Here is a 57,078-nt window from a genome sequence, read left to right as displayed (position 1 = left end):
ACGCATATGGAAGATTTCCATAACCCGGATGGCACCATGCGTAGCGCCGATGATATTGCCGCTATGTGGAAAGCATGGAATATCAAACCAGATCAGCAAGTTTCATTCTACTGCGGCACCGGCTGGCGCGCGTCCGAAACCTTTATGTACGCACGAGCAATGGGCTGGAATAACGTCTCCGTTTACGACGGCGGCTGGTACGAATGGAGCAGCGATCCGAAAAATCCCGTAGCAACCGGTGAGCGCGGCCCGGACAGCAGCAAATAACATTGCAATTACTGGCGCTGGAGCGACTTCAGCGTCAGATACCCACTCCACACCCGCGTAAAGGTCGTCATCCAGCACAACGCACCAAATACCCACGCAAACCACGGAAAATAAGCTGGCAAGAGGCAACTCAGAACAAACAGCAAAATCGTCTCGCTGCCTTCGGTTAACCCGCCCAGATAATAAAACGATTTATGCGCATAACCGGGATTATCAATCTGATGTTTCGCCGCCAGCGCAGCAAATGCGAGAAAACTGCTTCCCGTGCCAATAAACGCAAACAGCAGCCAGCCGCCTGCCAGCGCGTTTTGCTCCGGTGCGGCGAGGATAAACCCAAAAGGCACCAGTGCGTAAAAAAGAAAATCGAGAGAAATATCGAGAAAGCCACCCGCGTCGGTAAGTCCTCTTCGCCGCGCCAACGCGCCGTCCAGACCATCAAGCAGCCTGTTCAACAAAATGACGATTAGCGCCGCCAGATACCAGCCCAGCGCCAGAAACGGCAGTGCCAGCACGCCGATGGCAAATCCCACTAATGTTAAACCATCTGGCGTAATGCCGGGTTTATCCAGCACCTTCACACACTGATGCAACAAAGGTTTAATTCGGGGATGAAGATGGCGGTCTAACACAGGCACTCCTTAAATATAAAGCCTTTCTGATTGAGCAACAGTGCGGATATTATGGCATTTTTCGCTTATCTGCCCGTGTGTAATTTATGAATATGATTGAAGTTGTTGCCGCCATCATCGAACGTGATGGCAAAATTTTACTCGCTCAACGCCCCGCCCATAGCGATCAGGCGGGATTATGGGAGTTTGCCGGTGGTAAAGTCGAGCCGGATGAAAGCCAGCGGCAGGCGCTAGTGCGTGAGTTACGCGAAGAATTGGGCATCGAAGCAACTGTGGGTGAGTATGTTGCCAGCCATCAGCGAGAAGTGTCGGGGCGGATTATCCATCTTCATGCCTGGCACATACCCAACTTCCACGGGACGTTACAGGCACATGAACATCAGGCGCTGGTCTGGTGCTCACCTGAAGAGGCTCTGCAATATCCGCTGGCCCCTGCTGACATTCCACTATTAAAGGCGTTTATGGCTTTACGCGCCGCCAGACCAGCGGATTAGTGCTAAGAGTTTTGTCATCCCGCTGGCATTGCAGCAGTATTCCTTCGGCTTTAATTACCGCCCCTTCAGAATAATTTTTATCCTGATAAACGCAGCACTGAGTACAGGGCTGCGCTGACTGCCCGCCTGAACTGAACACTTCTGGCGGTACGTTCACCTCCACGTCCGGACGATAATGCGGGTTAGCCAGTGCAATTAATGGAAATGCCAATGCTAGGGCGAACAATGCTCGACTCACAGGGAACTCCTTAACGTTTTTGTCTCTGCTACTGATAACGGTAGCCTGGCGGCAAAACTTTAGCGTCTGAGTTATCGCTTTTGGTTATGAGATTTCTCCCGTTATTAATTTGCTTTCGTGAGTCATTTTTTTCTTGCTTACCGTCACATTCTTGATGGTATAGTCGAAAACTGCAAAAGCACATGACATAAACAACATAAGCATAATCGTATTAATATATAAGGGTTTTATATCTATGGATCAGACATATTCTCTGGAGTCATTCCTCAACCATGTCCAAAAGCGCGACCCGAATCAAACCGAGTTCGCGCAAGCCGTTCGTGAAGTAATGACCACACTCTGGCCTTTTCTTGAACAAAATCCAAAATATCGCCAAATGTCATTACTGGAGCGCTTGGTTGAGCCGGAGCGCGTGATCCAGTTTCGCGTGGTATGGGTTGACGATCGCAACCAGGTGCAGGTCAACCGTGCATGGCGCGTGCAGTTCAGCTCCGCCATCGGCCCGTACAAAGGTGGTATGCGCTTCCATCCGTCGGTAAACCTCTCCATTCTCAAATTCCTCGGCTTTGAACAAACCTTCAAAAATGCCCTGACAACTCTGCCGATGGGCGGTGGTAAAGGCGGCAGCGATTTCGACCCGAAAGGGAAAAGCGAAGGCGAAGTGATGCGGTTCTGCCAGGCGCTAATGACTGAACTGTATCGCCACCTGGGCGCAGATACCGACGTTCCGGCGGGCGATATCGGCGTTGGTGGTCGTGAAGTCGGCTTTATGGCGGGGATGATGAAAAAGCTCTCCAACAATACCGCCTGCGTCTTCACCGGTAAGGGGCTTTCTTTTGGCGGCAGTCTTATTCGCCCGGAAGCTACCGGCTACGGTCTGGTTTATTTCACCGAGGCAATGCTAAAACGCCACGGTATGGGTTTTGAAGGGATGCGCGTTTCCGTTTCTGGCTCCGGCAACGTCGCTCAGTACGCTATCGAAAAAGCGATGGAATTTGGTGCCCGTGTGATTACTGCGTCAGATTCCAGTGGCACTGTCGTTGATGAAAGCGGATTCACTAAAGAGAAACTGGCGCGTCTTATCGAAATCAAAGCCAGCCGCGATGGTCGAGTGGCAGATTACGCCAAAGAATTTGGCCTGGTCTATCTCGAAGGCCAACAGCCGTGGTCTGTACCGGTTGATATCGCCCTGCCTTGCGCCACCCAGAACGAACTGGATGTAGACGCCGCGCATCAGCTTATCGCCAATGGCGTTAAAGCCGTCGCCGAAGGGGCGAATATGCCGACCACCATCGAAGCGACTGAACTGTTCCAGCAGGCAGGCGTACTGTTTGCACCGGGTAAAGCGGCTAATGCTGGTGGCGTAGCTACATCCGGCCTGGAAATGGCGCAAAACGCTGCGCGCCTGGGCTGGAAAGCCGAGAAAGTTGACGCACGTTTGCATCACATCATGCTGGATATCCACCATGCCTGTGTTGAGCATGGTGGTGAAGGTGAGCAAACCAACTACGTGCAGGGCGCGAACATTGCCGGTTTTGTGAAGGTTGCCGATGCGATGCTGGCGCAGGGTGTGATTTAAGTCATTAGCGCCGTTTCAGGCGTTTATGCCAGATGCGGCGTGAACGCCTTATCTGGCCTACGAAAACTGACTGCATCAGAGCATTACATTATCACTCCACTGCCCGCCTCTGCTGCTGGCGGGCTTTTTTTCGCTGCTCGCTTACGTGATGAAGTCTTTTTATTTCCTTCTCCGCCATCTGGAGCCACTATGCCGCGAAACTGCCGCACCGGCGTACGTTTGGCCTGATCAATCAACTGATACAGCGTCCCCACCAACGGTTGCATAAAGTCCTGATAGCGGCACTGCTTTTCGCTGATTTGCGTCAGCACCGATTCCCAGTGCGCGGTCATGTCCGGTCGCGTAGCCATTTCTGGCAGCGAATGGAATAACGCTTTTCCGGCGTCGGTGGAGTGGATATAGCGCCCTTTTTTGGTCAGAAAGCCACGCTTGAACAACAGTTCAATAATCCCGGCGCGAGTCGCTTCTGTCCCCAGACCATCGGTCGCACGAAGGATCTTTTTCAGATCTTTATCCTGAACAAAGCGCGCGATCCCGGTCATCGCCGAAAGCAGTGTTGCATCGGTAAAATGGCGCGGCGGCTGCGTTTGTCGCTCTACCACCTCACCTTTTTCACACAGCAACTCATCGCCTTTCGCCACCACAGGCAGTGGCGTGCCGTCGTTTTCTTCATCGCGCTCTTTGCTGCCTAACAGCGTGCGCCAGCCTGCTTCAGCTAGAAAACGGGCTTTAGCGACAAATTTGCCTTTGGCTATTTCCAGTTCGATAACACACTTGCGGAACACCGCGTCCGGACAGAACTGCATCAAATACTGACGAGCAATCAGGTTATAGACCTTCGCCTCGTTTTCCGTCAGGTTGATGGCAGAACTCCTCGCGGTCGGGATGATGGCGTGGTGCGCATCGACCTTTTTGTCATCCCAACAGCGGTTGCGTATATCTGGATCTACCACTGGTTGCGGCAACAGATCCGGCGCATGGACGCCGATAGCATTCATCACCGCGTGGCGTCCGGCAAAATGCTCTTCTGGCAGATAGCGACAATCGGAACGCGGATAAGTGATTAGCTTGTGCGTTTCGTACAACTTCTGGCAGATATCAAGCACGTTCTGCGCACTCAGACCAAAGCGTTTAGCCGCTTCAATCTGCAACGCCGAAAGCGAAAACGGCAGCGGTGCGGATTCTGATTCCCGTTTATCGTTATAGCTGGTGACAATAGCCGGTTGGCCGCTGATGCGGTTGACCACATGCTCCGCCAGCGGACGATGTAACAAGCGCCCTTCTTCATCCTGGTACGGTTCACACGCTTCGCTCGGTTGCCAGATAGCGGTAAACCGCTCATCGGCAGGTGTCACGATATGCGCTTTGACTTCAAAGAAGTCTTTCGCCACGAAGTTTTCAATTTCTTCATCGCGGCGCACCACCAGCCCGAGCACGGGCGTCTGCACGCGGCCCACGGAAAGCACGCCCTGATAACCCGCATTACGACCGAGAATGGTGTACGCGCGGGTCATATTGATGCCGTATAACCAGTCGGCTCGTGCTCGCGCCAGCGCAGAAACGCACAGTGGTACAAACTCGCTATTGGAGCGAAGACGATCGATCGCCCGCTCAACCGCCTGCGGGTTCAGGTCGTTTATCAAACAACGCTGTACCTGCTGGCGCTTTTCTGGTGCCAGTTGCAGGTAGTCCAGCACTTCATCTACCAGCAATTGCCCTTCACGGTCCGGGTCACCGGCGTGAACGATTTCGCTGGCTTCATGCAGAAAGCGTTTGATGACGTTAAGTTGTTTGGTCACGGAGGGTCGTGGCTGTAATTGCCACTTTTCCGGGACAATGGGGAGATCGGCCAGGTTCCAGCGCGCATAGCGACTGTCGTAGGCGTCTGGCTGCGCCTGCTCAAGCAGGTGACCGATACACCAGGTCACCACCTGGCCATTACCGCACTCGATAAAGCCATCGCCTTTCCGGTGCGGTTTGGGCAGGACATCAGCAATGGCGCGCGCCAGACTCGGTTTTTCGGCAATAAACAACCGCATTGAATTAACGGATCTCAACCATGGCACGACCGCCGCGCGCTGGCACCAGTTCGCCAATCGCCGTCAGTTCCATGCCAAACTCGGCGGCTGTAGCTTTGACCTCATTTTCTGCTTCCGGCATGACCGCCAGCAGCAGACCGCCAGAAGTTTGCGGATCGCACAGCAGATCGCGCACTTCACGCGGCATTTCACCCATCAGATGCCCATAGCTGGCAAAGTTACGTTCGGTGCCGCCAGGCACTGCGCCCAACTTAATGTACTCTTCAACCCCCGGCAGTTTCGGGATCGCTTCATAGTCGACTCGCGCCTGCACACCAGCACCCTGACACATTTCGCTCAAATGCCCCAGCAGACCAAAACCAGTCACGTCAGTCATCGCTTTTACGCCTTCGATGTTGGCAAAGGACGCGCCTGCGATGTTCATCCGGCACATCACTTCCGTCGCTAGTCCCTGATGTTCTGGTTTCAGCAGTGATTTTTTCTCAGCCGTAGTAAGAACGCCAATTCCCAGCGGTTTCGTCAGGAACAGTTTGCATCCGGCTTGTGCAGTACTGTTTTTCTTCACCCGCTCGGTCGGTACGATCCCCGTTACCGCCAGACCAAAAATCGGCTCCGGCGCATCGATGGAGTGACCGCCAGCCAGCGCAATACCCGCCTGACGGCATGCATAGCGTCCACCTTCGGTTACTTCGCGGGCAATTTCAGGGGAAAGTTTGTTAATAGGCCAGCCGAGGATCGCAATCGCCATAATCGGTTTGCCACCCATCGCGAAGATATCGCTGATGGCGTTAGTCGCCGCAATGCGGCCAAAATCGAAAGGATTATCAACGATCGGCATAAAGAAGTCGGTGGTACTGATAACGCTGGTGCCATTGCCCAGATCGTACACCGCCGCATCGTCGCGGGTTTCATTACCCACAAGCAAATTCGGATCAACAAACTTCGCCTGCTCACTGTGCAGGATGGTTTCCAACACTTTTGGGGAAATTTTACAGCCGCAACCTGCACCGTGGCTGTATTGGGTCAAACGAATCGAGTTCTCGCTCATGGACATCTCCTGTCAATGCAATCCGGGTATGGTAACCCTCATTCCATGAAGTGATAAGTGAGAGTGTCTGAATTCCTGCGCCTTTGCTCACAATCCAGACAGTTTCGCGACAATTATCAGAAATAAGTCACAAACGGCGTCGGGTCCGGAACGTTTATCGATGTAGATGCTTTCAACTGCGGCGTACCAAGGTAGAGAAAACCGACAATTTTATCCTGCTCACGGCAACCGAATGCTTCACGCACTACCGGACTTTCAGTTAATGCGCCACTACGCCAGATGCCGCCAAACCCCTGGGCAACTGCTGCCATTTGCATCGCCATGACCGCACATCCCGCAGACATTTCCTGTTCCCAGCGCGGGACTTTATGATTTTCTTCGCATTTTGCCACCACCGTTATGATGAGCGGTGCGCGGAACGGCGCATTACGCGCTTTGTCGATAGCTTTGTCATCACTACCGGCAGCAATCGCCCCCTGTTCCAATAATGCGCTGAAACGCTCGCGTCCTTCCCCTTCAATCACAAAAAAATGCCACGGTTGCATGGACTTATGGTCCGGGGCACGCATACCCGCACGCAGGATGTTTTGCAGTTGTTCACCCGTTGGCGCAGGTTCAGCCAGGCGGGAGGCGCTACGGCGATTGATCAATAGTTCGAGTGCATCCATTTGATTAACTCCTGTCATGATATTTATTCACAAAATTAACACGAGAGTGGATTTTGTTACAGCACAGTCCGCAATTCCTGCTGACAAGTGCCGGTTGGGTCATTACGATAACCACATCTATTGCGCCTGTGACAGGTGTGACCTTAAGTTGGGAGAATACATGCGAACCCTTTGGCGATTTATTGCCGGATTTTTTAAATGGACGTGGCGTCTGCTGAATTTCGTCCGTGAAATGGTACTTAACCTGTTCTTTATTTTTCTCGTACTGGTTGGTGTGGGGATCTGGATGCAGGTCAGTGGTGGTGATTCGAAAGAAACGGCCAGTCGTGGCGCGCTGCTGCTGGACATATCTGGTGTAATCGTCGATAAACCCGACAGTTCTCAGCGGTTTAGTAAGCTAAGCCGCCAGCTCCTTGGTGCCAGTTCCGACCGTCTGCAGGAAAACTCACTGTTTGATATCGTCAACACCATTCGCCAGGCGAAGGACGACCGCAATATCACCGGTATCGTGATGGATCTGAAAAACTTCGCAGGCGGCGACCAGCCGTCTATGCAGTACATCGGCAAAGCCCTGAAAGAGTTTCGTGACAGCGGGAAGCCAGTTTATGCCATAGGCGAGAACTACAGCCAGGGGCAATATTATCTCGCCAGTTTCGCCAACAAAATTTGGCTATCTCCACAAGGCGTGGTGGATCTGCACGGTTTTGCTACCAACGGTCTGTACTACAAATCGTTACTGGATAAGCTGAAAGTCTCCACCCATGTGTTCCGCGTGGGTACGTATAAATCTGCCGTTGAACCGTTTATTCGTGATGATATGTCACCGGCAGCCCGCGAAGCTGACAGCCGCTGGATCGGTGAGCTGTGGCAAAACTATCTGAATACTGTTGCCGCTAACCGGCAGATCCCTGCTCAGCAGGTATTCCCTGGTGCGCAAGGGTTGCTTGAGAGTTTAACCAAAACAGGTGGCGATACCGCGAAATATGCGCTGGAAAACAAGCTGGTCGATGCACTGGCATCAAGTGCCGAAATCGAAAAAGCTCTGACCAAAGAGTTCGGCTGGAGTAAGACTGATAAAAATTATCGCGCCATCAGTTATTACGATTACGCATTGAAAACGCCGGCAGATACCGGTGACAGCATCGGTGTCGTCTTCGCGAATGGCGCAATTATGGATGGCGAGGAAACTCAGGGGAATGTTGGCGGTGATACCACTGCGGCACAAATCCGCGACGCTCGCCTTGACCCGAAAGTGAAAGCGATTGTTCTGCGTGTTAATAGCCCTGGCGGCAGCGTTACCGCCTCTGAAGTGATTCGCGCTGAACTGGCAGCAGCCAGGGCAGCGGGTAAGCCTGTGGTTGTATCGATGGGCGGCATGGCGGCATCTGGTGGTTACTGGATTTCCACGCCAGCTAATTACATTGTGGCTAACCCCAGCACCCTGACCGGTTCTATCGGTATCTTCGGCGTGATCACTACCGTAGAAAATAGTTTGGATTCGATTGGTGTTCATACCGATGGCGTCTCAACTTCACCGCTGGCGGATGTTTCTATCACCAAGGCACTGCCGCCGGAAGCGCAGCAGATGATGCAGTTAAGCATTGAGAATGGCTATAAACGCTTTATCACGCTGGTTGCTGATGCGCGTCATTCGACGCCGGAGCAGATTGATAAAATCGCCCAGGGCCACGTCTGGACCGGTCAGGATGCAAAAGCTAACGGGCTGGTCGATAGTCTCGGGGATTTCGATGATGCGGTTGCCAAAGCAGCAGAGCTGGCAAAAGTGAAACAGTGGCATCTGGAATACTACGTTGATGAACCGACCTTCTTCGACAAAGTGATGGACAATATGTCTGGTTCTGTCCGGGCAATGTTGCCAGATGCGTTCCAGGCCATGTTACCTGCACCGCTGGCCTCGGTAGCCTCTACCGTTAAAAGTGAAAGCGACAAGCTGGCAGCGTTTAACGACCCACAAAACCGTTATGCGTTTTGCCTGACCTGCGCCAACGTGCGTTAAATCCTGCAAAAATGTGGCCGATATGCTGTCGGCCACACTCCTGAATCGGACTGTCTTTCACTCCCTCTCTCCACTACATTCCCTTGCTCATTTAGCATCTGATATGGAGTCATCAGTGAATAAGGCCCCCTCTTTAATTGCCGCTATCGTCCTCGGACTGGGGATTAGCGCCTGTGGTTATTTTGTTGGCGATGGTGTTAAACATTTAAAAACCAATAACCGTTATGTAAATGTGCGTGGGCTTTCTGAAAAAGAAGTTCGCGCAGATACGGCAGAATTAACAATTGCGATTAACTTTAAGGGTAATATTCCCGGCGAACTGTTCCCGAAACTGGAAGACGCGCAGAAAAAAATTGTTGCCGAACTCAATGCTCAGGGGATTAACGAGAAAGAGATAACCCAGGGCCAATGGACAAGCAAGCGAACAGATTCCTTTTATCTGAAAGATGATCCCACAATGCCACGCTATAACGCAGACGGGTCAGTGACGATAAAAACCCATAATGTTGCTGCTGTCGAAAAAGTCGTCGCGAAATTAAACGAACTGCAAGTCGCTACGGAGGGCGCTATCGCTGAGAGCAAAGTCGCCTATCGCTTTAATGGTATTGGCGCACTGCGCGCTGAGATGATTGCCGCCGCCACCAAAGATGCACGCAACGCAGCATTACAATTTGCAACGGACTCAGGTAGCCAGGTGGGGTCAATTAGCGATGCCTCACAAGGCGTGTTCCAGATCTTCGCCAGTGGCAGTGATGAAGATGATCCTACGGCGATTAATAAAACGGTACGCGTAGTCACCACCGTAACCTATGCGTTGCAGGATTAACCACTTTTCTCCGGCTGGACACTAATCCCTCCGTTCTGCCGGACTTTTCTCATATCCACAGAGTATCCAGGTGCGCTCGCTGCCCCTCACGTATATACTTTTGCTCTTTCGATATCATTCATATCAATATCATGCAAAAGAAATCAATTTACGTCGCCTACACGGGCGGGACCATCGGGATGCAGCGTTCCGAGCAGGGTTATATTCCGGTGTCAGGTCATCTACAACGCCAACTGGCGCTGATGCCGGAATTCCATCGCCCGGAGATGCCAGATTTCACCATTCATGAATATACGCCGCTGATGGACTCTTCAGATATGACGCCAGAAGACTGGCAGCATATTGCTGAAGATATTAAAGCGCATTATGACGACTATGATGGTTTTGTCATTCTGCACGGCACCGACACGATGGCGTATACCGCCTCTGCGCTGTCGTTCATGCTCGAGAATCTCGGTAAACCGGTCATTGTGACAGGGTCACAAATCCCGCTGGCTGAGTTACGCTCTGACGGACAAATTAATCTGCTGAATGCGTTGTACGTTGCGGCGAATTATCCTATCAACGAAGTAACTCTCTTTTTTAATAATCGACTTTATCGTGGCAACCGTACCACCAAAGCCCATGCCGATGGTTTTGATGCGTTTGCCTCTCCAAACCTTCCTCCGTTACTGGAAGCAGGTATCCATATTCGTCGTTTGAATACGCCCCCCGCCCCGCACGGTGAAGGGGAATTGATCGTTCATCCAATCACCCCACAACCAATTGGCGTAGTGACGATTTATCCGGGGATTTCTGCTGACGTCGTGCGCAATTTTCTGCGCCAACCGGTGAAAGCATTGATTCTGCGCTCATATGGCGTGGGTAATGCGCCACAAAACAAAGCCTTCCTGCAAGAATTACAAGAAGCCAGCGATCGCGGAATTGTGGTAGTCAACCTGACACAATGTATGTCCGGCAAAGTGAACATGGGTGGCTATGCCACTGGTAACGCCCTCGCCCATGCCGGCGTCATTGGTGGAGCTGATATGACAGTAGAAGCTACGCTAACCAAACTGCATTACCTGCTTAGCCAGGAACTGGATACTGAAACCATTCGCAAGGCCATGAGCCAAAACCTGCGCGGCGAACTGACGCCGGATGATTAAGGAGACTGCAATGCCCCCTCGCGCCCTGTTACTGGTCGATTTACAAAATGATTTCTGTGCTGGTGGCGCGCTCGCCGTGCCGGAAGGTGACAGTACGGTGGATGTCGCTAACCGCCTGATTGACTGGTGCCAGTCGCGCGGTGAAGCGGTTATCGCCAGTCAAGACTGGCACCCGGCGAATCACGGCAGTTTTGCCAGTCAGCACGGTGTAGAGCCTTATACGCCAGGCCAACTCGACGGTTTGCCACAAACCTTCTGGCCAGATCACTGTGTGCAGAACAGTGAAGGCGCACAATTACATCCGTTACTGAACCAAAAAGCGATCGCAGCGGTGTTCCATAAAGGCGAAAATCCTTTAGTTGACAGTTACAGTGCCTTTTTTGATAACGGCCGTCGGCAGAAAACCACGCTCGATGACTGGTTACGCGATCATGAAATCGATGAATTGATCATTATGGGCCTGGCTACTGACTATTGCGTGAAGTTTACCGTGCTGGACGCGTTACAGTTAGGTTATAAGGTTAATGTGATTACCGATGGTTGTCGTGGCGTGAATATCCAGCCACAGGACAGTGCGCACGCGTTTATGGAGATGTCAGCAGCTGGGGCAACGCTATATACGCTGGCAGACTGGGAAGAGACGCAGGAGTAATTTTATGCTGGCCTACAATTCTGTACTGCCATTGTAGGCCAGATAAAACACGTCAGTGGTACATCTGGCAATTGACGCCATCAACGAAAGATTTAATTCACCTCAGAAATCTCTTCCAGCGACACCTTCCGCGTTTCGATGCCAAAAATGGAGAGAACCAGCGCACAGAGCACTAACATCACGCCAAGCACCATAAACACCGTGATTGACCCATAATGCGTTAATAGTGCCGCAACGCCATAAGGCGTGAAGACCGCGACGATCCGTCCGACGGCATTAACGAAACCCGAACCGCGCAGGCGTAAATGCGTTGGCCAAAGCTCCGGGATATAAACCGCCGACGCGAAGCAAACATACATGTATAAAAAGAAGATCATCACCAGGCCATAGATTAAAATCGCCCACTCTGTAGTCTGAATTGAATAGATATAGCCTAACATGGCAATAATAATAAGCAAGGCGGAGCCAAATAATCGACGAGGAAAATGATCAATAATTAATGCCGCAATAAATATACCTACCGGAGCGCCAATCATAATAACAGCAGTCATTAATATTGATTTATCAACATCAATGCCGGAGTTAACAAATATGGTCGGTATCCATACGGTGATGGTATAAAGTGAAATGTTCATTGCAATTAAAACAGTAATCGCGACTAATGTACGTCGTAACATTTCCCCTTTAAACAGCAGCCAGAAAGTACCATTGATTACGTTAGCCTTGCTGTTGCTCTGATTCAAAGTAAGCGGGGGTAAACGAACACTCTTCTCTCTTTCAATTTGCTGCTCTACTTCACGAAGTTGGCTTTCTGCACCTGCGATTTGCCCTTTCCCCGCCAACCATCGAGGCGACTCAATAAAGTATTTACCTGAGAGAAACCAGGCTAACAGTATGCCAATACCACCCAGCAGAAACATTATCCGCCAACTAAAAAAAGCGATAACCACCACGCCTATCGCCGCAGACAGCATGGGCGACCAGTTACCGACAAATGACAGCCGCGCGGACCATTTTCCACGCACCGTCGCGGGGATAAACTCCGTAAACGAAGCATAGCCAACCATAATCAGCGCCCCCATTCCTGTGCCCATCAGGAAGCGAAAGAAAATGAGCCAGTACATATCAGGGACAAAAGCGGCCCCTGTTGCCGCAATACCGACGATGAGAAGATTTATGCGAAAAGCCCTGCGCCGCCCAAAATAATCACCGATGAACCCACCGGTAAGAGAGCCGATGAAATAACCAAACATTAATGCCGAGGTAAAGGCAGCATTGAGGAAATTATTTGACCATCCATTGCTTACCAGCTTTGCTAAAACAACATTGCCTGAATAACTCAAAAAACCCGTTAATAACAGACTAAAGCTTATAATACCAAATATACGATAATGAAACCGGGCCAAAGGCAAGCGGTCCAGTCTTGCGCCAATTTGATCATATTGTTCCATTAGGTGCCTCGGATTTGCTAAAAAGGTAACAATTGCGGCAAATTCACTTGCCGCATCTTTATCATCATTTTATTTTCCAGGCGCAGGAACAAATAATATTGACAACGTGTGCTTAAATTACCACACCAGCTGGATATTATTGTCTTTGCAAAATGCTATCCACTCTGCACCCGGTGATTTATCAGTTATTATGTAATTAATATGACTAAAGTCAGCTAACTGGACAAAAGCTTTGCGATCAAACTTAGAGTGATCAACCAATAACGCAACTTCTGTCGCCTGACGGATCATTGTCTTTTTGATTTCAGCTTCCGCTTCGTTAGAGTCCAGCGCGCCGCTGTTAATATCAAGACCTTTACAACTCATTACCATGATATCGACATGGTAGCGGCTGATGATCTCTTTAGTAATTCTTCCTTGCAGGGAAAGTGTATTTTTGTTTAGTTCCCCCCCCGTTGAAACGACTTTAATTTCTGATTGAGCCAGAACATGAATCGCTTCCGCCGAGTTAGTTAGCAACGTCAGGTCACTACGGTCCTGCAACAATTTGAGCAATTCCATAACGGTACTACTGGAATCGGCTGCCATAGTGGTTTTATTGTCGATAAAGGGTAGCGCCTTGCGTGCAATAAGCTGCTTCTCTTCATAAAACGATGAAGCGCGCTTATAAAAATGGATATTCTCCGTCAACATCGCTGTATTTAAAACAGCACCACCATAGGTTCTGGTCAAAAAGCCTTCATCTTCCAGCTTCTCAAGATCGCGGCGAATGGTTTCTTCGGTTACCTGAAAAATCCCACTCAAATTTGAGACTGTCACCTTTTTATCGTTGGCAACCATTTGCTTAATTGCCTGAATCCTGTCTTTTGCCGCCACGATTACACCCCTGTATCTTTTTACATCACATTAGCGCGATTATCGCATAACCGATGTTTACTTTCAAAATAACCTGTTTGAATCACAGATTTTAATCACAGTTTTCACAGAAACAGAGGTGAATCGTGTTGAGTATTTAACGCTCCAGAGCCTCTGCCATTTCCCTCATCAATGTTGCGTCTGCATCCGATAAGTTGATATTCAGTGCCGCGACATTTTCACGTACCTGTTCCGGCGCAGTAGCCCCACTAAGAATGGAGATTAAATCACTCTGTTTTAATATCCACGCCAGTGCCAGAGTGGGAATTGTGCACTGATAACGAGCACAGAGTGGCTGCCACTGTTCAAGCATATCAATCACTTTCAGCATGTTTTCACGCTGGAACCAGACTTTATTTGCCCGAGCGCCGCCCGGAACATAATCACGAGTGATGGTACCGGTCAACAATCCCTGCTCTAGCGGGGAATAAACCTGTAACACAATGCCATTATCACGACATAGCGGCAGCAGTTCGCTTTCCATTGCCCGGTCGAGGATACTGTATTTCGCCTGAATAATATCCAGTTCACCATATTGCAGATACTCGCGGATATGGTCAGCATCGACGTTAGCAGCGCCTATAGCGCGAATTTTCCCTTCGGCCTTTAACTCATTGAGCACTGCGACAGTTTCAGCTATCGGCGTAAAAAATGGCGGCACCGACTGCCAGTGCGTCATGTAGATATCGATGTAATCAATACCCAGACGTTGCAAGCTGGCTTCTACCTCTTCGCGGATAGATTCCGGGGAAAGGTTTTTATACAACTGCCGATCGCCAACTTTGTTGAATAAACTCCCTTTTCGTTCCCAGACAATGCCGCATTTGGTTTCTACTACAACCTGTTCACGGGGCAGTTTTTTTAACGCCTGACCGACGATAACCTCACTATTGCCAAAGTTATATCCTGGCGCAGTATCAATCAGGTTAATGCCGCAACGATGGGCTTCAAGAATCGTATCAATACATATTTGCCGATCGAGATCGCCATTCCATGCAGGACCGCCGCCAATGGCCCATGTCCCCAACCCCATTCGCGAAAGCGTTATATCCGTTGTGCCTAAAGGTATCTTTTTCATTTGCCTTCATTATCCTTCGTATTCTTCCAGCAATTGTTCGACCAGCTTTCTGTTTTTTACACCGGTGGTGGCACCGACGCTTAGAACCGAGATAGCCGCCGTTGCATTGGCAAAGCGTGCGCATTCACGCAGATTTTTGTCTTCTAACAGAGCCGCTATAAAGCCAGAAGCAAAGTTATCGCCTGCGCCAATAGTGTCGATGGCGGTTATTCCTGCGACCGCCGGCACCTTCATCGTCATGTCACCACGCTTGATAAAGCAGCCGTCTTTACCCGTTTTAATCACCACCGTTTTTACGCCGCACGCAAGAAAGCAGTCAGCAATTTCATCCAGTGTCTCTTTCCCAGTGAGTAATTTTGCCTCGGCAAAATTAGGAAACAGATAATCGACATAACTCAATGCTTCGCAAATATCATCCAGCGTTTCATTCAACCGCGGTTTGATCATATCGGCACAGATAATCATCTGCCGGGCTTTAGCTTGCGTAAAAATTTCTGTTAGCGCTTTACCATCCAATAGAGGACTGTTGAAAATACTGGCCAGAGATAATAATTTCGCCTGAGAAAACCGCGAAAAATCAACATCGTCAATATTCAATTTCCACAGACTGCCGTTACGGTTTGTGACAAACGTCCGCTCGCCATCCTCCGTCACCAGTCCAACGTTAATAGAGGTATCTATGCTGACGTCCTGCTTCAGGCTTTGAATATCAATATTCTCTTTGCGGCAATGGTCGAGAATAAATTGCCCGGCGGCATCTTTACCAATACGACTCATTAATGCTGTGCGATGGCCCAGACGAGAAATAATTGTTGCTTCATTTATTGCATCACCCCCGGTGGTCATTGCGATTCTTTCAAGAGGATAAGAATCCACATCAAAGATATTTTTACTGACCGGTTGCAATGGAATATCAACAATAGCGGCACCTATACAAATAACGTCGAGATTATCCATATCATTATTCCGTTTTGCCATCAGAACCGAACAGTTTAATTTTTTCCAATGCCCGTTCTTTTACAGCTTTACGTACTTCACGTTCTAAATGCAGGAAAGGCTGATCCTGGTTTTCTTTCACTGCTACCATTGCGGCCTGACAGAGCTCCGTATGAATGTTGATTTTCGCGATACCCAACGAAATTGCAGTTTTAATGTCGGTATCACTGATCCCCGATGCGCCGTGCAAAACCAGCGGAACAGAAACGGCATCGCGTACGCGTTTGACGACCTCAAAGTTCAATTGTGGCTCTGACGTATAAACCCCATGCTGGTTGCCGATGGCGACAGCCAATGAGTCACAGCCCGTACGTTCAACAAATTCAGCCGCCTGGTCAGGATCGGTATAGTGATAGCCCGCCAGCGCTTCTTCATAAACGGTTTCATTACCGACATGCCCTAATTCTGCCTCTACCGGAATACCCAGCGGATGGAAGAAATCAACAGCCTCTTTGGTTAAACGAATATTTTCTTCGAAATCAAATGCGGAAGCATCACGCATTAATGAATTCATACCATGAGTCCAGGCGTTATGAATAATTTCCATACTCCGACCATGATCCCAATGAGTTATTACCGGCACCGTTGCTTTTTTTGCCATTGATACCATCATGTGAGAGAAATCTTCAAATGAGGTGTTCCCGACAAAACCTGTACCAAAAGAAATAATAACCGGTGATTTCGCTTCTTCGGCTGCGTCGATAACGCCCATCAACATTTCTGCATTCCATACGTTAAAATGGGCAATTGCATAATGTTTATTTGTGGCATCGTTTTCCCAATATCTGATATCTGCGAGCATATTCTGTTCTCCCGTATTAATTAATCGCTAATTTTAATAACGCCTTTAATAATGTCGCGTTTGTTGTTAACCGACTCTTCAAATGCCTGTTGTACATCCTGATAATCGTAAATATGTGTCACCATCGATTTCACATCGAATCGCCCTGAGGAAATAGCTTCAATCGTGACCGGATAACGATTGGCATAGCGGAATACTGTCTGGATAGTGACTTCGCGATTGATTTTGAGGAAATTGATTGCCGAATCGCCCGGTACAGTACCAACAATCATAATTTTACCGCCGCGCATTACCAGATAAGGTGCCTGTTTAACGGTGACCGCAGAACCCGCTGTTTCGAAAACAATATCTGCGCCCATTTCTTCGGTAAATTGCTGACAGCGTGCAATAGTGTCTTCTTTTGCGCCGTTAATAACCACTGTCGCGCCGAGCTGTTCCGCCATTGTCAGACGTTTTTCCAGTACATCAACGACGGCAATATCCGTAGCTCCCAGGCATTTGCATGCTTGCAACGTCATCAAACCAATACAACCCGCTCCCAGAATAATTATCTTCTTACCCGGTTTAACATCTGCCAGCATCGCGGCATGCATACCGACTGCAGCAGGCTCCACCAGCGCCCCTTCCATCGTGTCCATATTGTCGGGCAGTTTGTAAGTAAAGCTCTCCGGATGACACAGATAGTGCGTTAATGCGCCGCGGTAGTTAGGTTGTGTCGCCATAAAATCAACGTCCGGGCAAATGTTATATTTGCCTTCCAGACAGTAACGACAGTGACCGCAAGGAACGCCAGGTTCGATATTTACCCGATCCCCCGCTTTAAATTTGCGCACACGGCTTCCCACAGCCACAACCGTCCCGGCGCATTCATGACCCAGGCCAATTTCTTGATTTGGGTCTTTAGGCGGAATAAACGGGCCTGATTCAAAACCATGTACATCTGAACCACAAATACCGACATATTCTACTTTAATCAAAACTTCATCTTCTTTAGGCACAGGTATTTCTGCTGAAATAATTTTCATTGTGCCCGGCACCTGCAATATTGCTTTTGAATTTTTCATCTTGAATCCACCAGTATTATTTATTGACTACTGCATCAATACTTAAACTTTCAACGGAGACACCTTTGGTTTCAATTCCAATGGTGGCGATAGCAATTGCGACAATAATTGAAACCGCCCCCAGAAGAATAAAGACTCCCGTTACGCCATAACTACTGAGCAGCACTGCAACGGCATAAGGTGCGGCAATACCACTGATTCGCCCTACTGCATTCGCCAGACCGGAGCCACGTAATTTGGCCTCTGTCGGCCAGATCTCAGGGACATACACTGCCGAGGCATAGCAAACGTACATATAGACGAAAGTAATCAGGAAGAAACCAATCAGCGTTATGAGCAACATACTGGTTTGCAGTGAATAGATATATCCGAGCACCGCAATCAGGATTAATAGCCCCACACCCATTGTTTTACGCGGAATTTTATCCATCACCAGCATGGCAATAAAAATACCAAATGGCGCGCCAAACATACTCATGGTATTTAAAACAATCGAGTCTTTTAAATTAATCCCCTGGGTCATGAATATCGTTGGCAACCAGTTAATTAGTGTATACTGCACAACGTTCATGGCAATCAGCACACAAGAACCTAATATCACGCGTTTCAGTAATACTCCTGTCAGTAAGGCTGAATACGGCACCGCTTGTGGCGCTTTACCGTCATCAGCAATAACCACGGGCGGCAAAGGTTTACCCGTCTGGCGTATGACGCCTTCTTCTATACTCCGCATGACTTTCTCGGCTTCCTGATACCGTCCGCGCGATTCCAGCCAGCGCGGGGATTCAGGAAAGTAGCGCCAGGCCAGCGCCGTAGCGATAAGCGACAATATTGCAGGGATAAGCAGTTGTACTCGCCAGTTCCACTCTGCACTAATCAGCGGCGTGAGTCCCATCGCAATCAATGAACAGAGCGGATATGACCAGTTGCCAATAAAGGAAACCCGACTGGACCATGTTCCGCGATTTCTACCGGGCATATATTCGGTGAAACCAGCAAACAGCGTCACCAGTAAAGCTCCCAGCCCAACGCCCATCACAAAACGGCAGGCAATAAGGAAATCCATATTCGGTGAAAAAGCACCGATAACCATCGAGGCAATATGAATGGCCTCATAGAGGATGAATGCATTTCTGCGACCGGTTTTGTCACCGATGATGCCGCCAACCAGCGCACCGAGAAACATTCCGGCGGTCGTAATTGCTGAGAATGTGGCAGTGGTGGAATTATCTGTCCAGCCCAACTCTTTCAGCTGCGCGAGGATCAAGCCACCAACGGCATTACTCCAGCAGACAAGCAAGCCAAACGCGACGATGGCAAACATTGACGAATGCCAGCGGCAATCCGGTAAGCGATCCAGCCGTGCACCACAATGCGGTTTTGTTATCTGTTCCATGCGATAACGTTCCTTCAGGAGAGTAGTTATTCATCAAAGTCGTAAGTCATGATCACTTTGATTGCAGTTTTATCGACCATCGCATCAAACCCTTCGCGCCATTGCGACAGGCCGATACGATGCGTGATCATCGGTTTGACTTTGATAGCGCCGCTGGCTAATAGCCGGAGAGCGTTACGCCATGAGGTGGAGTCATAGGCCATATGCCCAATGATGCTTTTGTTCCAGGCGGTAATGTCATTAATCGAGAAATCAAGAGGTTTAAAGCCCATGCCAACGCGTACCACTTCCCCATTCGGGCGGAGCATTTCGATGGCTTGTTTCAATGCGATATTGGCACCGGAGCATTCAATCACCAGTCCCAGATTGTCTTTGCCACAAATTTGCTGGCAGCGCGCCACCACATCTTCGGTAGAACCATTTACTACAGCCGTCGCACCCAGTTCTTTTGCAACCGGGAAGCGGACCGCCACATCTTCTTGTAGACCAACGACGACGATATTTACCGCCCCCATAATCCGCGCCATTTGTACGGAGAACAGCCCGAGTGGGCCAGTGCCGATGACGACTACATCCTGACCAGGGAGGAATTTCGATTGCTGCGCGATGGATTTGTAGGCATTGCAGATAGGGTCAAGTACGGCTGCGTCCTCATAATCAACACCATCAGGGATTTCCCACAACGCATGACGATGAATTTTGAGAATTTCACCAGGAACCAGACAATATTTGGAAAAACCACCGCCCCACGTATTGTTATCCAGACCAAGGTTTACTTTTTCTGTACAACACAGAAAATCACCTTGTTCACAGGCCGGACAAACGCCGCAAACGTGACCGCTGTTATCCGACACGACGCGTTGCCCCACTTTCCAGTCTTTGACTTTTTCACCAACCTGCGCAATACAACCTGCGAACTCATGGCCGCGGATAGAGTTAAACTCATCAGAACCGCTATCGACATTGTAGTGCTTCATGTCTGCGCCGCAGATTGCCGCAGCTTTAATTTCAACCACCACATCTTCCGGGCCACAAATGGGTTGTGGGACATCGATCATCTTGTAGCCGCCAAAGGCTTTGCCAAACCGAGCCAGTGCTTTCATTGCGTCATCCTCTGTGTTTTGTTTTGCTTAGATGGCCATCATACTTACCCACATGATTTTTGAGGTCAACACCAAATCTTTAAAACACAGATATTGATCTGTGTTTTACAACTCAGATCACAATTACGCAGAAAATGGCTGGGTCTGTTACAGGGTGATGGAAGGTGGAACGCAAAATGAGCAAATTTGAGAGGGATTACCGGCCAAATAGGTCTGAGACTTAAGTTCAGGAGAAGTCATTCAGGCGTGAACGCGACTGCAAGAGACCGGGCTGGGACTTAGCCAGGTCGGGGCGAGATAATTGAGATGAGTCGTGGGGTTATTGTTGGCTATCCCCTTTATAACCGCGGCAAAAAGGGGATAAACCAATCATTTAAACATGGCAATAGGCTTTGCTGAGATACCAAAATCTTCTTTTAACTGTTGTTTGCTCTTCATAACCATCTGACCATTTGTGTCAATTGTCATATGCTGAGCTTCGGTATTATGGCGGGCTTGCCACAGCATCACCAGTTGCAGGCAGTTCTCTTTTTGTTCCTCGGTCAACGTAACGCCATCAGGCCATTTCCCCAGCTCAACGGCAGTCGACAAACGCTGGTATACATCAGGCGTCATGCTGTTGATAATGTCATCAAGATTCATAATTTTTCCGCTCCTGTGGAATAAGTTGCTGAATCGTTTTTTCAACCGTTGATTTCTTCGCCGTTTTCGCCATCGGTAAAGCGTAAAGAGGCTGAGTTAACACAATAACGTTCACCCGTTGGCTGCGGCCCGTCGGGGAAGACATGCCCCAGATGGGCATCACAGTTACCGCAACGAATTTCTATGCGCTGCATTCCATGTGATAAGTCTTTGATATAACGAATGGATTCTTCACTCACCGGTTCGTAGAAACTGGGCCAGCCACAGCCGGAATCATACTTGGTTTGGGAATGAAACAGCGGGGCATCGCAGATCAAACAGTGATATACGCCGTCACGCTTGTTATGCAGTAAACGACCCGTAAATGGCGGCTCTGTCCCATGATTCTGCGTCACGTAGAACTGCATCTCGGACAAATTTTTTTTCAGTTCTTCTGCCGAAGGTTTATTAGCCATTTGCTTACATCTCACTTTAATCGTGCTCACATTACGTGACTGATTCTAACAAAATATTAACACCAACTGGCAAAATTTTGTCCTAAACTTGATCTCGACGAAATGGCTGCACCTAAATCGTGATGAAAATCACATTTTTATCGTAATTGCCCTTTAAAATTCGGGGCGCCGACCCCATGTGGTCTCAAGCCCAAAGGAAGAGTGAGGCGAGTCAGTCGCATAATGCTTAGGCACAGGATTGATTTGTCGCAATGATTGACACGATTCCGCTTGACGCTGCGTAAGGTTTTTGTAATTTTACAGGCAACCTTTTATTCACTAACAAATAGCTGGTGGAATATATGACTATCAAAGTAGGTATCAACGGTTTTGGCCGTATCGGTCGCATTGTTTTCCGTGCTGCTCAGAAACGTTCTGACATCGAGATCGTTGCAATCAACGACCTGTTAGACGCTGATTACATGGCATACATGCTGAAATATGACTCCACTCACGGCCGTTTCGACGGTACCGTTGAAGTGAAAGACGGTCATCTGATCGTTAACGGTAAAAAAATCCGTGTTACCGCTGAACGTGATCCGGCTAACCTGAAATGGGACGAAGTTGGTGTTGACGTTGTCGCTGAAGCAACTGGTCTGTTCCTGACTGACGAAACTGCTCGTAAACACATCACCGCTGGTGCGAAGAAAGTGGTTATGACTGGTCCGTCTAAAGACAACACTCCGATGTTCGTTAAAGGCGCTAACTTCGACAAATATGCTGGCCAGGACATCGTTTCTAACGCTTCCTGCACCACCAACTGCCTGGCTCCGCTGGCTAAAGTTATCAACGATAACTTCGGCATCATCGAAGGTCTGATGACCACCGTTCACGCTACTACCGCTACTCAGAAAACCGTTGATGGCCCGTCTCACAAAGACTGGCGTGGTGGCCGCGGCGCTTCCCAGAACATCATCCCGTCCTCTACCGGTGCTGCTAAAGCTGTAGGTAAAGTACTGCCAGAACTGAATGGCAAACTGACTGGTATGGCGTTCCGCGTTCCGACCCCGAACGTATCCGTAGTTGACCTGACCGTTCGTCTGGAAAAAGCTGCAACTTACGAGCAGATCAAAGCTGCCGTTAAAGCTGCTGCTGAAGGCGAAATGAAAGGCGTTCTGGGCTACACCGAAGATGACGTAGTATCTACCGATTTCAACGGCGAAGTTTGCACTTCCGTGTTCGATGCTAAAGCGGGTATCGCTCTGAACGACAACTTCGTGAAACTGGTATCCTGGTACGACAACGAAACCGGTTACTCCAACAAAGTTCTGGACCTGATCGCTCACATCTCCAAATAAGTTGAGATGACTCTGTGATCTAAAAAGAGCGACTTCGGTCGCTCTTTTTTTTACCTGATAAAATGAAGTTAAAGGACTGCGTCATGTTTAAGAAAATTTTTGCCCTTCCGGTCATCGAACAAATCTCCCCTGTTCTCTCCCGTCGTAAACTGGATGAACTGGACCTCATTGTGGTCGATCATCCCCAGGTAAAAGCCTCTTTTGCATTACAGGGCGCACACCTTCTCTCGTGGAAACCTGCGGGTGAAGAAGAAGTTCTGTGGTTGAGTAACAACACACCGTTCAAAAATGGCGTCGCCATTCGCGGTGGCATACCGGTTTGCTGGCCGTGGTTTGGTCCGGCTGCACAACAAGGTCTGCCTGCGCACGGTTTTGCCCGCAACCTGCCGTGGACGCTGAAATCACATCGTGAAGATGCTGATGGTGTAGCGCTGACTTTTGAATTGACACAAAGCGAAGAGACGAAAAAATTCTGGCCGCACGACTTTACGCTGTTAGCGCATTTCCACGTGGGTAAAACCTGTGAAATCGATCTTGAAGCACACGGCGAATTTGAAACTACCTCTGCTCTGCATACCTACTTTAACGTGGGTGATATCGCTAAGGTAAGCGTCAGTGGACTAGGCGATCGCTTCATTGATAAAGTAAATGACGCGAAAGAAGATGTACTGACCGACGGTATTCAGACCTTCCCTGACCGTACCGATCGCGTGTATCTGAATCCGCAAGATTGCAGCGTAATTAATGACGAAGCGCTGAATCGTATTATCGCCGTAGGCCACCAGCATCATCTGAACGTTGTAGGCTGGAACCCAGGACCGGCGCTTTCAGTTAGCATGGGCGATATGCCGGATGATGGCTACAAGACCTTTGTTTGTGTAGAAACGGCATACGCTTCAGAAACGCAAAAAGTCACCAAAGAGAAACCTGCACATCTGGCGCAATCCATTCGCGTTGCGAAACGTTAATTTGCGTTAATATTGTGTGCCGGGTGCGATGCATCCGGCACGTATCAACATCACACCATATCCAACGCAGTTTTTCCTTTTGGTGCCGGATACGCTTTATCCAGCATAACTAATTCCGCTGACGAAAGTTCAACCTCAAGCACAGCCGCATTTTGTTGGACATGTGCGACAGTTGCCGCTTTTGGAATCGCCATCACACCCTGATGGCTGATTACCCACGCCAACAATACTTGTGCCGCACTGATATTGTGAGCATGTGCAATTTCGTTGACTACCGCATTTTTTAACAGTCCATTGCGCAACCGGCCGGCCTGGGCTAATGGACTGTAAGCCATCACCGGCATCTGCTGTTTCTGGCACCAGGGCAGTAGATCGTACTCAATCCCTCGTGAACCGAGATGGTAAAGCACCTGATTAGTGGCACACTGATTTCCCCCCGGCAGCTGCCAGAGTTCCTGCATATCGGCATAATCAAGGTTAGAAACGCCCCAGCGGCGGATTTTTCCCTGGGCGATCAATTTTTCCATCGCTGCGACAGTCTCTTCGAGAGCGAAACTGCCAGACCAGTGTAATAAGTAGAGATCGAGATAATCAGTATTGAGACGGCGTAAACTGGCTTCGCATGCATTTATCGCTTTTTGCCCGCCAGCATTCCACGGATAGACTTTAGAGACGAGAAAGACGTTCTCACGCAGACCGATTAATGCTTCCCCAACCACTTTTTCGGCACCGCCATCGGCATACATTTCGGCGGTATCAATGAGGGTTAAACCGAGTTCAATGCCCGCGCGTAGTGCAGCAACTTCTGTTTTACGCTGACTGGCATCTTCGCCCATATACCATGTTCCCTGCCCTACGGCTGGCAGTAAGACATCGCCACTAAATTGAATCATTTTTTGTTGCATTGTTTCCTCCCAGGTATTGCACCACCGTAATGCAAAACAGGGCGTTACGCCCTGTTTTTATGCACAAAATGCCCTGGAAAGATGCATTATCAGAATTTGTAGGTGATCCCGGTAGAAATCAGGCCAGTCCAGGATTTATCCACCATTGGGCTGTCAGTAACTTCATCAGACAGACGGGTGTAGCGCGCGGTACCGTAAACACTCCAGTCACCGAGGAAGTTGTAGCTGGCACTTAGCTCCAGGTAAGGGCTCCAGCTGTCGTTCGGGTTATAGCCACGCAGACCGCTGCGCGCAGACTCTTTGCGCGATACGCCATAATAGTATTCGTTCTGGTTTTCGCTGTTCCACTGCACACCAATACCCGGAGTCACGGTCAGGCCACCGTTGGTGTAACGATACAACCAGGCCATATCCCAGATGATGCCGTTGCTGTTATCCAGGGTATCGCCAGCCAGGGTGGTACGCAGGTAACCGTACTGGGTAAAGTGAGCATAAGACAGACCAGCCATCATGGTGCTCTTACGGTCATCCAGGTGACGCATTTGGTGATCGCCACTGTCTTTAGCTTTGAAGTAAAGCGGCGACCAGTAAGCGGTAATTGAAAGTTTATCCGTTGCGTCATTCCACAGGTAGTAACCACCACCTAAGCCACGGAACCAGAAGTTATCGCCTTCATAGTTGATTACCGGTACTGGGTAAACATCGGTATCGTAATCTTTATATGGGTGTTCAACGACACCTACGCCTGCGCCCAGGGAAAATTTACCTTCAGCGTGCGCTACGCCTGCAGACGTTGCGATAAGCACTCCAAGTGCCAGAAGTTTGAGTTTGGTCACAATTAATCATTCCTTAAACAAATGTTTAGCGGGCGACAAAGTTTACCCGTCAATACATCGAAACCCAACCTTTTTACGTTTTCATTTTTTAAAGTAACTGTTTAATTTTCCTGACGCAGATGACACCACGCTTACAGCCAAATGAATTACGCGTTACTGGCGACCCTGGTCTTTACATTAATTATGCAAATTTTATGGATGAGTTGTTGATATGCCATTGAAATTAAGAAAGCCGTGCAGGCAAGTTTTCCATTTGCCATCTACGCTTAATTTTGAAGGTGTATCACCGGGCACGTTGTTCTCATCGTCGATAAAATGGCATGAGAGTTGCTGTGTTTTAGCAAGAGACGTCGTTCAGTTTACCTCTTCCGGGAGCCTCTACTATTCATATGAACGGCTCTTAACCTGTGCTAAAAAACGAAAGGACGGCATACCATGAATATATTCGATCACTATCGCCAGCGATATGAAGCTGCCAAGGACGAAGAGTTCACACTGCAGGAGTTTCTTACCACTTGTCGGCAAGATCGCAGTGCTTATGCCAACGCGGCTGAGCGGCTATTGATGGCTATCGGTGAGCCTGTCATGGTCGATACAGCCCAGGAACCCAGACTTTCTCGACTCTTTTCTAACCGGGTCATTGCACGTTACCCGGCCTTTGAAGAGTTTTACGGCATGGAAGACGCGATTGAACAGATTGTCTCTTATCTGAAACACGCGGCTCAGGGGCTGGAGGAGAAGAAACAAATCCTGTATCTGCTGGGGCCTGTGGGTGGGGGTAAATCATCGCTTGCTGAGCGACTGAAATCATTAATGCAGCTCGTGCCGATCTATGTATTAAGCGCTAACGGTGAGCGGAGCCCGGTCAACGATCATCCGTTCTGTCTTTTCAATCCGCAGGAAGATGCGCAGATTCTGGAAAAAGAGTATGGCATTCCTCGCCGTTATCTCGGCACCATCATGTCGCCGTGGGCGGCAAAACGCCTGCATGAATTTGGTGGCGATATCACTAAGTTCCGGGTAGTGAAGGTCTGGCCGTCAATTCTGCAACAAATTGCTATCGCCAAAACGGAACCCGGTGATGAGAACAACCAGGACATCTCCGCGCTGGTTGGGAAAGTCGATATTCGTAAACTCGAACACTACGCGCAGAATGACCCGGACGCCTACGGCTATTCCGGTGCACTGTGCCGCGCCAACCAGGGGATCATGGAGTTTGTCGAGATGTTTAAAGCACCGATTAAAGTGCTGCATCCCCTGTTAACCGCCACTCAGGAAGGTAACTACAACGGTACGGAAGGTATCTCCGCCTTGCCGTTTAACGGGATTATTCTCGCCCATTCGAACGAATCCGAATGGGTCACTTTCCGTAATAACAAGAACAACGAAGCCTTCCTCGATCGTGTTTATATCGTGAAGGTGCCATATTGCTTGCGTATTTCCGAAGAGATCAAAATCTACGAGAAATTGCTTAATCATAGTGAACTGACTCACGCCCCCTGCGCACCTGGCACGCTGGAAACGCTGTCTCGTTTTTCCATTCTTTCGCGTCTGAAAGAGCCGGAAAACTCCAGCATTTATTCGAAGATGCGGGTTTATGATGGCGAAAGTCTGAAAGACACCGATCCGAAAGCCAAGTCGTATCAGGAATATCGTGACTACGCAGGCGTTGATGAAGGGATGAACGGTCTGTCCACGCGTTTTGCGTTTAAGATCCTCTCTCGCGTGTTCAACTTCGACCACGTGGAAGTGGCAGCAAACCCTGTTCATCTGTTCTACGTCCTGGAACAGCAGATCGAGCGCGAGCAGTTCCCGCAAGAGCAGGCAGAACGCTATCTGGAGTTCCTGAAAGGTTATCTGATCCCGAAATATGCCGAGTTTATCGGTAAAGAGATTCAGACTGCGTATCTTGAATCCTATTCTGAGTATGGACAAAACATTTTTGACCGTTATGTCACGTATGCAGATTTCTGGATTCAGGATCAGGAGTATCGCGACCCGGATACCGGGCAGCTATTTGACCGCGAATCTCTCAACGCCGAGCTGGAGAAAATTGAGAAACCGGCGGGGATCAGTAATCCAAAAGATTTCCGCAACGAGATTGTCAACTTCGTACTGCGCGCCAGAGCGAATAACAGCGGACGCAATCCGAACTGGACCAGCTATGAAAAACTGCGCACGGTTATTGAGAAGAAAATGTTCTCTAATACCGAGGAGCTGTTGCCGGTTATTTCGTTTAACGCCAAAACGTCAACCGACGAGCAGAAGAAACACGACGATTTTGTCGACCGTATGATGGAAAAAGGCTACACCCGTAAACAGGTGCGTTTACTGTGCGAATGGTATTTGCGCGTACGTAAATCGTCTTAACAACCATGGCCCGGTACGCATGCTACCGGGCCTACAACGACAGCGAACCGTGGGCCAGAGAAGCGGCAACACAGGCGTAGCAAACAGTTGGCAAATGTAGTACGGGGGGCATATGACCTGGTTTATTGACCGGCGTCTGAACGGCAAAAACAAAAGCATGGTGAATCGCCAGCGTTTTTTACGCCGTTATAAAGCGCAAATTAAACAGTCGATCTCCGAGGCCATTAATAAGCGTTCGGTGACTGACGTCGACAGAGGCGAGTCCGTATCCATTCCAACGGAAGATATTAGCGAACCGATGTTTCATCAGGGACGTGGCGGCCTGCGCCACCGCGTTCATCCGGGCAATGACCATTTCGTCCAGAATGACCGCATTGAACGCCCCCAGGGCGGCGGCGGTGGTTCCGGCAGTGGTCAGGGCCAGGCCAGCCAGGATGGTGAAGGTCAGGATGAATTTGTCTTTCAGATTTCGAAAGATGAGTATCTTGATCTGCTCTTTGAAGATTTGGCCTTACCGAATCTGAAACAAAACCAACAACGCCAGCTGACCGAATATAAAACGCATCGGGCGGGTTATACCGCTAACGGCGTTCCTGCCAATATCAGCGTTGTGCGTTCATTGCAGAACTCACTGGCGCGACGCACAGCCATGACGGCGGGCAAGCGGCGGGAACTTCATGCGCTGGAAGAGAATTTGGCCATCATCAGCAACAGTGAGCCTGCGCAACTACTGGAAGAGGAACGTCTGCGCAAAGAAATTGCAGAATTACGTGCCAAAATTGAACGCGTCCCTTTTATTGACACCTTCGATTTACGTTACAAGAACTACGAAAAACGACCCGATCCCTCCAGCCAGGCAGTGATGTTTTGCCTGATGGACGTTTCGGGTTCAATGGATCAGTCCACTAAAGATATGGCTAAGCGTTTTTATATTCTGCTGTATCTGTTCCTTAGCAGAACGTATAAGAACGTGGAAGTCGTTTACATCCGGCACCATACCCAGGCGAAAGAAGTCGATGAACATGAGTTTTTCTACTCACAGGAAACTGGCGGTACCATTGTTTCCAGCGCCCTGAAACTGATGGATGAGGTGGTGAAAGAGCGTTATAACCCGGCGCAATGGAATATTTACGCGGCACAAGCATCGGACGGCGATAACTGGGCCGATGACTCTCCACTTTGCCATGAAATCCTGGCGAAAAAATTATTGCCCGTTGTTCGTTATTACAGCTATATCGAAATTACCCGTCGCGCTCATCAGACACTGTGGCGAGAATATGAACATCTGCAATCTACTTTCGACAATTTTGCGATGCAGCATATCCGCGACCAGGATGATATTTATCCGGTGTTCCGTGAACTGTTTCATAAACAAAATGCAACAGCTAAAGACTAAAACTGTCAGCCGGGTCATTATCGCCTGGCTGATTTTTAGCTCACTGTAAATTATCTCATTTATTACATACATTAGCTTACAATCGCTTTAAATATGACAGCATAACCTTTACACAATTTAGTTTCAGAAAACAATCATTCGGAAAAATGATTCGGTCAACACGTATTTCCCTGGGGTTATTCTTTAATTATTTTTTATCGTCAACGAAAATTGATCCTGGTCAAAACCATATATCTCTGCCATCAATAAAATCCAGCACTCACATTGCTCTCCTTTTTATGGCTTCTATGGGTACACAAAAATTAAAAGCTCAAGGCTTTTTTATTTTCAGCTTATTGCTGACGTTAATTTTATTGTGCATTACTACCTTATATAACGAAAACACGAATGTAAAACTCATCCCACAGATGAATTACCTGATGGTTGTTGTGGCTTTGTTTTTCCTTAACGCCGTCATTTTTCTTTTCATGTTAATGAAGTATTTCACTAACAAACAAATTTTACCAACACTCATTTTAAGCCTTGCATTTTTAAGTGGCCTTATCTATTTAGTTGAAACCATTGTAATTATCCATAAACCAATCAACGGCAGTACACTGATCCAGACAAAGTCGAATGATGTTTCTATTTTCTATATTTTCCGCCAACTCAGTTTCATTTGTTTAACCTCGCTGGCGCTCTTTTGTTATGGGAAAGACAACATCCTTGACAACAATAAGAAAAAAACTGGCATTCTGTTGCTGGCGCTGATTCCTTTTTTAGTTTTTCCCCTTCTGGCACACAATCTGAGCAGTTATAACGCTGACTATTCTTTGTATGTCGTCGATTACTGTCCGGACAACCATACTGCGACCTGGGGAATCAACTATACAAAAATATTGGTTTGTTTGTGGGCATTTTTACTGTTCTTTATTATCATGCGTACACGATTAGCCAGCGAACTATGGCCGTTAATAGCATTATTATGTCTGGCATCGCTATGCTGCAACTTACTTCTACTGACTCTGGATGAGTATAATTACACCATTTGGTATATCAGTCGCGGGATTGAAGTTTCCAGTAAACTGTTTGTTGTGTCTTTTCTGATTTATAACATTTTTCAGGAACTGCAACTCTCCAGCAAACTGGCAGTTCATGATGTACTGACCAATATTTATAATCGGCGCTACTTTTTCAACAGCGTAGAGTCATTATTGTCGCGACCTGTTGTTAAGGACTTTTGTGTCATGCTGGTTGATATTAATCAGTTCAAGCGCATCAATGCCCAATGGGGACATCGTGTGGGTGATAAAGTGCTGGTTTCAATTGTCGATATTATCCAGCAAAGCATCCGCCCCGATGATATTTTAGCGCGACTGGAGGGTGAGGTGTTTGGCTTGCTATTTACCGAACTCAATAGTGCCCAGGCAAAAATCATTGCGGAACGTATGCGTAAAAATGTCGAACTCCTGACCGGTTTTAGTAACAGATATGATGTTCCTGAACAAATGACCATCAGTATTGGCACGGTTTTTTCAACGGGTGACACGCGTAATATCTCGCTTGTCATGACGGAAGCAGATAAAGCCTTACGCGAAGCGAAAAGCGAGGGGGGCAACAAAGTGATTATTCATCATATTTAAGTGCAAAAATATTCAGAGCCATGCTTTTTGCGTGGCTTTTGCATACAATTTATTACTATTACCCCTAAATTTCCCCTCCCCAGCGGCGCAGAGATGAGTATAATTAGCGCCCCTGTGCCAGGCCGCAATCGAACTTTATCTGGTTTTCTCGTTTCACTAACCGAAGGAGTGCCATTTATCATGAAATTGCACCATAGAATGCTCCGGCATTTTATCGCCGCAAGTGTCATTGTGCTGACATCTTCCTTCCTTATTTTTGAACTTGTCGCCAGCGACAGAGCAATGAGTGCCTATCTGCGCTATATCGTGCAGAGAGCAGATTCCTCCTTTCTTTATGATAAGTATCAAAATCAGAGTATTGCCGCGCATGTGATGCGCGCTCTCGCTGCTGAGCAGTCGGAAGTGTCGCCAGAACAGCGGCGCGCCATCTGCGAGGCTTTTGAGTCTGCCAATAATACCCATGGCTTAAACCTGACTGCCCATAAATACCCGGGCTTACGCGGCACACTACAAACCGCATCCACTGACTGCGACACCATTGTGGAAGCTGCAGCACTATTACCCGCTTTTGATCAGGCAGTGGAAGGCAACCGCCACCAGGATGATTACGGTTCAGGTCTTGGGATGGCCGAAGAGAAATTTCACTATTATCTCGATCTCAATGACCGCTATGTCTATTTTTATGAGCCGGTTAATGTTGAGTACTTTGCGATGAATAACTGGTCCTTCCTGCAGTCAGGAAGTATTGGCATCGATCGCAAAGATATTGAAAAGGTATTTACCGGGCGTACCGTATTATCGAGCATTTACCAGGATCAGCGTACTAAACAGAACGTGATGAGTTTGCTGACGCCAGTGTATGTTGCAGGGCAGCTAAAAGGAATTGTGCTGCTGGATATTAACAAAAACAATCTGCGGAATATCTTTTATACTCATGACCGCCCTCTCCTCTGGCGTTTTCTCAATGTCACGCTAACTGATACAGATTCAGGGCGCGACATTATCATCAACCAGAGCGAAGATAATCTGTTCCAGTATGTCAGTTACGTCCATGACTTACCGGGCGGTATTCGTGTCTCGTTATCCATTGATATTCTTTACTTTATCACGTCTTCGTGGAAAAGCGTTCTGTTCTGGATTTTGACGGCGTTAATTTTGCTGAATATGGTCCGGATGCACTTCCGTTTATACCAAAATGTGTCGCGAGAAAATATTAGTGATGCGATGACCGGACTGTATAATCGCAAAATATTAACCCCTGAACTGGAGCAGCGGTTGCAAAAACTGGTGCAATCCGGTTCTTCGGTGATGTTTATTGCAATTGACATGGACAAGTTAAAGCAAATAAATGACACCCTCGGTCATCAGGAGGGGGATTTAGCGATTACGTTATTAGCTCAGGCGATTAAACAGTCGATTCGTAAAAGTGATTATGCCATCCGACTCGGTGGCGATGAATTCTGCATCATTCTTGTCGATTCGACGCCGCAAATTGCAGCACAACTGCCTGAACGTATCGAAAAACGTCTGCAACATATCGCGCCGCAAAAAGAGATCGGCTTCTCTTCCGGTATTTACGCGATGAAAGAAAACGATACGTTACATGATGCGTATAAAGCTTCCGATGAGCGTTTATATGTCAATAAGCAGAACAAAAACAGCCGTTCATGATAATCTTCTGTGGTTGTTTGCTTGTAATCTCAGGAGCATGAAATGACTGAAATGGCTAAAGGAAGCTTGACGCATCAGCGGTTAATCGCTTTATTATCACAAGAAGGAGCTGACTTCCGCGTCGTTACCCATGAGGCGGTAGGTAAATGCGAAGCGGTGTCAGAAATTCGTGGCACCGCTTTAGGCCAGGGGGCTAAGGCACTGGTATGTAAAGTCAAAGGCAATGGCGTAAATCAACATGTTCTGGCGATCCTCGCTGCCGATCAACAGGCCGATCTGAGCCAACTCGCCAGTCATATAGGCGGATTACGCGCTTCGTTGGCCAGCCCGGCGGAAGTCGATGAACTCACAGGCTGTGTCTTCGGCGCGATCCCCCCTTTCAGCTTCCATCCAAAACTCAAACTGGTTGCCGACCCCCTACTCTTCGAACGATTTGATGAAATCGCCTTCAATGCAGGCATGCTGGATAAATCCGTTATTTTGAAAACCGCGGATTATTTGCGCATTGCGCAACCAGAACTGGTCAATTTCCGCCGCACTGCGTAACTAGCCTGTCCGTTCAATAAGCAGAACGGACAAAACCAGCACAACAGCAATGGCAAAAAACGATGACGTGATAATCAGTGTCTCGACAAACATTTGATCGTTCATAGTATGCCCCGGGGAGATAGCTGTTTTCACGTTATTGTTAGCGTGCACAAATGGCAGTTTGATGACAGTTCGCCTGATTTTTTATGCAAAAAACGTAAAGATTTTCTACTTCCTTCCTGCAGCAAGCGTAAAGTAAGCAGGCTTATTATTTTTTGGCAAGGAAACCACGATGTTTGATGTCACTTTGCTGATCCTGCTCGGGTTAGCTGCGCTGGGCTTTATCAGTCATAACACCACTGTCGCCGTTTCAATTCTGGTGTTAATCATTGTCCGCGTCACACCGTTAAGCACCTTTTTCCCGTGGATTGAAAAACAGGGGCTAAGTATCGGGATAATCATTCTGACGATTGGCGTTATGGCCCCCATCGCCAGCGGGACGCTACCGCCCTCAACCCTGATTCACTCGTTTCTGAACTGGAAATCGCTGGTGGCAATTGCAGTAGGCGTTATTGTCTCCTGGCTAGGTGGGCGCGGCGTGACGTTAATGGGCAGCCAGCCGCAACTGGTCGCCGGGCTGCTGGTGGGCACTGTTTTGGGCGTGGCGCTGTTTCGCGGCGTACCGGTTGGCCCGCTTATTGCCGCGGGTCTGGTTTCGCTGATTGTGGGGAAACAGTAGTTAATCCCGCAATATATCGGCCTGGCGTTTGCCCCAGGCCTTTCTTAAACATAGTAATAAAGGCCGTTGTTGAATCATACCCCAGCGTATGAGCAACTTTCTGTACAGTATCGCCTTTCACTAATCCCTGAAGCGCCATAATCAGCTGTAACTGCTGACGCCACTGGCGAAAACTCAACCCCGTCTCTTTCACTATCAGCCGGGCAAGATTGCGTTCACTCATCGCAAAAAAGCCAGCCCATTGCCCCAATGAGCCCCACTCGACGGGCTCTTTCGCCATCATCTCCACCATCGTGCGGATTTTAGGATGAGAAGAAACGGGCAGGTGCAGCTGTTGTTGTGGCTGCTGAGGGAGTTCATCAAACAGGACCTGAATTAATCTGCGGGTCATCGGCTCAGCACGCTGAGTCGTCGTCCTGTTTGCCAGGGTTAAAATTAATTCCCGGCATAAGGGCGATATTTTCAATGTGCAACATGTTGTCGGCATTGTCACTGCGCTGGGTTCGATAAACAGAAAACAGAGTTCAGCGTTAGCTGTCACTTGATTGCTATGTTTCACCCCGCCCGGTATCCAAACCGCATATTGTGGCGGCACCATCCACAAAGCATTTTCCACCGTACAGGTAATTGCACCATGTAGTGCCAGTATCAACTGCCCTTTGCGGTGCTTATGTACAGGACTGGTTAACTCATCCGTTCCGGCGTGAATACAAAATGCGACCGCGGCTTCATGGTGTCGGTCGGGTTCATAGCCATTGAGATTCAACCTGTGCATCATTTTGTCCGAATTTAGCGATAATTTGTCATTTTAGCTTGATTCAACATAACAATAAAAACGGTAAGGTACAGCCTCGTTTGTAACAATGAGAAGCATATGACCTGTTCAACTTCATTAAGCGGCAAAAACAGGATTGTCCTTATCGCTGGCATTCTGATGATTGCCACAACATTACGCGTCACCTTTACCGGCGCAGCACCGTTACTGGATACGATTCGTTCCGCTTACTCGCTGACGACGGCGCAAACCGGCTTATTGACCACCCTGCCATTATTAGCCTTTGCGCTAATCTCACCTCTGGCTGCCCCGGTGGCGCGACGTTTTGGTATGGAACGTAGCCTGTTTGCCGCGTTACTTTTGATCTGTGCTGGTATTGCAATTCGCTCTCTCCCTTCGCCTTACTTATTATTTGGCGGTACAGCGGTCATTGGCGGTGGGATTGCATTAGGCAATGTCTTACTGCCAGGATTAATTAAACGCGATTTCCCTCATTCCGTCGCCAGACTTACCGGCGCATATTCCCTGACAATGGGAGCTGCTGCGGCACTGGGATCGGCTATGGTCGTGCCGCTGGCTTTGAACGGTTTTGGCTGGCAAGGCGCGTTGCTCATGCTGATGTGTTTTCCTCTGCTGGCTCTTTTTTTATGGCTGCCACAGTGGCGAAGTCAACAACATGCAAATTTGAGTACCTCACGCGCCTTACATACTCGGGGTATCTGGCGTTCGCCGCTTGCCTGGCAGGTAACATTGTTTCTTGGGATCAACTCACTGGTCTATTACGTGATTATTGGCTGGCTTCCGGCGATCCTCATCAGTCACGGCTATAGCGAAGCACAGGCGGGTTCACTGCATGGTTTGCTGCAACTAGCCACAGCAGCTCCCGGTTTGCTGATCCCACTTTTCTTACATCATGTGAAAGATCAGCGTGGTATTGCAGCATTCGTTGCCTTGATGTGCGCAGTGGGCGCGGTTGGGCTCTGCTTTATGCCAGCACACGCGATCACCTGGACTCTGCTTTTCGGTTTTGGTTCCGGCGCAACAATGATACTGGGGTTGACGTTCATTGGTCTGCGGGCAAGTTCTGCGCATCAGGCGGCGGCACTCTCGGGGATGGCACAATCCGTCGGGTATTTGCTGGCAGCCTGTGGGCCGCCGCTGATGGGTAAAATACACGATGCTAACGGTGACTGGTCCGTACCACTGATGGGTGTTGCAATACTTTCACTACTGATGGCGATTTTCGGACTTTGCGCCGGGAGAGACAAAGAAATTCGCTAATATCCGGTGCTATAGTGACGTGACAAATCATGCGTGAAAGGGAGAACAAATACGATGAATATTCAGTGCAAACGCGTTTATGATCCGGCTGAACAGAGCGATGGTTATCGCGTACTGGTCGACCGCCTCTGGCCGCGCGGTATCAAGAAAACCGATTTAGCCCTTGATGAGTGGGATAAAGAAATCACGCCGTCAACGGAACTGCGCAAAGCCTTTCACGGCGAAGTCGTCGATTTTGCAACCTTTCGCGAGCAATATCTTGCAGAACTGACGCAACACGAGCAAGAAGGAAAGCGGCTGGCGGACATCGCCAAAAAACAGCCGCTAACCCTGCTCTACTCAGCAAAAAACACCACGCAGAACCATGCACTGGTGCTGGCCGACTGGCTACGTAGCTTGTGATTTTAGTGCAGCATCCGGCGGTTATTTTTCACCAGCCGGATGGTCCCGTCGCCACAATGCCCATTCATCAATCGTTTCACCGCCCGGTAATTTGCAATTGTTGCAGACCCCTTGCGCTGTCTGCACAGGAATGAGCGCCCCGCCCTTCTGCTGGCAATAGACCGACGCCGGATTTGCCATACCAATCTGCGGCGGTTTAGGTGCTTCTGGCTGAGAAGGGGTTGAACAACCAGCCAGGACCAGCAAGCAAGGCAGAACAAAACTGATAATTTTCATTTATTGATCTCACATATTTATCCAGGCTTAGAGTATCGCGGTATCGTTTTGTTTTGCAGCACTATTTTTATTACATTCACTCAAAACATATTACGCCTTGTTTCATCTTTGTTGATGATGTTTTATCATGCCTGCAAAGATTAAATAATCAGCATTTACCCGCCGTATCCTGGAGTTGTTTTGTGTCAGATCAGATTATCGCCCGCGTCTCGCAATCCCTTGCCAAAGAACAGTCACTGGAAAGTCTGGTCCGACAGCTTCTGGAGATGCTGGAAATGGTCACTGATATGGAGTCAACCTACCTGACCAAAGTGGATGTCGAAGCGCGCCTGCAGCATATTATGTTTGCCCGTAATAGCCAGAAAATGCACATCCCGGAGAATTTTACCGTCTCGTGGGATTACTCGTTATGCAAGCGTGCCATTGATGAAAACTGCTTTTTCAGCGATGAAGTCCCCGACCGTTGGGGCGACTGTATTGCGGCACGAAATCTTGGCATCACCACATTTCTGAGCACGCCAATTCACTTACCGGATGGATCATTCTATGGCACACTTTGCGCCGCCAGCAGTGAGAAGCGCCAGTGGAGTGAACGCGCGGAACAGGTTTTACAGCTATTCGCCGGACTGATTGCACAATATATTCAAAAAGAGGCGCTGGTTGAACAGCTGCGCGAAGCCAATGCCGCACTGATTGCGCAATCGTATACCGACTCGTTAACCGGGCTACCGAATCGGCGGGCGATTTTTGAAAACCTGACGACGCTGTTTTCTCTTGCGAGGCATCTTAACCATAAGATAATGATCGCATTTATCGATCTGGATAACTTCAAATTAATCAATGATCGTTTTGGTCATAATAGTGGCGATCTGTTTCTTATTCAGGTTGGCGAGCGCCTTAATACGCTCCAGCAAAATGGCGAAGTTATTGGTCGTCTCGGCGGTGATGAGTTTTTGGTTGTTTCACTGAACAATGAGAATGCGGATATTCCATCGCTGCGAGAACGTATTCAACAGCAAATACGCGGAGAATATCACTTAGGTGATGTTGATTTGTATTATCCTGGTGCCAGTCTTGGCATAGTAGAAGTCGATCCTGAAACGACCGATGCAGACAGCGCCCTGCATGCTGCCGATATCGCGATGTATCAGGAGAAAAAACACAAACAGAAAACACCTTTTGTCGCGCATTCAGCGCTACATTCCTGAGGCGTATTCACATCCTTTTGATTGGTGATAACATGCGAATCGGTATTATTTTTCCGGTTGTAATCTTTATTACAGCGGTCGTATTTTTAGCATGGTTTTTTATTGGCGGCTATGCTGCCCCGGGAGCGTAAAGATGAAAAAAACAACGATTATTATGATGGGCGTAGCGATTATTGTCGTTCTCGGCACTGAGTTGGGATGGTGGTAACGTCACATCTAAAAAATAGCAAAGGCTGCCTGTGTGCAGCCTTTGTGCAATTTACGCGTTAACTTTTGATCTTTCTGTAGATAAACAGCACGACAATCGCACCAATAACGGCAACCACGAAGCTGCCAAAATTGAAGCCATCGACTTTACCAAAGCCAAACAGCGTGCTGATCCATCCGCCGACTACGGCACCGACTATCCCCAGCAGGATAGTCATAAAGAATCCACCACCATCTTTACCTGGCATGATCCACTTCGCCAGAATACCGGCAATAAGCCCAAAAATAATCCATGACAGAATGCCCATTGTTTCCTCACTTATCTGTTTTGCATTAGCGGGTTAGTCGCTGATAAAAAGCATAGCACAACATCAGGAGGGCAAGATTTGTGACAAGCATCACGGAGGATTTTTTTGCGATGGCGCAGAAATTGCGCCATCTACGATCAGTGATAATTACCAACCACAAACATCATGTTCGTTTTCCGTGTCATAAGAACGCACGGTATTCACCAGATCTTTTATCACTTCAGCCGCCACTTCTGGCACCAGCAAAGTCATCGGCGTCTCTGTTTCATAATCGACAGAAACACCATTGCTGTTATTGGTGACGGTCACGGTATACGTTGCTTTGCCCATGATTCATTTCCCGTTATGAATGACTTTCCGTTGTTGCGCGCCTTCCATCAGGACTTCAGGAGCAACGAAGAAGTCAATGTTGAAATAAGTATCGTCAGTCATGGTTTCAATGTTGTGCCACTTTTCTGGCGGAAACACCGCAAACTGCCCCGCTTCGATAAGGATCACCTGATCAGGCTCTGCACTGTGTTCATCAGCGTAGCCGAGATATTTGACCGCCCCATGCATAACGGAAAGGCGTAGGTATACCCCTGGGCGCGTTCCTTTATCAAGATGACGTTCGAATATTCCGGCAGGCGCAGTTTGTTTATTCCAGAAAGGCGTTGAGCGCGTATGAATATAATTCTGTGGGATTTGCAGCATCCTTTTCCCTCCTTCGATGAATGTGCTGAAAACAGTTTATTTCAGCCGTTTCAGGGTACGCCTGATAATTTGCATTTTAAATACCATTTATTGGTTACTCTTTAGCACCGTATCAGCGATGAATAAGGAAAGATTACAGGCAGGAAGCCCGCGATAACGCGGGCTGAAAGCATTAGGACTGCAGCGTCGCCAGTCGGGCGGCAAAACCTACGAACATCAAACCAATCAGTGAGTTGCCCACTTTAGCCAGTTTCTTTTTGGTACGTATGTACTGTGTGACAAAAGCACCAGAAATAATCAGGAAGCTCAAATAGCAGAAACTCACCAGTTCCAGCGTCGTCGCCAGAATAAAGAATGAAATTCCCGTATGTGGAGCATTAACATCGATAAACTGTACAAAAAACGACACATAGAACAAAATGGCTTTCGGATTAGTCAGGCTCAAAATTAACGCGCGCTTAAAGATGGCACCGTATTGGGGCTCGTCGGATTTGACCTCGCTATTTTTACCCTTCAGGGTCGCGTAGAGAATTTTACTCCCCAGGTAGAGCAAATAAAACGCACCAAGATAACGTACAATGTTGAATAATATCGGGGTGGTTTTAATTAATGTCGCCACTCCGGCCCATGCCAGAAACATCAATACTGCATCGCCAATAAATACGCCACAGGCCGCAAGATAGCCGCCTTTGATACCGCTACTGACGCTATTTTTGAGTACAAACAGGGTATTTGGCCCTGGCACCAACACAATAAAAATGGCTCCAACCAGATAGGTCCAGTAATTCAGTACCCCGTATTCAGCGAACACATTAACCTCTTTAATTATCTATCGATCATGCGCGATTAAAGGTGAATATGCTAACCAATCTCTAGCGGCTTAGAAAGGAGAAAATCAGGGTTTAACCTGATATCAACCCGATAATTGAATCATTAATCAGGCGTGGTCCAGTGAAAAATTCGGGTAGTGCTCGGCAAAATACTGGCGTAAAAATTCTACCGTTATCCGCACTTTCGCTGACGTCGCCAGCCTTGAAACATAAACGGCCCAGACATTTGCTGGCTGGTAATACTCCGGTAGCACTTGCACTAAATGACCACTGGCAATATTTTCGCTGACATCCCACCAGGAGCGTAGCGCAATCCCCTGACCATCAAGACACCACTGATGTACAATTTCTCCATGATTAGACGACAGCGGGCCGGTGACTTTAATCGCATGGTGGCCTTCTTTATTGCGTAATTGCCAGATACCAAAAGGATGATCGCGCTCTTTAATGACCAGGCACGGCAATGCAGAAAGGTCGGTTAAATGTTTCGGCGTGCCATATTGCGCAATAAATTCCGGCGAAGCGCAGAGAATGCGGTAATTGGTCGCCAGTTTGCGGGCGATTAAATTAGGGGCGATGTCATCGCCAATGCGAATATCGAGATCGACGCCTTCATTGACCAAATCGACCAACCGGTCTTCCACATCAAAACGTAATTCCAGTTGCGGATACGCTTTCGCCAGCGCTGATAACGCCGGAGCCACTACCTGTCGTCCAAAACCAAAGCTGCTGATAATACGCAGCATCCCCTGCGGCACCTGACGCACGTCAGAAAGTTCGTCCATCATTTGACCGACATCCTGCAAAATCCGCTGCGCCCATTCATAAATCCGCTCTCCTTCTTCGGTAATGGTGACGCGGCGGGTGGTGCGGTGTAACAACACCACGTTTAGCGTTTGCTCCAGCAAGGCGATGCGTTTGCTGACAAAAGCCGGTGAAACACCCAATTCTTCTGCCACGGAGGCAAAACCAGCCCGGCGAGCCACCAGCATAAAGACGCGCAAATCGTTCAGCAGCGGTAAATTATTCATGATTCGTGTTTTATGTTTCACCAGTTACGGGGATTAATTCCTTTTCAGTCAATTATAGGATGAGGGTATTGTCAATTTTGATGGTCAGGAAGTGAGAACCCAATGATGAAAACGATGCGTATTGCTGCGATCCCGGGAGACGGGATTGGCAAAGAAGTCCTTCCTGAAGGGATTCGCGTGTTACAGGCTGCCGCTGAGCGCTGGGGCTTCGCCTTGAGTTTTGAGCAAATGGAGTGGGCGAGCTGCGAGTATTACAGCCATCACGGTAAAATGATGCCGGACGACTGGCATGAGCAACTTAGCCGTTTCGACGCCATCTATTTTGGTGCCGTCGGCTGGCCGGATACCGTTCCGGACCATATTTCGTTGTGGGGTTCGCTGCTGAAATTTCGTCGTGAGTTCGACCAGTACGTCAACCTGCGCCCGGTTCGTCTCTTTCCTGGCGTTCCCTGCCCGCTGGCGGGAAAACAGCCTGGCGACATCGATTTTTACGTGGTCAGGGAAAACACCGAAGGCGAATATTCCTCGCTCGGCGGTAGAGTGAATGAAGGTACAGAGCATGAAGTCGTCATTCAGGAATCGGTATTTACTCGTCGTGGTGTCGATCGTATTTTGCGCTATGCCTTTGAACTTGCGCAAAGCCGCCCACGTAAGACGCTAACTTCTGCCACTAAATCGAACGGTTTAGCCATCAGCATGCCGTACTGGGATGAGCGAGTGGAAGCAATGGCTGAGAATTACCCGGAGATCCGCTGGGACAAGCAGCATATTGATATTCTCTGCGCACGTTTTGTGATGCAGCCGGAACGCTTCGATGTGGTGGTGGCGTCTAATTTGTTTGGCGATATTCTTTCCGATCTTGGCCCGGCCTGCACCGGCACCATCGGCATTGCCCCATCCGCCAACCTGAATCCAGAACGCACTTTCCCGTCGCTCTTCGAGCCAGTCCACGGTTCCGCGCCGGATATCTACGGGAAAAATATTGCTAACCCTATCGCCACAATTTGGGCCGGTGCAATGATGCTCGATTTTCTCGGCAATGGCGATGAGCGTTTCCAGCAAGCGCATAACGGTATTCTGGCCGCGATTGAAGAAGTGATTGCTCACGGGCCGAAAACACCTGATATGAAAGGCAATGCCACCACGCCACAGGTTGCCGACGCGATTTGCAAAATTATTTTGCGTTAAGGTCAAACCAGTTTATTTGAACCGCGTCACTGACGCGGTTTTTTTATTCGTTCTTTGCAGTAAATAACCTGCGTCATTTCACCTTTTATTGTTTCCGTTTCGTGTTTTATGGCTTTCCGTATTCTTAATTGTTTAATTTATGTAACATGTAAATAATCAATTTGTTAAACACAACATACAACTCATATCCTGCAAATAATTACAACTGGCAAAAGCCAGAGACGGGCTTTTATGCCCAGGAGATGACTCATGATGAGCAATGTTAAGAAAAAAGATGTGCCGTTGATAAGCATCAGCCTGGTGGCCATTCTTTTCATCGCAGCTGCATTAAGCCTTTTCCCACAACAATCGGCCGACGCGGCCAACGCAATATACACTTTTGTTACGCGTACGTTAGGTTCCGCCGTACAGGTATTGGTTTTGCTGGCAATGGGACTGGTGATTTATTTAGCCACCAGTAAATACGGCAATATTCGTCTTGGCGAAGGAAAACCGGAATACAGCACGCTCTCCTGGCTGTTTATGTTTATTTGTGCAGGTTTAGGTTCTTCTACGCTTTATTGGGGGGTTGCTGAATGGGCCTATTATTATCAAACGCCTGGATTAAATATCGCACCGCGTTCACAACAGGCACTCGAATTTAGCGTTCCCTACTCCTTCTTCCACTGGGGCATCAGCGCCTGGGCAACTTATACGCTGGCCTCATTAATCATGGCTTATCACTTTCATGTGCGGAAAAATAAAGGGCTGAGCCTTTCCGGCATTATTGCTGCTATTACCGGCGTTCGCCCGCAAGGCCCGTGGGGGAAACTGGTCGATTTGATGTTCCTGATCGCCACTGTCGGCGCACTGACCATTTCCCTTGTTGTCACCGCAGCAACCTTTACCCGTGGGCTTTCCGCGCTGACCGGTTTACCCGATAACTTTACCGTACAGGCATTTGTGATCCTGCTTTCCGGCGGCATTTTTTGCCTAAGCTCGTGGATTGGTATCAACAACGGTTTGCAACGTCTAAGCAAAATGGTTGGCTGGGGCGCGTTCCTGCTGCCATTACTGGTGCTGATTGTCGGTCCAACCGAATTTATTACCAACAGCATCATCAATGCCATCGGCCTGACCACGCAAAACTTCCTGCAAATGAGCTTATTCACCGATCCGCTTGGCGATGGTTCATTTACCCGCAACTGGACCGTTTTCTACTGGCTGTGGTGGATCTCATACACCCCTGGCGTAGCAATGTTTGTCACCCGAGTTTCGCGCGGTCGTAAGATTAAAGAAGTTATCTGGGGACTGATCCTCGGCAGCACCGTCGGTTGCTGGTTCTTCTTCGGCGTAATGGAAAGCTATGCCATTCATCAGTTTATCAATGGCGTAATCAACGTCCCACAGGTGCTGGAAACACTGGGCGGCGAAACAGCTGTGCAGCAAGTTCTGATGTCTCTACCAGCCGGTAAATTGTTCCTCGCGGCCTATCTGGGCGTGATGATTATCTTCCTCGCCTCGCATATGGATGCGGTGGCTTACACCATGGCGGCGACCAGCACGCGTAATCTCCAGGAAGGTGACGATCCTGACCGTGGGCTGCGTCTGTTCTGGTGCGTAGTGATCACTCTGATCCCGCTTTCCATCTTGTTTACCGGTGCTTCGCTGGAAACAATGAAAACTACCGTCGTCCTCACTGCCCTTCCCTTCCTCGCCATTTTACTGGTGAAAGTCGGCGGATTTGTTCGCTGGCTGAAACAGGATTACGCCGACATTCCGGCTCATCAAGTTGAACATTATCTCCCGCAGACACCGGTTGAAGCCCCGGGAAAAGCGCCAGTGCTTCCTGCTGGAACCGTATTCAAAGGCGACAACTGAACGCCATCATCCTAACGATAAAGGTATCCCTATGAGCAATCTGAGCCCTGACTTTGTACTACCCGAAAATTTTTGCGCTAACCCACAAGAGGCGTGGACCATTCCTGCCCGTTTTTATACCGATCAGAACGCGTTTGAACACGAAAAAGAGAACGTCTTCGCCAAAAGCTGGATTTGCGTCGCTCACAGCAGCGAACTGGCGAATGCCAATGATTATGTGACGCGTGAGATCATTGGCGAAAGCATCGTGCTGGTACGCGGTCGTGATAAGGTTTTGCGCGCGTTCTATAACGTTTGCCCGCACCGTGGTCATCAGTTATTGAGCGGCGAAGGGAAAGCGAAAAATGTGATTACCTGCCCGTATCACGCCTGGGCATTCAAACTCGATGGCAACCTGGCCCATGCGCGTAACTGCGAAAACGTCGCCAATTTCGATAGCGACAAAGCGCAACTGGTTCCAGTACGTCTGGAAGAATATGCCGGATTCGTCTTCATCAACATGGACCCCAACGCCACCAGCGTAGAAGATCAGTTACCCGGTCTGGGGGCGAAAGTGCTGGAAGCCTGCCCGGAAGTCCACAACCTGAAACTGGCGGCTCGCTTTACCACCCGCACGCCTGCCAACTGGAAGAACATTGTCGATAACTATCTCGAGTGCTATCACTGTGGTCCGGCGCATCCAGGTTTCTCCGACTCCGTTCAGGTTGATCGTTACTGGCACACCATGCACGGTAACTGGACGCTACAGTACGGTTTCGCCAAACCGTCCGAACAGTCTTTCAAATTCGAAGAGGGCACGGATGCGGCATTCCATGGTTTCTGGCTGTGGCCGTGCACGATGCTGAACGTCACCCCGATCAAAGGCATGATGACGGTCATTTATGAATTCCCGGTGGATTCTGAAACTACCCTGCAAAACTACGATATTTACTTCACCAATGAAGAGTTAACCGACGAGCAAAAATCACTGATTGAGTGGTATCGCGACGTGTTCCGTCCGGAAGATTTACGTCTGGTTGAAAGCGTACAGAAAGGGCTGAAATCGCGTGGCTATCGTGGTCAGGGGCGCATCATGGCTGACAGTAGCGGTAGCGGAATTTCCGAACATGGTATCGCCCATTTCCATAATCTGCTGGCGCAGGTGTTTAAGGACTAATGACATCGGCGGCGGTATTTTCCGCCGCTGGGCTGATTTTTGATGGAGTACAGCAATGTCAGACTATCAAATGTTTGAAGTACAGGTGAGCCAGGTTGAACCGCTTACCGAACAGGTGAAACGCTTCACGCTGGTGGCAACCGATGGCAAACCATTACCTGCGTTTACTGGAGGAAGTCACATCATTGTGCAGATGAGCGATGGTGATAACCAGTACAGCAATGCGTATTCACTCCTGAGCTCGCCGCATGACACCTCTAGTTATCAGATTGCCGTTCGGCTGGAAGAAAACTCGCGCGGTGGTTCGCGCTTTTTGCATCAGCAGGTGAAAGCAGGCGATCGGTTGACCATTTCGACGCCTAATAATCTGTTTGCGCTAATTCCCTCGGCCAGAAAGCATCTGTTTATCGCGGGCGGTATTGGTATCACCCCTTTCCTGTCGCACATGGCAGAGTTGCAATACAGCGACATCGACTGGCAGTTACATTACTGCTCGCGAAATCCAGAAAGTTGCGCATTTCGTGATGAGCTAGTCCAGCATCCGCAGGCCGAGAAAGTCCATTTGCATCATTCATCAACCGGAACACGACTGGAATTAGCGCGATTATTGGCGGATATCGAACCTGGCACACATGTTTATACCTGTGGCCCCGAGGCGCTAAATGAGGCGGTAAGAAGTGAAGCTGCGCGTCTGGACATCGCCACCGATACGCTACACTTTGAGCAATTTGCTATCGAAGACAAAACCGGCGATGCATTTACGCTGGTGCTTGCCCGTTCCGGAAAAGAGTTTGTGGTGCCGGAAGAGATGACTATTTTGCAGGTTATTGAAAATAGTAAAGCAGCGAAAGTGGAATGTTTATGTCGTGAAGGGGTATGCGGAACCTGCGAAACGGCAATACTGGAAGGTGAAGCTGACCATCGGGATCAGTATTTTAGCGATGAAGAGCGTGCCAGCCAGCAAAGTATGTTGATCTGTTGTTCACGCGCGAAGGGTAAACGCCTGGTGTTGGATTTGTAGTTTGCCGAAGCCGGATGTGGCGCTGAGCGCGCCCAGTCCGGCTTCGGAAGATTTTACTGTGGATATTCCTGCAATAAATTGTGTAATGCTTCCGCCATCAGCTCACCACGCCAGCCGGAAATCAGCTCCGGCAAATTGTTCTGCGGTTTCAGTTTCCAGTGCCAGTTCAGCAGCTGGTTGATTTGCCGACGCGATGCCAGCAATTCAGCGCTGATCTTGTGCGTTTCGCTCACGTCAGTAATCAGCGACTTAATGGCTTTAAACGCTTTGCGATAACCCGGCATATCCATCAGGTTAAGCATCGGCTGCGGTAAGGCCTCTTCCGGCAATGCCTGCGCTTTTTCCACCAGCGCCAGCAGCGTTTTACCGTGGAAGCGGATTTCGCTACCGGATAAGCCCAGGCTGTCCAGTTCGCCTAAACTTCCCGGCATATAACGCGCTACCGACCACAAATGCTCTTCACGCACGACAAAGTTCACCGCCAGATCGCGCTCCCGCGCCTTACGCAGTCGCCAGTCGGCTAACAGTTGCAGACAGGCCAGTTGGCGTGTGCGTAACTGCCAGGCATTGGTGATATCACGCCATGCATCTTCCGGTGCAACGACTTCCTGACGACGCATTTGCATCAGGCGGCATTCATCCAGCGCCGCAGGTAGCCAGCCGGAGGCCTCCGTTTCTACCATAAGCTTTGCGGTGATCGGTAACAGATACCAGACATCCGCCGCTGCGTATTCACACTGACGTTCGGTCAGCGGTCTGGCCAGCCAGTCGGTGCGCGATTCACTCTTGTCCAGCGTAACGCCGGAATACTCTTCAACCATGGAAGCAAAACCCCATGACATCGGGCGTCCGCAGAAGGCAGCAAGGATTTGCGTGTCAATCAAGGGTTGTGGTAATTCGCCAAAGACATTGAGGAACACTTCCAGATCTTCACTGCCCGCATGGAGAAATTTTGTGATGGACTGATCGCGCAGTATCGCTTTCAGCGGTGACCAGTCGGAGATCCCGAGAGGATCAATTAGCGCCAGATGCTCACCATCAAAAAGTTGAATTAGACCCAGTTGCGGGTAATAGGTGCGCGTACGAACAAATTCAGTATCCAGGGCTATCGCCGGAAAGGCACGGACGGCTTCACACAAAGAAGCCAGCGCATCGTCCGTGGTAATCATTTGGTAATTCAAATTGTATTCTCTTTAGTGGGCGTCAAAAAAAACGCCGGATTAACCGGCGTCTGACGACTGACTTAACGCTCAGGCTTTATTGTCCACTTTGCCGCGCGCTTCGTCACGTAATTCTCGTCGCAAAATTTTTCCGACGTTAGATTTCGGTAACTCATCACGAAACTCCACCAGCTTCGGTACTTTGTAGCCCGTGAGCTGACGGCGGCAAAAAGTCACCAGTGACTCTTCGGTAAGCGATGGATCTTTTTTCACAACGAAGATTTTCACCGCTTCACCACTTGAGCCGGAAGGTACGCCAACAGCCGCGACTTCCTGTACGCCAGGATGCTGCATGACGACATCTTCAATCTCGTTGGGATAGACGTTAAAACCGGAAACCAGAATCATGTCTTTTTTGCGATCGACAATGCGCAGGAATCCTTCTTCATCCATCACCGCGATATCGCCGGTGTGTAACCAGCCATTTTTGATGATTTCATCGGTAGCATCCGGACGCTGCCAGTAACCCAGCATCACCTGCGGTCCTTTGACACAAAGCTCACCCGGTTGACCCGGTGGTACTTCGTTATCATCATCATCCACCAGTTTGGCTTCCGTCGACGGCACCGGCAAACCGATGCTACCACTATGATAATCAATATCATACGGGTTAACGCTGACCAGCGGCGCACACTCGGTCAGGCCATAACCTTCCAGCAGATACTGTCCTGTCAGTTTCACCCAACGTTCTGCCACCACTTGTTGAACAGGCATACCACCGCCTGCAGAAAGATGCAGACTGGAGAAATCCAGCTGCTGGAACTCTTTATTGTTCAGCAACGCATTGAACAAGGTGTTAACGCCGGTTATCGCGGTAAACGGATATTTCGCTAACTCTTTTACCAACCCCGGAATATCGCGCGGGTTAGTGATAAGCAAGTTCTGCCCACCCAGTTCAATAAACAGCAGGCAGTTAATGGTCAGCGCAAAAATGTGATACAGCGGCAGTGCCGTCACCACCAGCTCTTTGCCCGGATGCAACAGCGGCCCGTAAGTCGCGTTAACTTGTTCCAAATTCGCCAGCATATTGCGGTGAGTCAGCATCGCGCCTTTCGCCACACCAGTGGTACCGCCGGTATATTGCAGGAAAGCTAAATCTTCCGGCACCAGTTCGGGTTTGACGTACTGCATCCGGTAGCCGTTATGCAGTGCGCTGCGAAATGAGATGGCATCTGGCAGATGGTATTTCGGCACCAGACGCTTGATGTATTTAACAACGAAGTTGACTACCGTGCCTTTTGCCGTGGATAGCTGATCGCCCATACGGGTCAGAATTACGTGCTGAACGGCGGTTTTATCAACCACTTTTTCCAGAGTGTGGGCAAAGTTAGACACGATAACAATCGCCGATGCGCCGCTATCGTTAAGCTGATGCTCAAGTTCACGCGGGGTATACAACGGGTTAACGTTTACGACAATCATCCCGGCACGCAAAATGCCAAACAGCGCCACCGGATATTGCAATAAGTTAGGCATCATCAACGCAACGCGATCGCCTTTCTTCAGTCCCAACCCTTGTTGCAAATAAGCGGCAAACGCGCGACTGCGTTCTTCCAGTTTGCGGAAGGTCATCACCTCCCCCATATTCACAAACGCGGGTTGATCGGCGTAGCGCGCGACCGACTGCTCAAACATATCTACCAGAGATTGATAACGGTCAGGGTTGATCTCCGTCGGAACGTCCGCGGGATAACGGTTAAGCCAAACCTTCTTCAATTCTTCACCTCTAAAATGCGTGTTCGTCGTCATCGCAACCCCAAATGATATACATGCCGTTAACATAATATTAACTCATCATACCAGCTTGATAATTACCCAACGAAAAGGTTGCGAAGCGCGTCACTATTTATTTTTATCTTTACCGTAAGAATGCAGAAACAGCGGACCAGCCGCTGTTTCTTTTTCTTTAAAAACAAGCAATTATTCAGTTACAACAGTTTGTACTCTCGCGGGGCCGGGATTATACCAGCCCCATCCACCGTAGCCATAGGGCCAGCCACGACCGCCATAAAACCATGGATCAATCGGCTGAGGCGGCATAATCACCTGCTGGGTTAAATGCCAACGTTTGTAACCCGTTACCTGCATCACCATAAATTTATAGGGCGTGTTGCCGATTTTGCCGTCAACCGCACTGGTGATTGGCCCGACTACCGTAACCAGTTGTCCACGGAAATCCACCGGATCAAGAAAACCGTTCACATCGGCATAAATGCGCCCGCGTGAAGGTTCTCCCAAAGTTGGTCTGGCTCCGCTGTCGAGCGGTACGGTAGCAATTTCCAGGCGGGTTTTCCCTTGCTGGTTTTGTACCGCAACCACTTTGCCACCAAAGCGTGCCTCCTGACCAACGTACAGCTGCGGCGCACTCATCACCCGAACTAAATCTTGTTGCGGCGTGGGACTGCTGCCTTTAATGGCGTCCGGCACAGTAACACAACCGCTGAGCATTAGCGCAAACGTACCTGCTAGTATGCCTTTGATAACATTCTTTTGAACCGCCATGATGCGACTCCTTTTTTCTCAGGGCATACTCTTAAGATTCATTCTTTGCCAGGAAGTTTCTTCCACGCGACGTTGTTACGTAAATAAACCGGTTCGGCATGTTCTACCGCGACGGTTTTTCCCTCGGCAAACATCTGACAAGCAATCGGCAGCATATCTTCTGCAGCGGGCAGTAACACATCGCCATCGCGCAGGGCCAACCCGCTCTCTTTACCGAGATCCGGCCAGGCTTGCCAGCCCGTACCCACGGTTACCCATTCGCCGGAAAGCTGTTGCAACCGTTCATGAACGAGTTCTGGTTTCAGTACGGCTTCTGTTTCTTCGCCGTGCCAGACGCCGTTTTCATCGCGCTGATATTCGGCCCAGTAAACTTCCCCCATTCGCGCGTCAATGGCTGCCAGCACGCGGGTTGCGCCGTTTTTGCGCCACGCCCCTTGCGCCATGGTCATGAGCGTGGAAACGCCAATCATCGGCAGATCCGCGCCAAGCGCCAGCCCCTGCGCAATACCAATACCAATGCGCACGCCGGTAAAGCTACCGGGGCCGCGCCCGTAAGCCAGAGCGTTAATATCAGTCAGGGAAGTTCCGCTGGTGGTCAGGATATCCTGCACCATCGGTAAGATTCGTTGAGTATGTTCACGAGGGCAAAGCTCAAAATGAGCGTTGACAGTACCGTCGTTCCACAGGGCGACAGAGCAGGCCTCTGTCGCGGTATCGATAGCCAGAATTCGCATGGGTCTTCGTGCTTAGATCAATAAAAAGGCGCGCATCATACCATACTCCATCACAAATTACCTGGAGGATGGTATCGCAAGGAAACGAACCGCACGGGCAATGTCACGGGTGCGCGGCGCTGGCGGCAGACTGGCGAGAAACGTCGCGCCGTAAGGGCGCATCACCAGCCGATTGTCGCAAATCACCAAAACCCCTCGATCGTCGGCGTCGCGAATCAGTCGCCCTACTCCCTGCTTGAGAGTAATGACCGCATCCGGCAGTTGTACTTCATCGAACGGGTCACCACCGCGCAAACGGCAATCTTCCATGCGCGCTTTTAACAACGGGTCATCCGGGGAGGTAAACGGCAACTTGTCGATAATCACCAGTGACAATGTATCGCCACGCACGTCCACCCCCTCCCAGAAACTGCTGGTCGCCACAAGCAGCGCGTTACCGGCGCTGACAAACTGCTGTAGCAGTTGGCCTTTGCTGGTTTCCCCCTGCAACAACACGGGAAGCGTCATGGTAGCGCGGAACTGCTCGGCCAGATCGCGCATCATGGCGTGCGAGGTACAAAGCATAAAACAACGACCGTTGTTAGCTTCGATGATCGGTCGCAACATTGCCGCCAGTTGCCGTGCGGAGCCCGGTTGATTGGTTTGCGGCAGGTTGCGCGGCACACAGAGTAACGCCTGGCGGCTGTAATCAAACGGGCTGGGTAACAGCAACGACTCCGCCTGTTCTATCCCAAGCCGCGAGGTGAAATGATGCAGATCGTCGTTCACCGACAGCGTTGCTGAGGTGAAGATCCAGCTACCTGGTTTTTGCGCCATTAATTCTTTGAATTTATCCGCCACGCTGAGCGGCGTGAGTGCCAGAGTAAAATGGCGCGAAGTGCATTCGTACCAGTAGCTGTAGCCCGGCTGATTGATCTCTTTTAGCCGTTTCAGCCGCGTACGATACAACGTGGCGCGTTCAAATGCCGCATCCAGCAAGGCGGAACGCCCCAGCGACAGTTTCGCCACGTCATAACAAAGTTCCAGGGTGTCATCGAGCAGTAAAAATGCCCGCTGAATTTGCGGATTAGCTAACAGCTCGCGCAGGTTGCCGCGATAGCCCGGCTCACCGAGTTGCAGGCGAAAATCCTGCGCGCTCTGGGCAAGGCGGTCGGCGCACTTTTGTAACTGCTGGGTGTCTTTTAATTCGGTGCGGTAGGCGATGGTGATGTCTTTTGCCAGGTCGAGCAGTTGTCGACTGGAGAGTGACTGACCAAAATACTGGCTGGCAATGTCAGGCAGTTGGTGGGCTTCGTCGAAGATCATCACGTCAGCTTCCGGGATCAGTTCGCCAAATCCACTCTCTTTCACCACCATATCCGCCAGAAAGAGATGATGGTTTACCACCACCACATCGGCGTCCATCGCTTTTTTGCGTGCTTTGACCACAAAGCAATCTTTATACATCGGGCAGTCGCTGCCAAGGCAGTTGTCGTTGGTGCTGGTGACCAGCGGCCACGCCTGTGAATCTTCCGCCACGCTGACGCAGGTGCTGATATCACCATCGACTGTTTGATTAGACCAGGAGCGCAGCAGGATCACATCGCTTAAAATTTGTACCGGTAGATCGCCACCCGCCAGCGCCTGCTGTTCGAGACGTTCGAGGCAGAGGTAGTTAGAGCGCCCTTTCAGCAACGCCACGTTGCCCGTATATTTCAACGCCTTTGAAACCGTTGGCAAATCGCGGCTGTAGAGCTGATCCTGCAACGCTTTTGAGCCGGTCGAGATAATGACTTTCTTTTTCGCCCGCAGCGCAGGGGCCAGGTAAGCGTAGGTTTTGCCCGTACCGGTTCCTGCTTCCACCACCAGCGGCTGGCCTTTTTCTATCGCCTGGGTGACGGCTACCGCCATCTGTCGCTGTGGTTCTCGCGGCTTAAAGCCTGGTATCGCTTTCGCCAGCTGACCGTCTGGTGCAAAATCGTCCGTCACACTACCCCCTGTTGATTTGAACAGGGATTATGTCAGGATGAGGGCGCTTTCGCCAGTTGAAGTGGTGACGGCGACCTCACATTGTGGCAGTCTTTGCAGCACGAAAATGGAAGGATAATGAGGACAAAATGATGACTATCGTTCGTATCGATGCTGAAGCCCGCTGGTCTGATGTAGTAATCCACAACAACACGCTCTACTACACTGGTGTACCGGAAAACCTCGACGCCAATGCCTTTGAGCAAACCGCCAACACGCTGGCGCAGATTGACGCCGTGCTGGAAAAACAGGGCAGCAATAAATCGAGCATTCTGGATGCCACCATTTTCCTGGCTGATAAAAACGACTTCGCGGCGATGAATAAAGCGTGGGATGCCTGGGTTGTCGCGGGTCATGCGCCGGTGCGCTGCACGGTACAAGCGGGTTTGATGAACCCGAAGTACAAGGTTGAAATTAAGATTATCGCGGCGGTTTAATTTCAGAAAAAGAATTCTGTCACGGCAAAAGTCGCACAATAATTTATCGAAAACACTGGCCGACTTTGAATAAAACGGTCAGTGTTTTAGATGTGTAATACCCCTTCAGGTCATTTATTCTTCATTTTTATCGATTCGTTGTTATTTATACACAATTGATATTAATCAGCAAAATCAAATTATTATGCTAACTCCCTGATTAGCCTACTTTGGTTTTCTTCTTGCTATCTTTCTTGCTTGAAAACCTGGGCTGAAGCGTTTCTACTTACAGTTAATTTGCGGTACATCACTACATAACAGACTATGACCTGCTACCTTTAAAACACCTGAATGTCAATAGGTTAACTAATGAGATATCGTTATAATCCCTTTGATATTGGACGCAATTTAAGGTCATATATAGCCTTATTGTTCACATGGTTAATTTTAAGGAAAAGAATATGCCTGCAGTAATAGATAAAGCTCTGGATTTTATTGGTGCCATGGATGTATCAGCATCAACACCAAGTTCTATGAATGAAAGTACGGCGAAGGGAATATTTAAATATTTGCATGACCTGGGTGTACCCGCCAGTTCCGCCGATATTACTGCGCGAGCCGATCAGGAAGGCTGGAATCCTGGATTCACGGAAAAAATGGTGGGATGGGCAAAAAAAATGGAGTCTGGTGAACGTATTGTGATTAAAAACCCAGAATACTTTTCGTCGTACATGCAGGAAGAACTCAAAGCACTGGTTTGAGTTAATTCTCTATCAGCAAAAATTGACCAGGGCGCTTTTGTTGACCACATAAAAGCGTCTTTTTCTTGCCATCATAAACCCCGCCAAATTCAATCAACCAACACAGCCCCGTTAATCCTTGGATAAAACTCTGCGGGCCAGACAGTTCGTTTGTCATAATGCGCCCCGTTAAAACAAACATTCTGAAGATGTGTCGATGAAAAATTAGCACCTCTTAAATCGGTGTCGGTAAAATCTGCCCCACAAAGTCGTGCATGCCTAAAATCAGCATCAATGGGTCGTGACTGAGCAAAATTACAATTGGTCAGATCGGCGCTGTTTAACCAGGCACACATCAGTGCGCTGGACGAGAGGTCGGCCCCAATCAGGGACGCGTTGATAAAACTGATATTACGCAGATGCGCATGATTAAACCGCGCGCCGTCCAGGCACATACCGTCAAAAATGGCACGATGTAAGTTCATGCCGGAAAAATCCCAGCCGATGAGGCTATCCGTATCAAGATACAGGGCGTCATCCGTGACGAAATCGATACGGATCATTTTGTGTTACTCGTCTTCATCCTCAAATCGCGCCACAATCCGCTCACCGGAATGGTTGGCACGCAGCTCTTCTGCCACCAACGCGATTGCCTGGCCGCTGCTCATCCCTTGTGCCATCAGTTCCTGGATCCGCTCGACGGCTTTTTGCTGCTGTTCATGGGTGAGTGAAGGTAAACCTGCAAACATTGTTAACTCCTGCTAAATTGTTGGCGCTAATTATTTCATGCTACCCAGCACATAGCCAGTAGAGTCAGGACTGATGAAGACGTTATCTCCCGCTGTGATTACTTTACCCTGGCGTCAGGACGCCGCTGAATTTTATTTCTCCCGCTTAAGCCACCAGCCGTGGGCGATGCTTTTGCACTCCGGTTATGCCGATCATCCGCATAGTCGCTTTGATATTGTGGTCGCCGAGCCGATTTGCACTTTAACCACTTTCGGTAAAGAAACCGTTGTTAGTGAAAGCGAAAAACGCACAACGACCACTGATGACCCGCTACAGGTGCTCCAGCAGGTGCTGGATCGCGCAGACATTCGCCCAGCGCATAACGAAGATTTGCCATTTCAGGGCGGCGCGCTGGGGTTGTTTGGCTACGATCTGGGCCGCCGTTTTGAGTCACTGCCAGAAATTGCGCAGCAAGATATCGTTCTGCCGGATATGGCTGTGGGTATCTACGACTGGGCACTCATTGTCGACCACCAGCGTCAAACAGTTTCTTTGCTGAGTCATAATGATGTCAATGCCCGTCGGGCCTGGCTGGAAAGCCAGCAATTCTCGCCGCAGGAAGATTTCACGCTCACTTCCGACTGGCAATCCAATATGACCCGTGAGCTGTACGGCGAAAAATTTCGCCGGGTACAGGAATATCTGCACAGCGGTGATTGCTATCAGGTGAATCTCGCCCAGCGTTTCCATGCGACCTATTCTGGCGATGAATGGCAGGCATTCCTTCAGCTTAATCAGGCCAACCGCGCGCCATTTAGCGCTTTTTTACGTCTTGAACAGGGCGCGATTTTAAGCCTTTCGCCAGAGCGGTTTATTCTTTGTGATAATAGTGAAATCCAGACCCGCCCGATTAAAGGCACGCTACCACGCCTGCCCGATCCTCAGGAAGATAGCAAACAAGCAGAAAAACTGGCGAACTCAGCGAAAGATCGTGCCGAAAATCTGATGATTGTCGATTTAATGCGTAATGATATCGGTCGTGTTGCCCTAGCAGGTTCGGTAAAAGTACCAGAGCTGTTCGTGGTGGAACCCTTCCCTGCCGTGCATCATCTGGTCAGCACCATAACGGCGCAACTACCAGAACAGTTACACACCAGCGATCTGCTGCGCGCAGCTTTTCCTGGTGGCTCAATAACTGGAGCACCGAAAGTACGGGCTATGGAAATTATCGACGAACTGGAACCGCAGCGACGCAATGCCTGGTGCGGCAGCATTGGCTATTTGAGCTTTTGCGGCAACATGGATACCAGCATTACTATCCGCACGCTGACTGCCATTAACGGACAAATATACTGCTCTGCGGGCGGTGGAATTGTCGCCGATAGCCAGGAAGAAGCGGAATATCAGGAAACTTTTGATAAAGTTAATAAGATATTACGCCAACTGGAGAAGTAAGACGTGGAATACCGTAGCCTGACGCTTGATGATTTTTTATCGCGTTTTCAACTTTTGCGCCCGCAAATTAACCGGGAAACCCTAAATCATCGTCAGGCTGCCGTGTTAATCCCCATCGTCCGTCGACCGCAACCGGGGTTGTTGCTGACTCAGCGTTCGATTCATCTGCGTAAACACGCCGGACAAGTGGCATTCCCTGGAGGTGCAGTCGATGACACGGACGCGTCAGTTATCGCCGCCGCGCTGCGCGAAGCTGAAGAAGAGGTCGCTATACCGCCTTCCGCCGTTGAAGTTATCGGCGTGCTGCCGCCCGTCGATAGCGTAACTGGCTACCAGGTAACCCCGGTGGTCGGCATTATCCCGCCCGATCTACCGTATCGCGCCAGTGAAGATGAAGTCTCCGCTGTGTTTGAAATGCCGCTCGCCCAGGCATTACATCTGGGTCGTTATCACCCTTTAGATATCTACCGCCGTGGCGATTCACATCGGGTATGGCTGTCCTGGTATGAACAGTATTTTGTATGGGGAATGACCGCAGGCATAATTCGTGAGCTGGCGCTGCAAATTGGTGTGAAACCCTGACTATACTTATCTTTACATCTACAAAACACTACTTGAGACAATCATCGCAATATTAGTTAAATCGCGGTTTTTGATTAGTTTAATTCATGTGAATAGTTAAGCCAGTCGCCGCGTTCCCTCTTACACTATGCGCTGTTATTCGTTCGTTACTGGAAGTCCAGTCACCTTGTCAGGAGTATTATCGTGATTAGTCTATTCGACATGTTTAAGGTGGGGATTGGTCCCTCATCTTCCCATACCGTAGGGCCTATGAAGGCGGGTAAACAGTTCGTCGATGATCTGGTCGAAAAAGGCTTACTGGATAGCGTTACTCGCGTTGCCGTGGACGTTTATGGTTCACTGTCGCTGACGGGTAAAGGCCACCACACCGATATCGCCATTATTATGGGTCTTGCAGGTAACGAACCTGCCACCGTGGATATCGACAGTATTCCCGGTTTTATTCGCGACGTAGAAGAGCGCGAACGTCTGCTGCTGGCACAGGGACGGCATGAAGTGGATTTCCCGCGCGACAACGGGATGCGTTTTCATAACGGCAACCTGCCGCTGCATGAAAACGGTATGCAAATCCACGCCTA

Annotated in this window: 61 protein-coding genes (2 of these 61 only partly in view); 29 read left to right on the top strand and 32 right to left on the bottom strand. The window is 49.3% G+C overall.

Annotation, left to right across the window (positions count from 1 at the left end):
* Nucleotides 1-267 carry the end of a thiosulfate sulfurtransferase YnjE gene (gene ynjE / locus BEB42_RS09600; RefSeq protein ID WP_105267326.1) on the top strand. It extends 1,041 nt beyond the left edge of the window, so 267 of the gene's 1,308 nt are visible here — the last part of the coding sequence; its start codon lies off the left edge, out of view; the stop codon is at nucleotides 265-267.
* An 8-nt stretch (nucleotides 268-275) separates the two neighbouring features.
* Here ynjE and BEB42_RS09595 read toward each other — a convergent pair whose 3' ends face one another.
* Complete coding sequence (locus BEB42_RS09595; protein ID WP_001353164.1) at nucleotides 276-896, bottom strand: CDP-alcohol phosphatidyltransferase family protein; 621 nt, start codon at nucleotides 894-896, stop codon at nucleotides 276-278.
* Between the two features lie 86 nt (nucleotides 897-982).
* On the opposite strand from BEB42_RS09595, the gene nudG reads away from it, so the two are divergent.
* Nucleotides 983-1,390: a CTP pyrophosphohydrolase gene (gene nudG, locus BEB42_RS09590; protein WP_105267325.1), complete on the top strand. Its 408-nt coding sequence runs from the start codon at nucleotides 983-985 to the stop codon at nucleotides 1,388-1,390.
* Here the strand turns inward: nudG and BEB42_RS09585 are convergent.
* Nucleotides 1,356-1,628, bottom strand: a complete 273-nt coding sequence (locus tag BEB42_RS09585; protein WP_039020744.1) for a YnjH family protein — start codon at nucleotides 1,626-1,628, stop codon at nucleotides 1,356-1,358. The two genes, nudG and BEB42_RS09585, sit on opposite strands and share 35 nt — an antisense overlap.
* A gap of 235 nt (nucleotides 1,629-1,863) precedes the next feature.
* Between BEB42_RS09585 and gdhA the strand changes: the two genes are divergently transcribed.
* On the top strand, nucleotides 1,864-3,207 hold the full coding sequence (gene gdhA / locus BEB42_RS09580; protein WP_000373043.1) for an NADP-specific glutamate dehydrogenase: 1,344 nt from the start codon (nucleotides 1,864-1,866) through the stop codon (nucleotides 3,205-3,207).
* 83 nt (nucleotides 3,208-3,290) lie between these two features.
* On the opposite strand, the gene topB is transcribed toward gdhA, so the two are convergent.
* The 3 genes from topB to BEB42_RS09560 form a co-directional block, all read right to left on the bottom strand.
* The gene (topB, locus tag BEB42_RS09575; RefSeq protein WP_001235791.1) at nucleotides 3,291-5,246 is read right to left on the bottom strand and encodes a DNA topoisomerase III; all 1,956 of its coding nucleotides are present in this window, start codon (nucleotides 5,244-5,246) and stop codon (nucleotides 3,291-3,293) included.
* A gap of 4 nt (nucleotides 5,247-5,250) precedes the next feature.
* Nucleotides 5,251-6,294 carry a selenide, water dikinase SelD gene (gene selD / locus BEB42_RS09570; protein WP_105267324.1) on the bottom strand — a complete coding sequence of 348 codons (1,044 nt, stop codon included), beginning with the start codon at nucleotides 6,292-6,294 and terminating at the stop codon, nucleotides 5,251-5,253.
* 116 nt (nucleotides 6,295-6,410) lie between these two features.
* Nucleotides 6,411-6,962, bottom strand: coding sequence for an NAD(P)H nitroreductase (locus BEB42_RS09560; RefSeq protein ID WP_000339269.1), 552 nt, complete (start codon nucleotides 6,960-6,962; stop codon nucleotides 6,411-6,413).
* Nucleotides 6,963-7,122: 160 nt separating this feature from the next.
* On the opposite strand from BEB42_RS09560, the gene sppA reads away from it, so the two are divergent.
* The 4 genes from sppA to pncA all read left to right on the top strand — a co-directional run bounded on the left by sppA (nucleotide 7,123) and on the right by pncA (nucleotide 11,605).
* Entirely contained in the window at nucleotides 7,123-8,979 is a 1,857-nt protein-coding gene (gene sppA / locus BEB42_RS09550; RefSeq protein WP_105267323.1) for a signal peptide peptidase SppA, read from the top strand.
* 115 nt (nucleotides 8,980-9,094) lie between these two features.
* Nucleotides 9,095-9,805 carry an SIMPL domain-containing protein gene (locus BEB42_RS09545; protein ID WP_123058306.1) on the top strand — a complete coding sequence of 237 codons (711 nt, stop codon included), beginning with the start codon at nucleotides 9,095-9,097 and terminating at the stop codon, nucleotides 9,803-9,805.
* A 131-nt stretch (nucleotides 9,806-9,936) separates the two neighbouring features.
* A complete protein-coding gene (gene ansA / locus BEB42_RS09540) occupies nucleotides 9,937-10,953 on the top strand; it encodes an asparaginase (RefSeq protein ID WP_001170162.1) in 1,017 nt (338 codons plus the stop codon).
* Nucleotides 10,954-10,963: 10 nt separating this feature from the next.
* Nucleotides 10,964-11,605 carry a bifunctional nicotinamidase/pyrazinamidase gene (gene pncA / locus BEB42_RS09535; RefSeq protein ID WP_001135079.1) on the top strand — a complete coding sequence of 214 codons (642 nt, stop codon included), beginning with the start codon at nucleotides 10,964-10,966 and terminating at the stop codon, nucleotides 11,603-11,605.
* Between the two features lie 92 nt (nucleotides 11,606-11,697).
* Here pncA and BEB42_RS09530 read toward each other — a convergent pair whose 3' ends face one another.
* The 10 genes from BEB42_RS09530 to msrB all read right to left on the bottom strand — a co-directional run bounded on the left by BEB42_RS09530 (nucleotide 11,698) and on the right by msrB (nucleotide 21,507).
* Nucleotides 11,698-13,056 (bottom strand): MFS transporter, encoded by a 1,359-nt coding sequence (locus tag BEB42_RS09530; RefSeq protein WP_000438818.1) that lies wholly within the window; start codon nucleotides 13,054-13,056, stop codon nucleotides 11,698-11,700.
* Nucleotides 13,057-13,173: 117 nt separating this feature from the next.
* A complete protein-coding gene (locus BEB42_RS09525) occupies nucleotides 13,174-13,932 on the bottom strand; it encodes a DeoR/GlpR family DNA-binding transcription regulator (RefSeq protein ID WP_000719088.1) in 759 nt (252 codons plus the stop codon).
* Between the two features lie 136 nt (nucleotides 13,933-14,068).
* A complete protein-coding gene (gene ydjG, locus BEB42_RS09520) occupies nucleotides 14,069-15,049 on the bottom strand; it encodes an NADH-dependent methylglyoxal reductase (protein ID WP_000723726.1) in 981 nt (326 codons plus the stop codon).
* 9 nt (nucleotides 15,050-15,058) lie between these two features.
* Nucleotides 15,059-16,006 carry a sugar kinase gene (locus BEB42_RS09515; RefSeq protein ID WP_001354718.1) on the bottom strand — a complete coding sequence of 316 codons (948 nt, stop codon included), beginning with the start codon at nucleotides 16,004-16,006 and terminating at the stop codon, nucleotides 15,059-15,061.
* A 4-nt stretch (nucleotides 16,007-16,010) separates the two neighbouring features.
* Entirely contained in the window at nucleotides 16,011-16,847 is an 837-nt protein-coding gene (locus BEB42_RS09510) for a ketose-bisphosphate aldolase (RefSeq protein WP_105267321.1), read from the bottom strand.
* A gap of 20 nt (nucleotides 16,848-16,867) precedes the next feature.
* Nucleotides 16,868-17,911, bottom strand: coding sequence for an NAD(P)-dependent alcohol dehydrogenase (locus BEB42_RS09505; protein ID WP_000798095.1), 1,044 nt, complete (start codon nucleotides 17,909-17,911; stop codon nucleotides 16,868-16,870).
* 16 nt (nucleotides 17,912-17,927) lie between these two features.
* The gene (locus tag BEB42_RS09500) at nucleotides 17,928-19,307 is read right to left on the bottom strand and encodes an MFS transporter (protein WP_105267320.1); all 1,380 of its coding nucleotides are present in this window, start codon (nucleotides 19,305-19,307) and stop codon (nucleotides 17,928-17,930) included.
* Between the two features lie 26 nt (nucleotides 19,308-19,333).
* The gene (locus tag BEB42_RS09495) at nucleotides 19,334-20,410 is read right to left on the bottom strand and encodes a zinc-binding dehydrogenase (RefSeq protein ID WP_105267319.1); all 1,077 of its coding nucleotides are present in this window, start codon (nucleotides 20,408-20,410) and stop codon (nucleotides 19,334-19,336) included.
* Between the two features lie 369 nt (nucleotides 20,411-20,779).
* Nucleotides 20,780-21,052 carry a YeaC family protein gene (locus BEB42_RS09490; protein WP_105267318.1) on the bottom strand — a complete coding sequence of 91 codons (273 nt, stop codon included), beginning with the start codon at nucleotides 21,050-21,052 and terminating at the stop codon, nucleotides 20,780-20,782.
* Nucleotides 21,053-21,093: 41 nt separating this feature from the next.
* Entirely contained in the window at nucleotides 21,094-21,507 is a 414-nt protein-coding gene (msrB, locus tag BEB42_RS09485; protein WP_001284618.1) for a peptide-methionine (R)-S-oxide reductase MsrB, read from the bottom strand.
* Nucleotides 21,508-21,848: 341 nt separating this feature from the next.
* Between msrB and gapA the strand changes: the two genes are divergently transcribed.
* Nucleotides 21,849-22,844 carry a glyceraldehyde-3-phosphate dehydrogenase gene (gene gapA, locus BEB42_RS09480; protein ID WP_000153502.1) on the top strand — a complete coding sequence of 332 codons (996 nt, stop codon included), beginning with the start codon at nucleotides 21,849-21,851 and terminating at the stop codon, nucleotides 22,842-22,844.
* An 83-nt stretch (nucleotides 22,845-22,927) separates the two neighbouring features.
* The gene (locus tag BEB42_RS09475; RefSeq protein ID WP_105267317.1) at nucleotides 22,928-23,812 is read left to right on the top strand and encodes a D-hexose-6-phosphate mutarotase; all 885 of its coding nucleotides are present in this window, start codon (nucleotides 22,928-22,930) and stop codon (nucleotides 23,810-23,812) included.
* Between the two features lie 50 nt (nucleotides 23,813-23,862).
* Here the strand turns inward: BEB42_RS09475 and yeaE are convergent, their stop codons facing one another.
* A complete protein-coding gene (gene yeaE, locus BEB42_RS09470; protein WP_105267316.1) occupies nucleotides 23,863-24,717 on the bottom strand; it encodes a methylglyoxal reductase YeaE in 855 nt (284 codons plus the stop codon).
* Between the two features lie 89 nt (nucleotides 24,718-24,806).
* A complete protein-coding gene (gene mipA / locus BEB42_RS09465; protein ID WP_022645785.1) occupies nucleotides 24,807-25,553 on the bottom strand; it encodes a scaffolding protein MipA in 747 nt (248 codons plus the stop codon).
* Between the two features lie 435 nt (nucleotides 25,554-25,988).
* On the opposite strand from mipA, the gene yeaG reads away from it, so the two are divergent.
* From yeaG to yeaK, 5 genes are all read left to right on the top strand, one after another.
* Nucleotides 25,989-27,923, top strand: a complete 1,935-nt coding sequence (yeaG, locus tag BEB42_RS09460; RefSeq protein ID WP_001019882.1) for a protein kinase YeaG — start codon at nucleotides 25,989-25,991, stop codon at nucleotides 27,921-27,923.
* 112 nt (nucleotides 27,924-28,035) lie between these two features.
* Nucleotides 28,036-29,319, top strand: coding sequence for a YeaH/YhbH family protein (locus BEB42_RS09455; protein ID WP_105267315.1), 1,284 nt, complete (start codon nucleotides 28,036-28,038; stop codon nucleotides 29,317-29,319).
* 146 nt (nucleotides 29,320-29,465) lie between these two features.
* The gene (locus BEB42_RS09450) at nucleotides 29,466-30,941 is read left to right on the top strand and encodes a sensor domain-containing diguanylate cyclase (protein WP_105267314.1); all 1,476 of its coding nucleotides are present in this window, start codon (nucleotides 29,466-29,468) and stop codon (nucleotides 30,939-30,941) included.
* 180 nt (nucleotides 30,942-31,121) lie between these two features.
* Nucleotides 31,122-32,612 carry a diguanylate cyclase DgcJ gene (dgcJ, locus tag BEB42_RS09445; protein ID WP_000766137.1) on the top strand — a complete coding sequence of 497 codons (1,491 nt, stop codon included), beginning with the start codon at nucleotides 31,122-31,124 and terminating at the stop codon, nucleotides 32,610-32,612.
* 42 nt (nucleotides 32,613-32,654) lie between these two features.
* Nucleotides 32,655-33,158 carry a mischarged aminoacyl-tRNA deacylase gene (gene yeaK / locus BEB42_RS09440; protein WP_105267313.1) on the top strand — a complete coding sequence of 168 codons (504 nt, stop codon included), beginning with the start codon at nucleotides 32,655-32,657 and terminating at the stop codon, nucleotides 33,156-33,158.
* On the opposite strand, the gene yoaI is transcribed toward yeaK, so the two are convergent.
* Nucleotides 33,159-33,263, bottom strand: coding sequence for a small membrane protein YoaI (gene yoaI, locus BEB42_RS09435; protein WP_000999630.1), 105 nt, complete (start codon nucleotides 33,261-33,263; stop codon nucleotides 33,159-33,161).
* A 169-nt stretch (nucleotides 33,264-33,432) separates the two neighbouring features.
* On the opposite strand from yoaI, the gene BEB42_RS09430 reads away from it, so the two are divergent.
* A complete protein-coding gene (locus BEB42_RS09430) occupies nucleotides 33,433-33,879 on the top strand; it encodes a DUF441 domain-containing protein (protein WP_000460707.1) in 447 nt (148 codons plus the stop codon).
* Here the strand turns inward: BEB42_RS09430 and nimR are convergent.
* Nucleotides 33,836-34,657, bottom strand: coding sequence for a DNA-binding transcriptional regulator NimR (gene nimR / locus BEB42_RS09425; RefSeq protein WP_088541815.1), 822 nt, complete (start codon nucleotides 34,655-34,657; stop codon nucleotides 33,836-33,838). The two genes, BEB42_RS09430 and nimR, sit on opposite strands and share 44 nt — an antisense overlap.
* Before the next feature lie 96 nt (nucleotides 34,658-34,753).
* Here nimR and nimT point away from each other — a divergent pair, with 96 nt between their 5' ends.
* Both nimT and BEB42_RS09415 read left to right on the top strand, forming a co-directional pair.
* Nucleotides 34,754-35,935 carry a 2-nitroimidazole transporter gene (nimT, locus tag BEB42_RS09420; protein WP_000128490.1) on the top strand — a complete coding sequence of 394 codons (1,182 nt, stop codon included), beginning with the start codon at nucleotides 34,754-34,756 and terminating at the stop codon, nucleotides 35,933-35,935.
* A gap of 54 nt (nucleotides 35,936-35,989) precedes the next feature.
* Nucleotides 35,990-36,337, top strand: coding sequence for a DUF488 domain-containing protein (locus tag BEB42_RS09415; RefSeq protein ID WP_001354723.1), 348 nt, complete (start codon nucleotides 35,990-35,992; stop codon nucleotides 36,335-36,337).
* A 21-nt stretch (nucleotides 36,338-36,358) separates the two neighbouring features.
* Here the strand turns inward: BEB42_RS09415 and yoaF are convergent, their stop codons facing one another.
* Nucleotides 36,359-36,613 (bottom strand): DUF333 domain-containing lipoprotein YoaF, encoded by a 255-nt coding sequence (yoaF, locus tag BEB42_RS09410; protein WP_105267312.1) that lies wholly within the window; start codon nucleotides 36,611-36,613, stop codon nucleotides 36,359-36,361.
* Nucleotides 36,614-36,795: 182 nt separating this feature from the next.
* On the opposite strand from yoaF, the gene dgcP reads away from it, so the two are divergent.
* From dgcP to yoaJ, 3 genes are read left to right on the top strand one after another with little or no spacing between them, the layout of a single operon-like run.
* Nucleotides 36,796-37,821: a diguanylate cyclase DgcP gene (gene dgcP / locus BEB42_RS09405; protein ID WP_024212062.1), complete on the top strand. Its 1,026-nt coding sequence runs from the start codon at nucleotides 36,796-36,798 to the stop codon at nucleotides 37,819-37,821.
* 32 nt (nucleotides 37,822-37,853) lie between these two features.
* Entirely contained in the window at nucleotides 37,854-37,952 is a 99-nt protein-coding gene (locus BEB42_RS09400) for a YoaK family small membrane protein (RefSeq protein WP_001219350.1), read from the top strand.
* Between the two features lie 2 nt (nucleotides 37,953-37,954).
* Nucleotides 37,955-38,029 (top strand): protein YoaJ, encoded by a 75-nt coding sequence (yoaJ, locus tag BEB42_RS09395; RefSeq protein WP_001386836.1) that lies wholly within the window; start codon nucleotides 37,955-37,957, stop codon nucleotides 38,027-38,029.
* Between the two features lie 58 nt (nucleotides 38,030-38,087).
* Here the strand turns inward: yoaJ and BEB42_RS09390 are convergent, their stop codons facing one another.
* The 5 genes from BEB42_RS09390 to dmlR form a co-directional block, all read right to left on the bottom strand.
* Nucleotides 38,088-38,336: a GlsB/YeaQ/YmgE family stress response membrane protein gene (locus BEB42_RS09390; RefSeq protein WP_000512153.1), complete on the bottom strand. Its 249-nt coding sequence runs from the start codon at nucleotides 38,334-38,336 to the stop codon at nucleotides 38,088-38,090.
* Nucleotides 38,337-38,483: 147 nt separating this feature from the next.
* A complete protein-coding gene (locus BEB42_RS09385; RefSeq protein ID WP_000513737.1) occupies nucleotides 38,484-38,666 on the bottom strand; it encodes a DUF1869 domain-containing protein in 183 nt (60 codons plus the stop codon).
* A gap of 3 nt (nucleotides 38,667-38,669) precedes the next feature.
* Entirely contained in the window at nucleotides 38,670-39,029 is a 360-nt protein-coding gene (yeaR, locus tag BEB42_RS09380) for a DUF1971 domain-containing protein YeaR (protein WP_105267311.1), read from the bottom strand.
* Nucleotides 39,030-39,201: 172 nt separating this feature from the next.
* On the bottom strand, nucleotides 39,202-39,840 hold the full coding sequence (gene leuE, locus BEB42_RS09375; protein WP_000457194.1) for a leucine efflux protein LeuE: 639 nt from the start codon (nucleotides 39,838-39,840) through the stop codon (nucleotides 39,202-39,204).
* Nucleotides 39,841-39,966: 126 nt separating this feature from the next.
* Nucleotides 39,967-40,890, bottom strand: coding sequence for a DNA-binding transcriptional regulator DmlR (gene dmlR, locus BEB42_RS09370; protein WP_001353156.1), 924 nt, complete (start codon nucleotides 40,888-40,890; stop codon nucleotides 39,967-39,969).
* Between the two features lie 102 nt (nucleotides 40,891-40,992).
* Between dmlR and dmlA the strand changes: the two genes are divergently transcribed.
* The 4 genes from dmlA to yeaX all read left to right on the top strand — a co-directional run bounded on the left by dmlA (nucleotide 40,993) and on the right by yeaX (nucleotide 46,115).
* Entirely contained in the window at nucleotides 40,993-42,078 is a 1,086-nt protein-coding gene (gene dmlA / locus BEB42_RS09365) for a multifunctional D-malate/3-isopropylmalate/tartarate dehydrogenase (protein WP_000978494.1), read from the top strand.
* Between the two features lie 249 nt (nucleotides 42,079-42,327).
* Nucleotides 42,328-43,938, top strand: coding sequence for a BCCT family transporter YeaV (yeaV, locus tag BEB42_RS09360; RefSeq protein WP_105267310.1), 1,611 nt, complete (start codon nucleotides 42,328-42,330; stop codon nucleotides 43,936-43,938).
* A 31-nt stretch (nucleotides 43,939-43,969) separates the two neighbouring features.
* Nucleotides 43,970-45,094 carry a carnitine monooxygenase, oxygenase subunit YeaW gene (gene yeaW / locus BEB42_RS09355; RefSeq protein ID WP_032184400.1) on the top strand — a complete coding sequence of 375 codons (1,125 nt, stop codon included), beginning with the start codon at nucleotides 43,970-43,972 and terminating at the stop codon, nucleotides 45,092-45,094.
* A 55-nt stretch (nucleotides 45,095-45,149) separates the two neighbouring features.
* Nucleotides 45,150-46,115 (top strand): carnitine monooxygenase reductase subunit YeaX, encoded by a 966-nt coding sequence (yeaX, locus tag BEB42_RS09350; RefSeq protein WP_105267309.1) that lies wholly within the window; start codon nucleotides 45,150-45,152, stop codon nucleotides 46,113-46,115.
* 53 nt (nucleotides 46,116-46,168) lie between these two features.
* Here yeaX and rnd read toward each other — a convergent pair whose 3' ends face one another.
* From rnd to BEB42_RS09325, 5 genes are all read right to left on the bottom strand, one after another.
* Nucleotides 46,169-47,284 (bottom strand): ribonuclease D, encoded by a 1,116-nt coding sequence (gene rnd / locus BEB42_RS09345; protein WP_123058305.1) that lies wholly within the window; start codon nucleotides 47,282-47,284, stop codon nucleotides 46,169-46,171.
* An 81-nt stretch (nucleotides 47,285-47,365) separates the two neighbouring features.
* Nucleotides 47,366-49,051, bottom strand: a complete 1,686-nt coding sequence (gene fadD, locus BEB42_RS09340) for a long-chain-fatty-acid--CoA ligase FadD (RefSeq protein WP_000758422.1) — start codon at nucleotides 49,049-49,051, stop codon at nucleotides 47,366-47,368.
* A 204-nt stretch (nucleotides 49,052-49,255) separates the two neighbouring features.
* Entirely contained in the window at nucleotides 49,256-49,837 is a 582-nt protein-coding gene (gene yeaY, locus BEB42_RS09335) for a Slp family lipoprotein YeaY (RefSeq protein WP_105267307.1), read from the bottom strand.
* A gap of 38 nt (nucleotides 49,838-49,875) precedes the next feature.
* Nucleotides 49,876-50,571: a tRNA (adenosine(37)-N6)-threonylcarbamoyltransferase complex dimerization subunit type 1 TsaB gene (gene tsaB / locus BEB42_RS09330; protein ID WP_039020732.1), complete on the bottom strand. Its 696-nt coding sequence runs from the start codon at nucleotides 50,569-50,571 to the stop codon at nucleotides 49,876-49,878.
* Nucleotides 50,572-50,628: 57 nt separating this feature from the next.
* Nucleotides 50,629-52,539 (bottom strand): ATP-dependent DNA helicase, encoded by a 1,911-nt coding sequence (locus BEB42_RS09325; RefSeq protein WP_000128847.1) that lies wholly within the window; start codon nucleotides 52,537-52,539, stop codon nucleotides 50,629-50,631.
* A gap of 131 nt (nucleotides 52,540-52,670) precedes the next feature.
* On the opposite strand from BEB42_RS09325, the gene BEB42_RS09320 reads away from it, so the two are divergent.
* A complete protein-coding gene (locus tag BEB42_RS09320) occupies nucleotides 52,671-53,015 on the top strand; it encodes a RidA family protein (RefSeq protein WP_024218636.1) in 345 nt (114 codons plus the stop codon).
* A gap of 440 nt (nucleotides 53,016-53,455) precedes the next feature.
* On the top strand, nucleotides 53,456-53,755 hold the full coding sequence (locus BEB42_RS09315) for a DUF1889 family protein (protein WP_001112000.1): 300 nt from the start codon (nucleotides 53,456-53,458) through the stop codon (nucleotides 53,753-53,755).
* A gap of 89 nt (nucleotides 53,756-53,844) precedes the next feature.
* On the opposite strand, the gene BEB42_RS09310 is transcribed toward BEB42_RS09315, so the two are convergent.
* Nucleotides 53,845-54,297 (bottom strand): pentapeptide repeat-containing protein, encoded by a 453-nt coding sequence (locus BEB42_RS09310; RefSeq protein WP_000618093.1) that lies wholly within the window; start codon nucleotides 54,295-54,297, stop codon nucleotides 53,845-53,847.
* Nucleotides 54,298-54,303: 6 nt separating this feature from the next.
* Entirely contained in the window at nucleotides 54,304-54,483 is a 180-nt protein-coding gene (locus BEB42_RS09305; RefSeq protein ID WP_000457334.1) for a YoaH family protein, read from the bottom strand.
* Nucleotides 54,484-54,556: 73 nt separating this feature from the next.
* Between BEB42_RS09305 and pabB the strand changes: the two genes are divergently transcribed.
* The 3 genes from pabB to sdaA form a co-directional block, all read left to right on the top strand.
* Nucleotides 54,557-55,918, top strand: a complete 1,362-nt coding sequence (gene pabB, locus BEB42_RS09300; protein ID WP_105267306.1) for an aminodeoxychorismate synthase component 1 — start codon at nucleotides 54,557-54,559, stop codon at nucleotides 55,916-55,918.
* A 3-nt stretch (nucleotides 55,919-55,921) separates the two neighbouring features.
* Nucleotides 55,922-56,500: a CoA pyrophosphatase gene (locus BEB42_RS09295; protein WP_000456725.1), complete on the top strand. Its 579-nt coding sequence runs from the start codon at nucleotides 55,922-55,924 to the stop codon at nucleotides 56,498-56,500.
* Between the two features lie 183 nt (nucleotides 56,501-56,683).
* Nucleotides 56,684-57,078: the beginning of an L-serine ammonia-lyase gene (gene sdaA, locus BEB42_RS09290; protein ID WP_000624298.1), read on the top strand. 970 nt of this gene lie beyond the right edge of the window; only the first 395 of its 1,365 coding nucleotides appear in the window; it begins with the start codon at nucleotides 56,684-56,686; the stop codon falls past the right edge of the window.

The sequence above is a fragment of the Escherichia sp. MOD1-EC5990 genome, from assembly GCF_002965285.1.
Lineage (GTDB): Bacteria > Pseudomonadota > Gammaproteobacteria > Enterobacterales > Enterobacteriaceae > Escherichia > Escherichia coli_F.
The sequence above is the reverse complement of the archived record's forward strand: the minus strand, read 5'-3'. Positions and strand labels throughout refer to the sequence as shown.

Bases quoted from the DNA above. Each gene is read 5' to 3' on its own strand.
- yeaY (WP_105267307.1), bottom strand. From the start codon at position 49,837: ATGGCGGTTCAAAAGAATGTTATCAAAGGCATACTAGCAGGTACGTTT.
- BEB42_RS09530 (WP_000438818.1), bottom strand. From the start codon at position 13,056: ATGGAACAATATGATCAAATTGGCGCAAGACTGGACCGCTTGCCTTTG.
- ansA (WP_001170162.1), top strand. From the start codon at position 9,937: ATGCAAAAGAAATCAATTTACGTCGCCTACACGGGCGGGACCATCGGG.
- sppA (WP_105267323.1), top strand. From the start codon at position 7,123: ATGCGAACCCTTTGGCGATTTATTGCCGGATTTTTTAAATGGACGTGG.
- BEB42_RS09495 (WP_105267319.1), bottom strand. From the start codon at position 20,410: ATGAAAGCACTGGCTCGGTTTGGCAAAGCCTTTGGCGGCTACAAGATG.
- dmlA (WP_000978494.1), top strand. From the start codon at position 40,993: ATGATGAAAACGATGCGTATTGCTGCGATCCCGGGAGACGGGATTGGC.
- dgcJ (WP_000766137.1), top strand. From the start codon at position 31,122: ATGAAATTGCACCATAGAATGCTCCGGCATTTTATCGCCGCAAGTGTC.
- BEB42_RS09515 (WP_001354718.1), bottom strand. From the start codon at position 16,006: ATGGATAATCTCGACGTTATTTGTATAGGTGCCGCTATTGTTGATATT.
- dmlR (WP_001353156.1), bottom strand. From the start codon at position 40,890: ATGAATAATTTACCGCTGCTGAACGATTTGCGCGTCTTTATGCTGGTG.
- BEB42_RS09415 (WP_001354723.1), top strand. From the start codon at position 35,990: ATGAATATTCAGTGCAAACGCGTTTATGATCCGGCTGAACAGAGCGAT.
- gdhA (WP_000373043.1), top strand. From the start codon at position 1,864: ATGGATCAGACATATTCTCTGGAGTCATTCCTCAACCATGTCCAAAAG.
- yoaI (WP_000999630.1), bottom strand. From the start codon at position 33,263: ATGAACGATCAAATGTTTGTCGAGACACTGATTATCACGTCATCGTTT.
- BEB42_RS09500 (WP_105267320.1), bottom strand. From the start codon at position 19,307: ATGGAACAGATAACAAAACCGCATTGTGGTGCACGGCTGGATCGCTTA.
- nudG (WP_105267325.1), top strand. From the start codon at position 983: ATGAATATGATTGAAGTTGTTGCCGCCATCATCGAACGTGATGGCAAA.
- yeaW (WP_032184400.1), top strand. From the start codon at position 43,970: ATGAGCAATCTGAGCCCTGACTTTGTACTACCCGAAAATTTTTGCGCT.
- BEB42_RS09455 (WP_105267315.1), top strand. From the start codon at position 28,036: ATGACCTGGTTTATTGACCGGCGTCTGAACGGCAAAAACAAAAGCATG.
- BEB42_RS09505 (WP_000798095.1), bottom strand. From the start codon at position 17,911: ATGAAAAATTCAAAAGCAATATTGCAGGTGCCGGGCACAATGAAAATT.
- BEB42_RS09450 (WP_105267314.1), top strand. From the start codon at position 29,466: ATGATTCGGTCAACACGTATTTCCCTGGGGTTATTCTTTAATTATTTT.
- BEB42_RS09475 (WP_105267317.1), top strand. From the start codon at position 22,928: ATGTTTAAGAAAATTTTTGCCCTTCCGGTCATCGAACAAATCTCCCCT.
- BEB42_RS09490 (WP_105267318.1), bottom strand. From the start codon at position 21,052: ATGAATCTTGATGACATTATCAACAGCATGACGCCTGATGTATACCAG.
- topB (WP_001235791.1), bottom strand. From the start codon at position 5,246: ATGCGGTTGTTTATTGCCGAAAAACCGAGTCTGGCGCGCGCCATTGCT.
- yeaE (WP_105267316.1), bottom strand. From the start codon at position 24,717: ATGCAACAAAAAATGATTCAATTTAGTGGCGATGTCTTACTGCCAGCC.
- selD (WP_105267324.1), bottom strand. From the start codon at position 6,294: ATGAGCGAGAACTCGATTCGTTTGACCCAATACAGCCACGGTGCAGGT.
- yeaX (WP_105267309.1), top strand. From the start codon at position 45,150: ATGTCAGACTATCAAATGTTTGAAGTACAGGTGAGCCAGGTTGAACCG.
- pncA (WP_001135079.1), top strand. From the start codon at position 10,964: ATGCCCCCTCGCGCCCTGTTACTGGTCGATTTACAAAATGATTTCTGT.
- nimT (WP_000128490.1), top strand. From the start codon at position 34,754: ATGACCTGTTCAACTTCATTAAGCGGCAAAAACAGGATTGTCCTTATC.
- rnd (WP_123058305.1), bottom strand. From the start codon at position 47,284: ATGATTACCACGGACGATGCGCTGGCTTCTTTGTGTGAAGCCGTCCGT.
- BEB42_RS09510 (WP_105267321.1), bottom strand. From the start codon at position 16,847: ATGCTCGCAGATATCAGATATTGGGAAAACGATGCCACAAATAAACAT.
- BEB42_RS09310 (WP_000618093.1), bottom strand. From the start codon at position 54,297: ATGATCCGTATCGATTTCGTCACGGATGACGCCCTGTATCTTGATACG.
- BEB42_RS09315 (WP_001112000.1), top strand. From the start codon at position 53,456: ATGCCTGCAGTAATAGATAAAGCTCTGGATTTTATTGGTGCCATGGAT.
- yeaV (WP_105267310.1), top strand. From the start codon at position 42,328: ATGATGAGCAATGTTAAGAAAAAAGATGTGCCGTTGATAAGCATCAGC.
- nimR (WP_088541815.1), bottom strand. From the start codon at position 34,657: ATGATGCACAGGTTGAATCTCAATGGCTATGAACCCGACCGACACCAT.
- msrB (WP_001284618.1), bottom strand. From the start codon at position 21,507: ATGGCTAATAAACCTTCGGCAGAAGAACTGAAAAAAAATTTGTCCGAG.
- yeaR (WP_105267311.1), bottom strand. From the start codon at position 39,029: ATGCTGCAAATCCCACAGAATTATATTCATACGCGCTCAACGCCTTTC.
- BEB42_RS09305 (WP_000457334.1), bottom strand. From the start codon at position 54,483: ATGTTTGCAGGTTTACCTTCACTCACCCATGAACAGCAGCAAAAAGCC.
- gapA (WP_000153502.1), top strand. From the start codon at position 21,849: ATGACTATCAAAGTAGGTATCAACGGTTTTGGCCGTATCGGTCGCATT.
- yoaF (WP_105267312.1), bottom strand. From the start codon at position 36,613: ATGAAAATTATCAGTTTTGTTCTGCCTTGCTTGCTGGTCCTGGCTGGT.
- BEB42_RS09320 (WP_024218636.1), top strand. From the start codon at position 52,671: ATGACTATCGTTCGTATCGATGCTGAAGCCCGCTGGTCTGATGTAGTA.
- yeaK (WP_105267313.1), top strand. From the start codon at position 32,655: ATGACTGAAATGGCTAAAGGAAGCTTGACGCATCAGCGGTTAATCGCT.
- pabB (WP_105267306.1), top strand. From the start codon at position 54,557: ATGAAGACGTTATCTCCCGCTGTGATTACTTTACCCTGGCGTCAGGAC.
- yeaG (WP_001019882.1), top strand. From the start codon at position 25,989: ATGAATATATTCGATCACTATCGCCAGCGATATGAAGCTGCCAAGGAC.
- BEB42_RS09430 (WP_000460707.1), top strand. From the start codon at position 33,433: ATGTTTGATGTCACTTTGCTGATCCTGCTCGGGTTAGCTGCGCTGGGC.
- BEB42_RS09560 (WP_000339269.1), bottom strand. From the start codon at position 6,962: ATGGATGCACTCGAACTATTGATCAATCGCCGTAGCGCCTCCCGCCTG.
- BEB42_RS09400 (WP_001219350.1), top strand. From the start codon at position 37,854: ATGCGAATCGGTATTATTTTTCCGGTTGTAATCTTTATTACAGCGGTC.
- BEB42_RS09385 (WP_000513737.1), bottom strand. From the start codon at position 38,666: ATGGGCAAAGCAACGTATACCGTGACCGTCACCAATAACAGCAATGGT.
- BEB42_RS09390 (WP_000512153.1), bottom strand. From the start codon at position 38,336: ATGGGCATTCTGTCATGGATTATTTTTGGGCTTATTGCCGGTATTCTG.
- tsaB (WP_039020732.1), bottom strand. From the start codon at position 50,571: ATGCGAATTCTGGCTATCGATACCGCGACAGAGGCCTGCTCTGTCGCC.
- ydjG (WP_000723726.1), bottom strand. From the start codon at position 15,049: ATGAAAAAGATACCTTTAGGCACAACGGATATAACGCTTTCGCGAATG.